General features: G+C 57.3%; 47 protein-coding genes and 1 pseudogene (1 of these 48 running past the window's edge). 21 read left to right on the top strand and 27 right to left on the bottom strand.

The genetic code is table 11. The features are described 5' to 3' along the window. From nadB to IGS16_RS09865, 4 genes are all read right to left on the bottom strand, one after another. On the bottom strand, positions 1–638 hold the beginning of the coding sequence (gene nadB / locus IGS16_RS09880) for an L-aspartate oxidase (protein ID WP_297085205.1). The gene continues 1,117 nt to the left of window position 1, outside the view; the window shows 638 of its 1,755 coding nt (coding positions 1–638); its start codon is at positions 636–638; the stop codon falls past the left edge of the window. A gap of 11 nt (positions 639–649) precedes the next feature. Beyond that, the gene (gene psbU, locus IGS16_RS09875; protein ID WP_297085204.1) at positions 650–1,081 is read right to left on the bottom strand and encodes a photosystem II complex extrinsic protein PsbU; all 432 of its coding nucleotides are present in this window, start codon (positions 1,079–1,081) and stop codon (positions 650–652) included. Positions 1,082–1,216: 135 nt separating this feature from the next. Then, positions 1,217–2,203, bottom strand: coding sequence for an adenylate/guanylate cyclase domain-containing protein (locus IGS16_RS09870; protein WP_367185767.1), 987 nt, complete (start codon positions 2,201–2,203; stop codon positions 1,217–1,219). A gap of 431 nt (positions 2,204–2,634) precedes the next feature. After that, on the bottom strand, positions 2,635–3,456 hold the full coding sequence (locus tag IGS16_RS09865; protein WP_297085203.1) for a DUF3120 domain-containing protein: 822 nt from the start codon (positions 3,454–3,456) through the stop codon (positions 2,635–2,637). A 382-nt stretch (positions 3,457–3,838) separates the two neighbouring features. Between IGS16_RS09865 and IGS16_RS09860 the strand changes: the two genes are divergently transcribed. Beyond that, the gene (locus IGS16_RS09860) at positions 3,839–4,741 is read left to right on the top strand and encodes an undecaprenyl-diphosphate phosphatase (RefSeq protein ID WP_297085202.1); all 903 of its coding nucleotides are present in this window, start codon (positions 3,839–3,841) and stop codon (positions 4,739–4,741) included. A gap of 136 nt (positions 4,742–4,877) precedes the next feature. After that, complete coding sequence (locus IGS16_RS09855; protein WP_297085201.1) at positions 4,878–6,227, top strand: TIGR03279 family radical SAM protein; 1,350 nt, start codon at positions 4,878–4,880, stop codon at positions 6,225–6,227. Between the two features lie 409 nt (positions 6,228–6,636). Here IGS16_RS09855 and IGS16_RS09850 read toward each other — a convergent pair whose 3' ends face one another. Continuing rightward, on the bottom strand, positions 6,637–7,761 hold the full coding sequence (locus tag IGS16_RS09850; protein ID WP_297085200.1) for an ABC transporter substrate-binding protein: 1,125 nt from the start codon (positions 7,759–7,761) through the stop codon (positions 6,637–6,639). A 530-nt stretch (positions 7,762–8,291) separates the two neighbouring features. Here IGS16_RS09850 and IGS16_RS09845 point away from each other — a divergent pair. Next, entirely contained in the window at positions 8,292–9,119 is an 828-nt protein-coding gene (locus tag IGS16_RS09845; RefSeq protein WP_297085199.1) for an ABC transporter ATP-binding protein, read from the top strand. A gap of 79 nt (positions 9,120–9,198) precedes the next feature. Next, positions 9,199–9,978, top strand: a complete 780-nt coding sequence (locus IGS16_RS09840; RefSeq protein ID WP_297085198.1) for an ABC transporter permease — start codon at positions 9,199–9,201, stop codon at positions 9,976–9,978. Here the strand turns inward: IGS16_RS09840 and IGS16_RS09835 are convergent. The 13 genes from IGS16_RS09835 to IGS16_RS09775 form a co-directional block, all read right to left on the bottom strand. Further along, the gene (locus tag IGS16_RS09835) at positions 9,958–10,860 is read right to left on the bottom strand and encodes an amino acid ABC transporter substrate-binding protein (protein WP_297085197.1); all 903 of its coding nucleotides are present in this window, start codon (positions 10,858–10,860) and stop codon (positions 9,958–9,960) included. The two genes, IGS16_RS09840 and IGS16_RS09835, sit on opposite strands and share 21 nt — an antisense overlap. 22 nt (positions 10,861–10,882) lie before the next feature. Then, the gene (locus IGS16_RS09830) at positions 10,883–11,338 is read right to left on the bottom strand and encodes an EVE domain-containing protein (protein ID WP_297085196.1); all 456 of its coding nucleotides are present in this window, start codon (positions 11,336–11,338) and stop codon (positions 10,883–10,885) included. A gap of 121 nt (positions 11,339–11,459) precedes the next feature. Next, positions 11,460–14,672, bottom strand: a complete 3,213-nt coding sequence (locus IGS16_RS09825; protein ID WP_297085195.1) for a UPF0182 family protein — start codon at positions 14,670–14,672, stop codon at positions 11,460–11,462. An 84-nt stretch (positions 14,673–14,756) separates the two neighbouring features. After that, positions 14,757–15,293: a DUF3122 domain-containing protein gene (locus IGS16_RS09820; RefSeq protein WP_297085194.1), complete on the bottom strand. Its 537-nt coding sequence runs from the start codon at positions 15,291–15,293 to the stop codon at positions 14,757–14,759. A 268-nt stretch (positions 15,294–15,561) separates the two neighbouring features. Further along, positions 15,562–17,817, bottom strand: a complete 2,256-nt coding sequence (locus IGS16_RS09815; protein ID WP_297085193.1) for an O-linked N-acetylglucosamine transferase, SPINDLY family protein — start codon at positions 17,815–17,817, stop codon at positions 15,562–15,564. Between the two features lie 298 nt (positions 17,818–18,115). Continuing rightward, positions 18,116–18,598, bottom strand: coding sequence for a type IV pilin-like G/H family protein (locus IGS16_RS09810; RefSeq protein ID WP_297085192.1), 483 nt, complete (start codon positions 18,596–18,598; stop codon positions 18,116–18,118). A gap of 136 nt (positions 18,599–18,734) precedes the next feature. Next, positions 18,735–20,060 (bottom strand): class I SAM-dependent methyltransferase, encoded by a 1,326-nt coding sequence (locus IGS16_RS09805; protein WP_297085191.1) that lies wholly within the window; start codon positions 20,058–20,060, stop codon positions 18,735–18,737. A 69-nt stretch (positions 20,061–20,129) separates the two neighbouring features. After that, entirely contained in the window at positions 20,130–21,458 is a 1,329-nt protein-coding gene (locus IGS16_RS09800) for a class I SAM-dependent methyltransferase (RefSeq protein WP_297085190.1), read from the bottom strand. 193 nt (positions 21,459–21,651) lie between these two features. Then, on the bottom strand, positions 21,652–22,455 hold the full coding sequence (locus IGS16_RS09795; RefSeq protein ID WP_297085189.1) for a 5-formyltetrahydrofolate cyclo-ligase: 804 nt from the start codon (positions 22,453–22,455) through the stop codon (positions 21,652–21,654). Beyond that, a complete protein-coding gene (gene folK / locus IGS16_RS09790; protein ID WP_297085188.1) occupies positions 22,452–22,976 on the bottom strand; it encodes a 2-amino-4-hydroxy-6-hydroxymethyldihydropteridine diphosphokinase in 525 nt (174 codons plus the stop codon). Before folK ends, IGS16_RS09795 begins: the two co-directional genes overlap by 4 nt. 28 nt (positions 22,977–23,004) lie before the next feature. Further along, on the bottom strand, positions 23,005–23,244 hold the full coding sequence (locus IGS16_RS09785; protein WP_367185769.1) for a 2Fe-2S iron-sulfur cluster-binding protein: 240 nt from the start codon (positions 23,242–23,244) through the stop codon (positions 23,005–23,007). Positions 23,245–23,289: 45 nt separating this feature from the next. Further along, the gene (gene cobQ / locus IGS16_RS09780) at positions 23,290–24,786 is read right to left on the bottom strand and encodes a cobyric acid synthase CobQ (RefSeq protein ID WP_297085186.1); all 1,497 of its coding nucleotides are present in this window, start codon (positions 24,784–24,786) and stop codon (positions 23,290–23,292) included. Positions 24,787–24,962: 176 nt separating this feature from the next. Continuing rightward, positions 24,963–25,397, bottom strand: a complete 435-nt coding sequence (locus IGS16_RS09775; RefSeq protein WP_297078194.1) for an Npun_F0494 family protein — start codon at positions 25,395–25,397, stop codon at positions 24,963–24,965. A 719-nt stretch (positions 25,398–26,116) separates the two neighbouring features. On the opposite strand from IGS16_RS09775, the gene IGS16_RS09770 reads away from it, so the two are divergent. The 4 genes from IGS16_RS09770 to IGS16_RS09755 all read left to right on the top strand — a co-directional run bounded on the left by IGS16_RS09770 (position 26,117) and on the right by IGS16_RS09755 (position 29,801). Continuing rightward, positions 26,117–27,445, top strand: a complete 1,329-nt coding sequence (locus IGS16_RS09770) for a hypothetical protein (protein WP_297085185.1) — start codon at positions 26,117–26,119, stop codon at positions 27,443–27,445. 75 nt (positions 27,446–27,520) lie between these two features. Continuing rightward, positions 27,521–27,928: a hypothetical protein gene (locus IGS16_RS09765; protein ID WP_297085184.1), complete on the top strand. Its 408-nt coding sequence runs from the start codon at positions 27,521–27,523 to the stop codon at positions 27,926–27,928. Beyond that, positions 27,900–28,388, top strand: coding sequence for a hypothetical protein (locus IGS16_RS09760; RefSeq protein WP_297085183.1), 489 nt, complete (start codon positions 27,900–27,902; stop codon positions 28,386–28,388). Before IGS16_RS09765 ends, IGS16_RS09760 begins: the two co-directional genes overlap by 29 nt. 66 nt (positions 28,389–28,454) lie before the next feature. Continuing rightward, positions 28,455–29,801: a hypothetical protein gene (locus tag IGS16_RS09755; protein ID WP_297085182.1), complete on the top strand. Its 1,347-nt coding sequence runs from the start codon at positions 28,455–28,457 to the stop codon at positions 29,799–29,801. A gap of 106 nt (positions 29,802–29,907) precedes the next feature. On the opposite strand, the gene IGS16_RS09750 is transcribed toward IGS16_RS09755, so the two are convergent. Then, entirely contained in the window at positions 29,908–31,095 is a 1,188-nt protein-coding gene (locus IGS16_RS09750; RefSeq protein ID WP_297085181.1) for a site-specific integrase, read from the bottom strand. A gap of 438 nt (positions 31,096–31,533) precedes the next feature. Between IGS16_RS09750 and hemH the strand changes: the two genes are divergently transcribed. From hemH to IGS16_RS09730, 4 genes are all read left to right on the top strand, one after another. After that, the gene (gene hemH / locus IGS16_RS09745) at positions 31,534–32,697 is read left to right on the top strand and encodes a ferrochelatase (protein WP_172358148.1); all 1,164 of its coding nucleotides are present in this window, start codon (positions 31,534–31,536) and stop codon (positions 32,695–32,697) included. A gap of 69 nt (positions 32,698–32,766) precedes the next feature. Beyond that, positions 32,767–33,564 (top strand): tetratricopeptide repeat protein, encoded by a 798-nt coding sequence (locus IGS16_RS09740; RefSeq protein ID WP_297085180.1) that lies wholly within the window; start codon positions 32,767–32,769, stop codon positions 33,562–33,564. Between the two features lie 3 nt (positions 33,565–33,567). Beyond that, positions 33,568–33,891 carry a YnfA family protein gene (locus IGS16_RS09735; RefSeq protein ID WP_068509534.1) on the top strand — a complete coding sequence of 108 codons (324 nt, stop codon included), beginning with the start codon at positions 33,568–33,570 and terminating at the stop codon, positions 33,889–33,891. A gap of 59 nt (positions 33,892–33,950) precedes the next feature. Then, positions 33,951–34,598 carry an HD family hydrolase gene (locus tag IGS16_RS09730; RefSeq protein WP_297085179.1) on the top strand — a complete coding sequence of 216 codons (648 nt, stop codon included), beginning with the start codon at positions 33,951–33,953 and terminating at the stop codon, positions 34,596–34,598. On the opposite strand, the gene tsaD is transcribed toward IGS16_RS09730, so the two are convergent. Next, a complete protein-coding gene (gene tsaD / locus IGS16_RS09725; protein WP_297085178.1) occupies positions 34,583–35,644 on the bottom strand; it encodes a tRNA (adenosine(37)-N6)-threonylcarbamoyltransferase complex transferase subunit TsaD in 1,062 nt (353 codons plus the stop codon). The genes IGS16_RS09730 and tsaD overlap by 16 nt on opposite strands. A 303-nt stretch (positions 35,645–35,947) precedes the next feature. Between tsaD and IGS16_RS09720 the strand changes: the two genes are divergently transcribed. Both IGS16_RS09720 and psaJ read left to right on the top strand, forming a co-directional pair. Continuing rightward, positions 35,948–36,433, top strand: coding sequence for a Photosystem I reaction center subunit III (locus IGS16_RS09720; RefSeq protein ID WP_068509541.1), 486 nt, complete (start codon positions 35,948–35,950; stop codon positions 36,431–36,433). 107 nt (positions 36,434–36,540) lie between these two features. Continuing rightward, a complete protein-coding gene (psaJ, locus tag IGS16_RS09715) occupies positions 36,541–36,663 on the top strand; it encodes a photosystem I reaction center subunit IX (RefSeq protein WP_068509544.1) in 123 nt (40 codons plus the stop codon). A gap of 554 nt (positions 36,664–37,217) precedes the next feature. On the opposite strand, the gene IGS16_RS09710 is transcribed toward psaJ, so the two are convergent. After that, complete coding sequence (locus tag IGS16_RS09710; protein ID WP_297085177.1) at positions 37,218–37,355, bottom strand: hypothetical protein; 138 nt, start codon at positions 37,353–37,355, stop codon at positions 37,218–37,220. Positions 37,356–37,413: 58 nt separating this feature from the next. On the opposite strand from IGS16_RS09710, the gene IGS16_RS09705 reads away from it, so the two are divergent. Continuing rightward, complete coding sequence (locus tag IGS16_RS09705; protein WP_297085176.1) at positions 37,414–38,286, top strand: MBL fold metallo-hydrolase; 873 nt, start codon at positions 37,414–37,416, stop codon at positions 38,284–38,286. Between the two features lie 85 nt (positions 38,287–38,371). Here the strand turns inward: IGS16_RS09705 and ptsG are convergent, their stop codons facing one another. From ptsG to IGS16_RS09690, 3 genes are all read right to left on the bottom strand, one after another. After that, entirely contained in the window at positions 38,372–40,294 is a 1,923-nt protein-coding gene (ptsG, locus tag IGS16_RS09700; RefSeq protein ID WP_297085175.1) for a glucose-specific PTS transporter subunit IIBC, read from the bottom strand. A gap of 140 nt (positions 40,295–40,434) precedes the next feature. Next, a complete protein-coding gene (gene ptsP / locus IGS16_RS09695) occupies positions 40,435–42,993 on the bottom strand; it encodes a phosphoenolpyruvate--protein phosphotransferase (protein ID WP_297085174.1) in 2,559 nt (852 codons plus the stop codon). A 508-nt stretch (positions 42,994–43,501) separates the two neighbouring features. Beyond that, on the bottom strand, positions 43,502–44,185 hold the full coding sequence (locus tag IGS16_RS09690; RefSeq protein WP_068509551.1) for a hypothetical protein: 684 nt from the start codon (positions 44,183–44,185) through the stop codon (positions 43,502–43,504). Between the two features lie 485 nt (positions 44,186–44,670). Here IGS16_RS09690 and IGS16_RS09685 point away from each other — a divergent pair. From IGS16_RS09685 to IGS16_RS09670, 4 genes and pseudogenes are all read left to right on the top strand, one after another. Then, positions 44,671–45,423, top strand: a pseudogene (locus IGS16_RS09685) (S-layer homology domain-containing protein); the annotation flags it as partial. Between the two features lie 6 nt (positions 45,424–45,429). Further along, complete coding sequence (locus tag IGS16_RS09680; protein ID WP_297085172.1) at positions 45,430–46,338, top strand: ABC transporter permease; 909 nt, start codon at positions 45,430–45,432, stop codon at positions 46,336–46,338. 96 nt (positions 46,339–46,434) lie between these two features. Then, a complete protein-coding gene (locus IGS16_RS09675) occupies positions 46,435–46,800 on the top strand; it encodes a hypothetical protein (RefSeq protein ID WP_172358157.1) in 366 nt (121 codons plus the stop codon). Positions 46,801–46,979: 179 nt separating this feature from the next. Beyond that, positions 46,980–48,359: an LCP family protein gene (locus IGS16_RS09670; protein WP_367185766.1), complete on the top strand. Its 1,380-nt coding sequence runs from the start codon at positions 46,980–46,982 to the stop codon at positions 48,357–48,359. Positions 48,360–48,509: 150 nt separating this feature from the next. Here the strand turns inward: IGS16_RS09670 and IGS16_RS09665 are convergent, their stop codons facing one another. The 3 genes from IGS16_RS09665 to IGS16_RS09655 form a co-directional block, all read right to left on the bottom strand. Beyond that, a complete protein-coding gene (locus IGS16_RS09665) occupies positions 48,510–50,576 on the bottom strand; it encodes a potassium channel protein (protein WP_297085171.1) in 2,067 nt (688 codons plus the stop codon). Further along, positions 50,576–50,830, bottom strand: a complete 255-nt coding sequence (locus tag IGS16_RS09660; protein ID WP_068509563.1) for a UPF0175 family protein — start codon at positions 50,828–50,830, stop codon at positions 50,576–50,578. Before IGS16_RS09660 ends, IGS16_RS09665 begins: the two co-directional genes overlap by 1 nt. Before the next feature lie 258 nt (positions 50,831–51,088). Then, positions 51,089–51,619 carry a peptidoglycan-binding protein gene (locus tag IGS16_RS09655; RefSeq protein WP_297085170.1) on the bottom strand — a complete coding sequence of 177 codons (531 nt, stop codon included), beginning with the start codon at positions 51,617–51,619 and terminating at the stop codon, positions 51,089–51,091. Between the two features lie 740 nt (positions 51,620–52,359). On the opposite strand from IGS16_RS09655, the gene IGS16_RS09650 reads away from it, so the two are divergent. Then, the gene (locus IGS16_RS09650) at positions 52,360–54,795 is read left to right on the top strand and encodes a phosphoketolase (RefSeq protein WP_297085169.1); all 2,436 of its coding nucleotides are present in this window, start codon (positions 52,360–52,362) and stop codon (positions 54,793–54,795) included. Positions 54,796–55,047: 252 nt separating this feature from the next. Then, positions 55,048–57,558 (top strand): glycogen/starch/alpha-glucan phosphorylase, encoded by a 2,511-nt coding sequence (locus IGS16_RS09645; protein WP_297085168.1) that lies wholly within the window; start codon positions 55,048–55,050, stop codon positions 57,556–57,558. Positions 57,559–57,671 lie beyond the last annotated feature (113 nt).

The following is a 57,671-nucleotide window of genomic DNA, read 5'->3' as shown; positions in this document are numbered from 1 at the left end:
TCGCCCGTGCTGAGAGCAGGGTTGGTGGTTTGGGCAAAGACCTGGCCACCCCCTCCTGTCGCCAAGACAACGGCTCCAGCCGCTAGCCGACAGAGTTGCCCCTCGACCATCGCTACTACGCCCAAGCAGCGATCGCCCGTCTCTGTTAGCCACAGGTCGAGCGCAAAGCCCTGGCTCATGACGTGGATGTTTGGGCGCTGAAGCACCTGTTCTGCCAGGATAGACACCACGGCCCGTCCGGTGGTGTCTGCCGCGTGTAGCACCCGCCGTCGCGAGTGGGCCGCCTCCAGCGTCATGGCCAGGTCAGCCCCATGCCGATCGAACAAAACCCCCATCGCCAACAGATCCCGGATACAGTCGGGAGCCTGTTGCACCATGAGGGTCACAGCTTGGCGATCGCACAGCCCTGCGCCTGCCCGCAGCGTGTCTTCGATGTGTAGTTCTGGCGAGTCATCTGCTGCCATTGGCGCAGCAATGCCGCCTTGGGCCCATTCACTAGCCGAGGTGAGCAACTCGTCTTTGGTGATTAGTCCAACGCGAAAGTGGGTCGGTAAACACAGCGACGTGTAAAGTCCGGCTGCTCCCGCGCCAACGACTAAGACATCAAACTGGCGAGAAAAAGAAGACGACGAGGACAACTGCGGTCTGCCTAGCGGTAAATGCCGTTGTTAAAGCGATCGCCCCCTTCTACGAGCGCATCGAGCGGCGGGCTAACCGCAAAGTTGCTGAAGTTGTTTTTCAAAATTTCCTTTTGTGCTTCGGTCAGCCCGGGCATTTTCAGCACGTCTTCCACGCTTTCAAACGGGGCATTCTTGAGGATCATGCGGGCCAGAGTCGGGTACATGCCAGGATACTGCATGAACGCCCGGACGTTGGTGTTATTCAAGTCAATTTTTTTGCCAAAGTCGGTCGCTAGCTTGTCATCCATCGCATTGCGGAATTGCTGTTCTGCCAGCACGGGCGATGGATTGAAGGACAGGGGGCTGAGCGAGGCCGCGATCGCCGTCTGAGGCGAACCCAGCCACCCCCAAGAGGTGAGCATTAGACCCAGAATCATCAACACGCCAACCAGTCGCTTCATCAGTCGAATCCCTTCCAACTACAGTTCTCCAAAGTTCTCCAAATCAGCAGCCGATGAGAGCTACTTCATAACTCTCAACAACACAGCTTTAACAGCCTCATAATTAGAGACTACCACTTTGGGGGGAGTATCGCCCTAGATCTTGCTGCTCAGCTTCAAAAACGTATCCAGGTCGGTGAAAGAGCCAGCATAGGTGACGGTCGGCGTGTCGTAGCCCTTGAGACTAACGGTGTATTGCTTAAACAAATTGGGGTTAGCGATCGCCCCGGCCAGGTATTGATACGTTGTTTCACCCAGGGCCACGTCCATACCGATTTGCTTGGTAGACGATTCCAGTCGGAAGGCGGCATTCACTGTATCGCCTAGGGCGGTGTAGTCGGGGCGATCGCCCGTACCCGTGTTGCCCACCATCGCATAGCCCGTGTTTAACCCTGCGCCCACCCGCAGTGGAAACGGCAGCGGATAACGCTCATGCAGGCGGCTGGTCATTTTGTGCAGAGCGCTGAGGGCGCGAGCAATACGCACCATCTCGTCGGGCGTAATGCCCTGCGCCCCGTGAATCCAGACTGCCATAATCGCGTCGCCGATATATTTATCGACCCAGCTTCCGTATTCGCGAATGATGTCGCCCGCGCAGCGAAACCAGGTGCCGATCGCCTCTGAGAGAATTTTTTCGTCTAGCTGGCGCGTCATCACCGTAAAGTCGCGAATATCGACGACCAGCACCGAGATGAGCCGCCGGACGTGGAGGGTGGCAGTAGCGGTGAATTCTTGTGAATCGATGCCGACCGAGGAATCGTGGAGATGCGACAGTTCGGGAGAGTAGAACTCTAGCTCGGTCTGCCCAAAGGTGAGGCGATCGCCATTGTGGAGCGTCACTGGCACGCTCACCCGCCGACCGTTCACAAACGAGCCGTTGCGGCTGCCCAAATCGATCAGGTAAAACTCACCCGTCTCCATGCGTTGCAGCATGGCATGGTTGCGCGAAATCCAGCGATCGGGCAGCACAAAATTGTTATCGTCTCCTCGTCCAATCGTCCAACAGTTGTTGTTCGTAAGTGAGAGGTAACGATTGCCAGAGTCGGTTCGTAATATCAGATGGGGAATGGGTTGGGCAGTCACTGACAAAGATGAGAAACCGCTAAATCTTTCCCGAAGAGATGCATCCTGGTAAGTCTGGCACGCTGTGTCAGCGAAGGGCCAGCCGAGCCAGAGGCGCTCCAGAAACAACCTTGCAGATGCTCTGTAGAGGCTCCATCGAAGCTCTAAATCACCCTGAGTGAGAACCGCCAGTGGTCTTAGCCCGTTTGCACCATGTCAACAAACCCTCAGATCTCTAAAAGAGGTTTAGAGAGGCTTGCAGCACTCTGCCAACGATGCGTTGCAATTTAGAACATCCACTTACCTGGAAACTTCGCAATATCCAGCATTTGCGCCCATAGACTGCAACGACAATCAGCTAACTCACTCCTGCAACTCAACCATGCGACCCTAGCAATGCTACCAAAGCCACACTACTAAGTTAGCCCAGGATACTCAAATCATATCCTCAGTCAGGCAGCAGTCGCCGCTAACCAGAATAAGCCATCTACCAAGAGAGTGCTCAAAATGGCTCCTCCAAAGCTCCACCCGTGGAGTGATCGCAACCGTAAAGGCGCGAACCCCAGCATCACCAGCAGCCCCACCAGCAGCAGCGCGAAGCCACCACCCCAGGGCGTATACATCTGATGAAGGGCTGCCTGGAGGACTGTTCCGGCGGCACTTGTGTCTGACTGCATTAATTGTCGCCAATAGGGAACCAGATCGACCAGGTAGAAATACAGATCCGTAATTGCGGTTCCCAGCAGCGACCCCAGGTAGAACCAGCGCCCTATTTTATGTTTTGCCCTATGGAGGCCAGGCAAGATGAATGGCAGACCCAGCGCCTCGACGGGGAGATGATAAAACGGCTCCCAGCGCAGCCAGCCCCAATAAATTGAACCGGCAAGCCAGGTCCAGGCAAAGCCAATCAGCAAGTCACCCCAAAGTTTCGTGGTCGGCTGGCGCAAGAGCGATCGCCCCAGTCCAACCCAGAGCAGTGTCATCCCCAGGCTCAGCCAGGGAAATAACTGCACCAGCGGTGCCTGAAAAAACACCGGAACCGAGACTAAGAAGACAGATGCCGAAAAAACTGCGAGATGAGTCGTGTAGTCGGCTTGACGCTCCGCTGCTTGAGGTTCTGCGGCAAGATCGCTGGGGAGGGCAGCAGGCAGACCCGAAGGCACGAACGGCAAACGAACCGGCAGAATCGCTGATTCAGCGGCTGAGTCGGCAGTAGATTCAACGATGGACTCGGTGAGGTAAAGAGAGCGATCGCGCGGTGTAATGGAAACCAACTTTAATACCAACGATTCTTAATGCTTTTCATTTAGTTTACGTTATTTAACACATTGAGGAAAGCCTTGGAGCGATGTAGACAGAGGGTTAGTTGAGGCAGATTATTGGGTTTAGCCAGGATTTAGCCCTCGCGATCACGGCCCTAGTGCTGGCACTTCGTGCAGGATTCTATCCAGGACTTTATAAAGGATTTACTGAGATTTACAGCCTGTTTACCAAGCAAGGGGACTGGAAGCCGAGGAATCGCGCTTGACTCGGCTAAGATGTGGTGGAGTTTTAGAGATTAAGCGCATGGAGTTGATCAACCTGCCTCTGCTTTCAGCTTGGCGTGTGTTCCCACAGGGTGGACCCTTTGCAACAGTCTCAGGTGTTTCTCAAGGGATGCAAGAAGGAGTCGCAGGCATTGTACAGGGCTGGCCCCCGCTGGCGATCGCCCAATCTGCTGCTCCAGATGCCGCTGCGGAGCCGGGTCTGTTGACCAGTACCTTCCAGGCCATTGTGCTGGGGCTGGTGCAGGGGATCACAGAATTTTTGCCCATCAGCAGCACCGCGCATCTGCTGATTTTTACAAAAATCTTGGGCTGGTCGGCCGTAGGCGAAAAGTATTTCGTAGACGCAATCCAGTTTGGCAGCGTGATTGCTGTGTTGATGTACTTCTGGCAAGACATTCGCCAGATTCTCGGCGGCGCGTGGACTGCCCTCCAGCAAAAGGACTGGCAGCGCGAGGAGTGGAAGATTCTGGTGGGGATCGCTGTGGGCACGATTCCGGCACTGGTGTTTGGCTACCTGTTTCGCGATGCCATTCCCGAAAGTGCGCTTGTGATTGCGGTGGTGTCGATTGTGATGTCTTTGCTGTTGGGCTTGGCCGAGAAAATTGGCAGCCGCAAGCGCGGGTTCGATAATTTATCGATTTTGGACGGGCTGCTGGTGGGATTGGGGCAAACGCTGGCGCTGGTGCCCGGTGTGTCTCGCTCTGGCTCCACCCTGACGACGGGCATGTTTTTGGGGCTACAGCGACCGACTGCGGCTCGCTTCTCGTTTCTGCTGGGAATTCCTACCCTGGCGATCGCCACGCTCTATCAGTCCACCAAAGCCTTTGACAACGTCGATCGGCTGCTGCCGCTGCTGGTAGGGATTATTTCCACCTTTATTTTTTCCTACTTGGCGATCGCCTGGCTGCTGCGCTATCTCCAGCGCAAAAGCACCTGGGTCTTCGTCTGGTATCGCCTCGCCTTTGGGGCCACGATTTTGCTCTCGCTGGTAGCAGGGCTGATTCGAGAATAGGGGCGTGAATCAAAGGGAGCGGCAGAGAATGGTGCGATCAGGGGATGATGGGATAAAAGGGATCATGGAATGATCAAAGACGGGGTTGATCTGCCACCCCCCCCCTGCACGCCACCCTTCCTTCTCTCAACCTGCCATGAGCGACGCTGCCATCAAGCCTGCCCTGATTACCCGCGTGCTGCCCGACTCGATCGCCGCAGAAATTGGATTTGAGGAGGGCGATCGCCTCGTGTCGATCAACGGACAGGCTCCCCGCGACCTGATCGACTACCAGTTCCTCTGCGCCGATGAGGTGCTGGAGCTAGAAGTGCTGGACGCTACGGGCAAGACGCACCAGATTGAGATTGAAAAAGACTACGACGAAGACCTGGGGCTGGAGTTTGAGTCGGCACTGTTTGACGGATTGATCCAGTGCAACAACCGCTGCCCCTTTTGTTTTATCGACCAGCAGCCGCCCGGAATGCGGCAAACCCTCTACCTCAAAGACGATGACTATCGCCTCAGCTTTCTCTATGGCAGCTACCTGACGCTGACCAACCTGCCCCAGCGCGAGTGGGATCGCATCGCCCAACTGCGCCTGTCGCCGCTTTATGTCTCGGTTCACGCGACGGAACCGGAAGTTCGCATTCGCCTGCTAAAAAATCACCGAGCGGGTCAAATTCTCGACCAACTGCGCTGGTTCCAGAAAAATCGGCTGCAAATTCATGCTCAGGTCGTTGTGTGTCCGGGCATCAACGACGGCGTGCATCTGGAGCAGACGCTGCGAGATCTGGCTTCGTTCCACACAGGGGATATTCCCGCTGTTGCCTCCGCTGCGGTCGTCCCCGTCGGGCTGACCCGCTTTCGCCCGGCCGAAGATGAATTAATTCCAGTCACACCGGAACACGCTCGTCGGGCGATCGCTCAAGTGCAGGCGCTCCAGACAGAGTTTCGCGCTAAATTTGGCTCTAACGTCGTGTGGCTAGCAGATGAGTGGTTTCTGATTGCAGGACAAGACCTGCCGCCCGAATCCCACTACGAAGACTATCCGCAGATTGGCAACGGCGTGGGGTCGATTCGTCAATTCCTGAAGCAATTCAAAACAGCCGCCCGTCGATTACCCAAATCTGTGAGTCCGCCGCGCCGCTGGGTGTGGGTGGTGGGCAATGCCGTCGAGCGAGCCTTTCAGCCGATTTTGAAGCGGTTAAACGAGGTAGATGGACTGACCGTGGAGATGGTGGCGCTGCGAAGCGACTATTGGGGGCAGGCAATCACGGTGACAGGGCTACTAACGGGACACGACCTGGCGTTGGCGCTGGCCGGGCGGGATCTGGGAGATGGCGTGCTGCTGCCGTCGCTGATGCTGAAGCATGGCGACACGCGGTTTTTGGACGATACGACAGTGGCAGACCTGGAGAAACGGCTGAAAACACCGATTTACGTCGTGTCTGGAATTGAGGGGCTTTTGGAAACGGCTGTGCAGTCTCCTGTGCTGGCCGCCCGATAGTCGCGATTCTTCGATTTTGGATTTGGGATTTGGGATTTTAGATTTTGGATTTGGGATGCTTCGTCAAGCGTCTGCGGAGTTTCCGGCAGTTTTATTCGTAACTCTACTTCGGAGAATGGAGACAAGTCACAAAAAAGGGATGAAAGCATTGCTCTCATCCCCCGCAATCTCTAGGAGACATTAAATCTAGAAACGAAACATCAAGCAAAGCACGGGCGCTGAGCCAACTGGCCTAGTGCTGTGTCACAGCTAGAACTGAGGTTGGTAGCAAGCGCTTTAGCGCTGAAGCGCTTACTACGAGCCAAGGCATCACACGCTGATTGACTTTCGCCCCGGTGAAGATGTGCTTAGCGCTGAAGCGCTTACTACGAGCCAAGGCATCACCCTAAAACTAAACCACGACACTGCCCTAGTTCAGCGGTTGGCGATCGCCCGCAGGAGGCAAGCCCCGCTCCGACGCAGGCGGCAGGAAGCTATCGTCAAACACGTCGCTAATCGGCGGCGGCGTGACCTCAAAGACCTCGGCAACTTGGGCGATTGTTTTCTCAAAGCGGGATGGCTCAATGCCGCCCAGACCATTCGCCTCAGTCTCCGGAGTAACCCACAGCCGCTCCAGGGCAATCTTCAACCGCTGCTTTTCCGAGGCCTCTTCCATTAGGGAATCGCCCGCCTTCATCACCGATGCCAGTCCCGCAGCCGGATCTTTGATCACGTCCTGCATTCCCCGGAAATAGGCCCGCAAGAAGCCCCGCACCACGTCGGGGTTCTGCTCCAGAAAAGACTTTTTGACCACGATGGCATTGCCGTAGAGATCCAGCCCAAAGTCGTTATAGTAGAACATCGTCAAGTCAGACTCCTGCTTGCCTGCTTTGGAGAGCGCAGGCAGGATGCTGGTTGAAAATCCGCTGACAGCATCGACATCGCCCTTAACCAGAAACGTTTCCCGCAACTTCGGCTCCATGGTGATCCATTCCACCGAATCGGCAGGAATACCCACCTGCTCTGCAAAGACCGGCCACAGCTTACGCGGCGCATCTCCGGCGGGTGCGCCCAGTTTCTTGCCCTGGAGGGCTTTGGGATCAGCGATGCCGTTGGCAGACAATGTGGCGATCGCAAACGGAGAACGGTTATAGGGCACCGCCACCGCCACCACCGGATCATTCGGATTCTTCGCGTTGAACTCGATCATCGAGTACATATCGCCAAAACCAATCTCCACCGTCCCTGCTGCAACATCGGTGATGGTCTTCGCAGAGCCATAGCCCCGCTCAATCACCACGTTCAGCCCTTCCTCTGCAAAGTAGCCCCTCTCGCTGGCCAGCGTAATCGGCGCATTGTCTCCTTGTAGCAGCCAGGAGGGGTTGACCTTGATCGTCCGCAGTTCGGACGGAGCCGTTGGGGAAGAAGCCGTCGTTGCCGCTGGCGATGCCTCTGGAGCAGTCGCCTCTGGAGTAGGCGTTTGGCAACTGCTCAGCAGCATGGGGGAAGCAACCAAAGCAATGGAGAGAAATCGAGACAGCCAATTAAGTTTCATAGTGCGCTTTGAGAATTGATCTGCACCAGGCAATGTTTCAAGCTATTTCCTTCAGGGTGTCCCCAGAACCGCTGAACCTGCCTCAATCAAATGCTCCTGTGCTGCTAAACCCCGGCACGAAGCACAGAAGTTAAGCATGAAAGTCAAGCACACATGCCTACACCGGCCAACTATCTCAGTCAGCCATTCCAGCAAGGCATTTGAGCAACAGCAGGCGAAACAGCACAAAACCAACCACGCAAACTTCAACAACAAACGAGACCACTCGAAAGACAGGAAAAGAGTCGTGCAATTGGCTTAGCTTGGTTCAGCGTAGAGTGTACTGTATACACATCTGAAGCAGCGAAACGTGACTCAGACTACAATTTGCGATCGCCAACTTTTGAAAATTCATTAAGAACCTTGTCAAAATCGCTGCCTTAAAAACTCTTTGCCTTTATGACCAGGTTTTGTGTCAAAAACTACAGAATCCCCTCCTGCTTAGCTGTCCAAATGGAGGGCATCTTGAATGGGTCAAGGGTTTTCTCATCATGGTTCAATCCGAAGCAATCGACAGTGCTGCAAAAACTGATAAGCCTGTCATCCTGGAGTTCGACCGCATTGGTCTGGAATACCAGGTCGATGGCAGTCCGCGACGCATCATCGACGAGATTTCGCTGAACATTGCCGAGGGCGAATTCGTGTCGTTTGTTGGGCCGAGCGGTTGCGGCAAAACGTCGATTCTGCGGATGGTGTCGGGTCTGTCGCCTGCGCCCCTGGGAGAAATCCGATTTCGCGGAAAAAAGATTACCCAACCGCTGAAAAACGTTGGCATTGCCTTTCAAAACCCAGTGCTAATGCCCTGGCGCAATACGCTGGCAAACGTGATGCTGCCGCTGGAAGTCGTGGAGCCGTATAAGCAAGAAATTCGCAATCCTAGCCGTAAGGCGATTCATGCCCGTGCTGCCGAAGAACTACTGGCTACGGTGGGGCTGAAGGACTTTGCAAAGCAGTATCCCTGGCAGTTGTCGGGCGGAATGCGCCAGCGGGCTTCGCTATGTCGGGCGCTGATTCATAAGCCCGAAATATTGCTGCTGGATGAGCCGTTTGGGGCGCTGGATGCCTTTACTCGTGAAGAGATGTGGGTAATGCTGCAAGAGCTATGGATGCACAATCGCTGCACCTGCATTTTGATTACCCACGACCTGCGAGAAGCAGTGTTTTTGTCTGATACGGTGTATGTCATGGGGCCACGACCTAGCTCGATTATCTATAAGGTAGACGTGTCTCTGCCGCGCCCCACCACGCCAGACATGATGCTATCGGACGACTTCAACCACATTGTGGCTGACCTGCGCCGCCATATCCATCGCAACTAGCACAGCGTTGATTTTTATTATTCCGCTTATATTCCGCTTTGCATCCGCGCCTTTTGCTTTTACCATTCTTCTGGCTATCATGAATACGCTCGATCGCCTTGAAAAATTCTCTCGTACCAAGTCTGCCAGCATTATATTTCCTGTGGTAGCAACCGTGCTTCTGTTTGTGCTTTGGGAGCTGATTGTGCGGTTGCTCAATATTCCTAACTATAATCTGCCTGCACCGTCTGCGATTTTGCAATCGGCGATCGCCCGTAGTTCAGCTTTATGGGAAAATTCGATGCAAACGCTGTTCACAACTCTGGCAGGATTCTTGCTAGCGATTGTGGCAGGTATTATCCTCGGTTTTGTAATTGGCTATTCGCGGCTGGCGTACATTGTGCTGTACCCACTGCTAGTTGGGTTCAATACCATTCCCAAGGTGGCGCTTGTTCCGCTATTTGCGCTGTGGTTTGGCATTGGCACAATTCCGGCTATCCTCACGGCGTTCCTCCTGGCGTTCTTCCCGATTGCGGTCAACGTGGCGCTAGGACTGGACACGGTGGAACCGGAGATGAAAGACGTGATGCGATCGCTCGGCGCATCCCAGTTCGAGATCTTTCAAAAAATCGGCTTTCCCCATGTCATGCCCTACATTTTTGCCTCGCTGAAGGTGGCGATTTCGCTAGCGTTTGTGGGTGCCGTGATTTCGGAAACCGTTGCCTCTAACAAGGGCATCGGCTATCTCATCGTCACCGCCAGTTCCAACTTCGACGTGCCGCTAGGATTCGCCGGCCTGATGGTGTTGGCAATTATGGGGACTGCGCTCTACGGATTCTTTGCGGCGGCTGAAAAATACTTAATCTATTGGGCCCGGTAGTCCGGCTTGCTCAACCACCTGCCGAAAGTGGGCGACGGTGTCCGAAGTGTCCCACGGAACGATTCCCTGCGGCCCAAACCAGCGCTCAAACAACTGCGTTGCTGCTGTTTCTCCAGATAGCACGCCTTCCATAAAGCGGGTTAGGCTTTGATTGACCTGGGCGCGAAACGGCAGATCTTGTTTGGGCAGCAGACAGCCATAGACCTCTCGGCTAAAGGGTTGCGGCGGAATGACTTCGTAAGCATCGGCATCGGGTAGCGATCGCCGCAATCCCTCCAGCAAGATGCCGTCGCTAGCCAGCGCATCAATCCGTCCCTGTTGCAGCAAAGACAGCCCCTCAGCGCGATCGCCCACGGGCACAATTCGCGCCAGCGGCAGCCGCCTGCGAATTAACTCTGCGTTAGTTGTGCCCGATACGCCGCCAACTCGCAGCCGATTGCCCGAAAGCCCCTGCCCCCGCGCCAGCAAAAACTGCGTCCCCGTGACAAAATAGCCCGCCGAAAAATCCACCATCGACCCGCGGCTGAGGGTAATGCTGCTTGTGCCACAGGCTATGTCCAATGCGCCCCGGCTAACCTGGGCAAACTGCTCTGCTGCCGTCGTAGGCACCAGTTCTAGCTGAATCGTCCGCCCCAAGCTGCGAGACAAATCTGCCTGCATTCGCCGCAGCAGGTCAACCGGATATCCCATCGGTTCGCCCGACTCATCCAGCGTGCCAAACGGTGCAGCATCCGTGCGAACCCCCGCCCTCAGCACGCCCGTCCGCTGAATTTTCTCCAGACGCGCCTCTGCCCAGGCGGGAGCCAGCAGCCCCAGCCACAGCAGCAGCCCCAAGCTCACCAATCTACCCCGCCTCGCAGCCCTGCGTTTGTTTCGAGACATCCGCCTCTCCTAACTCCAATCCTCAGCCTTTCGCCAGCTTCAAAATTTTCTGGGCAACCGCCTCGTCTACCGGCATCACCGATAGGCGATTGCCCTGGCGCACCACCAGCAGTTCCTCTGACGAAAAGGTTTGCCGCAGTTGTTCCAGCGTCACTATCTGAGGAAACTGCTCCACAAACTCGACCTGCACCGTGCGCCAGCGGGGATTGTCCTGCGGCGATTTGGCATCGTAATACTTGCTTTTGGGGTCAAACTGCGTCGGGTCTACGATGTCTGGCTGCGACACCTGCATCAGCCCCACAATTCCCGGCGGCGTGGCGTTGGAGTGATAGAAAAACGCGCGATCGCCCACCGCCATTGATCGCAAGAAATTTCGCGCCTGATAATTTCGTACGCCATCCCAAATCGTCTGGCGATCGCGCTCCAGGTCTTCGATACCATACACATCCGGTTCCGATTTCATCAGCCAATAGCGCATTGCAGGAGAGGTTGAAGGAGGTTAGAGATTGGGGATACGTTACCTCATCCCATCATCTCATCATCGCCCTCTCTACTCATCGCTCTATCACGCTGCCCCATTCCCTCAGCCCAATCCCCCATTACTCCAGCACAGGCTCCCCGGCCGTCTCCGGCAGTGGGCGCACGATCGGCCCGTCCGGGGGCGCTTCGGGATTCGCTTCAACCGGGCTGTTGGTAGGGGTGCTATCGACCGAGACATCCGCAAAGATGGCATCAAGGGCCTGCCGGAGCGTTTCCGCCATAACGATGCGGTTTCCATAGGCGACGATGACCCTTGTGAGGGTGGGCAGACGGTTTTGATCTGCCTGGAGGTACAGCGGCTCGACGTAGAGCAGCGAGTCCTCGACGGGAATCACCAGGAGATTCCCCTGAATCGCCTGCGAACCCTGCCGATTCCACAGCGAAATCTGCTGAGAAATCAGCGGATCTTGGTTAATGCGGGCTTCGATTTGCTCTGGGCCAAAGATCAGCCGCTGCTTGGGGAAGCGATAGAGTAGCACCTTGCCATAGTTTTCGCCATCGGAGCGAGCCGCCAGCCAGCCAATCAGGTTTGTGCGCTGGGAGGGCGTGAACAGGCGCAGCAGGACAAATTCTTCAGTATCGGCGATGGGCAGCTTGGTAATCAGGTAGTAAGGCGCGACGATTTGCGACTCGTTGGCATAGATTTCGTTGGGTTCACGCCACTCGTCTTCGCGGTTATAGAAAATTTGCGGATCAGTCATGTGGTAGGTCATGAGCTGATTCGACTGCACCTGATAATAGTCCTGCGGATAGCGAATGTGACTGCGGAGAGCAGGGGGCATCGAGTCGAACGGACGGAACATCTGGGGCAGCAGACGACTCCAGGATTGAATCATCGGGTCGCTGGGATCGGCAATGTAAAAAGTGACGCTGCCGTTGTAGGCATCGACCACAATTTTGACCGAGTTGCGAATGTAGTTGAAATCGTTGTTGCGCGGGTCGGAATAGGGGTAGCGATCGCTCGTCGTGTAAGCATCGATAATCCAGTAGAGCGAACTGGGCGGCGAGTCAGAATTGCTAGTTTTCCCATCTAGCTCCACCGCCACAGGATAGGGGTCGTGGTCAAACCGCAGGAAAGGGGCGATCGCCTGCACCCGCTTGACGATATTGCGGCGATAGAGCAACTGCGATTCGCTGGTCAACTGGTCGCTAAACAGCATCCGCCAGTCGTTTAAGTGCCGCGCAAACAGCAGCCGCCGCCAGTAAGACCCGATGGGAATTCCCCCGCTGCCGCTGTAGGTGTTATACACGTTTTCGCCGCCGCTGGGATAGTCCAACTCCAGGGCGCGGGTGCGCGTCAGCACAAAGTTATTGGTCAATTCACCGAAGTAAATGCGGGGATTGTCGGTGGGCAGCAAGTCTAAAATCCGCGGGTCATTGACAATCTGCTCCACGCCCTCAATGAAGTAAACGGGGAGTCCACCCTCATCAGCGGTGTTCACCGGGCTGACTGTAAAGCCATAGCCGTGGGTGTAAATGAGGTGCTGGTTCACCCAGGTTTGGGCATCGGCAGGCACGCCGCTATAGTCCAGTTCGCGAGCCGCGATTAGAACTTGCCGTAGGCCAATCGTGCCCTGGGTGGTCGGAAGCTGGTAGCGGTCAAGATCGGCATCGGGAAATTCGTAGTAGGGGCGGATGCGCTGAAGCTGGCGATTCGTCTCTAGCAGGGGGCGCGAATCCCACAGGCGGATGTTGTCAATGGTGAGGTCGTTTGCTTGCAAATCTGCCCGCGTCAGGTCGGTCTGGGGATCAAAGATGTCGTCTTGAATGACTTCCAAGTTGAACGCATCGCGCGTCAGAGCGATGGTGCGTTGAATATAAGGCGTTTCCAGCGCCAGTTCATTGGGCTGCACAACAAAGCTTTGCACCACGAAGGGAATCAGCGTGGTGGCGATCGCCGCAACAGCCAAATGCAGCATCGGTCCCCAAAACAGCGGCGGCACTCGACGCGGCAGCAGCGCCACAGTTTCCGCTGCCCCCGGCCCAGAGCGCAGCGGCAAATCAACGGCAGATCCTGACCACTGAGCATATTCCGCAATTCGCTCTTCGCGCGATCGCCAGCCCCGGAGCGATAGAGCAGAATTTGCCGGAGCCGATGGGACGCGACCGCGAGACTGCGAAGCGGACGGGGGCAACCCTGGTGTCGCTGCGGTTCGAGAAACAAAGCCCCGATTCGGCAGACTGGCCGCCGCCCCCCGGAGCGGCGCAGCCGACACCGCCGGAACCGCCCGCCAGCGATGAGAGGCGATCGCCTGCCACAGCAAAATCACCCCCAACACCAGCGCCGCCACCGCCAAAATGCTGTGAATCGGCAGTCGCACATGGACATTCGTAAAGCCGGCCCCGTAGGCCACGCCACTGGTGGAATACAGCAGCCCGTAGCGATTGAGCCAGTGGGCCAGGGCGATCGCCAGCATCAGCACCCCACCCAGCCCGCAGAGATGGCGCAACTGCGGCAGCGACCAGCCCAGAAACCTTCCCTCACTGAGGCTGTCGCCTGCCAGCAAGTAGACCAGCACCACCGACAGCAACCCCAGCAGCGTCAGCCCCATTGCCCAATAGGACAGCAACTCCAGCGCAGGCAGCCGGAACACATAAAAGCTAATGTCTTGCCCAAACAGCGGATCGGCTCGGTCAAAGGGCGTGGGCGAAGCGGCGAGCAGCAGTTTGGCCCAATATTCCGACAGCACCAGCCCAAAACCCAGACTGGTGAGCAGCGCCCAGCCCCACAGCAGCACTCGCGGATACACCAGCAGCCCCCCCGCCAGCCCCAGAATAATCAGCGCGAGCCACGGCTGCTGGAGGCTCTGGCTGAGCAGTTGCCCCAGCGTTTCGGCTCGAAATCGCACGGGGACTTGAACGGCAGGTGTATAGACGCTGAGGGCCGGCCGCCAGTGGCTAATTGCCACGCCCGCGTGATAGGCCAGTGCCGCACTCATCCACAGGCTAATGCCCGACACCAGCACCGCCAGCGGCCGCAGCCGCAGCCCCCCAAACCGGGGAATTGGGGTCAGGTTCAGGTGCGGATCAGAATGTCGATGGGCGATCGCCAAATTTCCCCACAGAAATACCAGGCTCAGCCCAAACCCCAGCAGCCCCAGCCCTCCCTGCACACCCAGCCGCAGCCAAAACACCCGCAGATGCGCCACCCGCTGAAACCACAGCCCCTCTGCAACTAGCAGCCGCAGCAAATCGAGCAGCAGCAAACCTCCCACCACGGCCAGCGGGATGGCGTAGCGGCGCGGGAGTCGAAGCCAGCGGGGGAGGGGCATGGGAAAGAATCGGAAGAAACGGCACTAAGGAATCAGGTGTTAGGGGTCGCGACCCGCATTCTAGGCTGGAGTTTCAGTCTTGAACTAACTCTCATCCTGCCAGTCGAGGAGTTGTCGCCATTCGCGGACGGCAAAGGGAGGAATCGTCAATTCGAGCGATCGCCCCTCTTCTAACGGTAGCGCCAACCGCAGGGGCATGTCGGTTTGCAAGCGTAACATTGTGTCTCGAAAATCGTACTCGCCGATATTTCCCGCCAAATCATCATTCAGCCGAGATGTGCCAAAGACATCGGGCGCAGTCCAGGATTCGCTATACCCGGCGAAAATGGTCAGAGGCTCGGCATGGGCCAAGTAGGTCGCCCCTGGATAACCCACCAGCCGCAGCCGAAAATCTACGACCTGTCCATCTCGCACTCGCTTAAACAGCACCGCCTGCCACGCATGATCCGACTCGTCTCGCAGCGTTTGGAGCGATCGCACCATCACCTGCCCCCCACCCTCCGGATAGGGATGAATCAGGGCGATCGCAGGCAACGCCCACCCCAACCACAGCACAACGCTACACAACAGAACCAAACTCCAGCGCCCCAGCCGTCGAATTCCCATAAGCCAACCTTGCATGATGCTCTGGTTCTTATATAGCAGGGAGCCGGGGATTCCGGGGGTATTGGTGCTGCTGTTCGTGAATTCTCCCAACAACGGAATCTCGATTTTAGATTTTAGATTTTCGCTCTTCGCTCTTCGTTCTTCGTTCTTCGCTCTTCGTTCTTCGTTCTTCGTTCTTCGTTCTTCGTTCTTCGTTCTTCGTTCTTCGTTCTTGCTCTTCGCTCTTCGCTCTTCCGTCTTCGCTTCCTTCTTCCCTCTTCCCTCTTCCTTCTTTCCTCTTCCCTCAGCTTTGCAGATATCGCTCCCACATCTGCTCGTAGGCGCGTTCCATTTCGCGGGTAAACTGGCGGGCATTCCACAACGGCGAGGTTTGGCGCGATCGCCGCAATTTGGCTTGAATCTCTTCGCGCAATTTCGCATCCTTGCCCAGTCGCACGCCCCATTCCACATACTCTTCCGGCGTATGGGCGATGCCTTCGGTAATGCCTGCGTTCATCATCATGCCGTAGCTGTTGCGGCTGGCAAACTGCTTGCCCACCTGCGTCACCATTGGAATGCCCATCCACAGCGTTTCCATCGTGGTTGTTGCGCCGTTGTAGGGAAACGTGTCGAGTACCACATCGGCGATCGCCAGATTGGCCCGGTGGTCTAGCTCCGTCTTGTCGCGGCTGAGGAAACGGAGGCGATCGCCCGCTACGCCCTCTTCTTCGGCGATCTGCAAAAACAGCGCCCGCACCGACTCCGAATCCCCTGCACCTTTGATCAAAAAGTAGCTATTGGGCACCTCGCGGATGATTTGCATCTGCCGCCGCACCGTTTCGGGATGGCGCTTGTAGGCAATCTGAGCGCTCAGGTAAATAACGGCATCGCTGGGAATGCCCAAGTCGTCGCGCCGCAGTGTGGGCACGCCCACCTCAAAGCCGTCCACCGCCAAATATGTCTGCGGCAAACGCCAGATGGTCTCGGCATAGTATTCGTCGGCCTCGTCGGGCACCACGTAGGAATCGGCAATGAAGTAATCCACCGCCGGTAGACCCGACGCATCCAGCCCCAGCCACGTCACCTGCACGGGCGCAGGCTTCAGCGCCAGCACGCCCATGTTCAAATCAGACGTAATGCTATCCAAATCGACCAGAATATCGATTTCGTCCTCGCGGATGGTCTTGGCAATGCCCAGAATGTCGCCTTCGATGGCGTAAGCGCTATCGGCTTTGCTGGCAAACCACTCGCGCCCAAAGGCCCCTGGTTCGATTTGCTGATTAAACAGGACGTGAATCTCGAAGCGGTCATGGTCGTGATGATGCAGCAGCCAGCGGCTCAGCCAGCCGACCGAGTGCGCCCGCATACAGCGCGAGATATAGCCCACCCGCAGCTTTTTGCGCTCTACACTCCGCACTAAGGGCGCTTGGGGATAGGGAATGTAAAGGTCACTTTTCTGTTTAATAGATGCCGTGAGGTCGTCCTGATAAAGCTTGGCGACTCGATTTTGGAGCGATCGTGTCTCTCTAGGTGAATCGCTGACATACGGGTAAAAGTACATTGACGCAGTCAAGATCGAGGCATCTAAAAGCTGGTCGTCCTTTATCTCATACTCCGCAAGAAATTGCTCTGCGAGCGCTGTAATTTCTTGCAGCGTCGCCGTCACTCGTTCCCACTGTCCACCGCGAATCATCAGCCCCCGCAGCAGCATGGCAGTCCCCATCCAGCGCTGTATCGTTGTTTGGGTGCCCGCCAAAAACCGCTCCGCAAAGTCAATTCCTTTGTCGTATTGCTCACTGTCCTGGTAATAGGCGCTCAGTCGCAGCAGCGTGGCGGAATGGTATGGATCAATTTGATGGCACAGTTCTGCATAGGGAATGGCGCGACTGTAGTTAATGATCTTGGAAGAAATGTTGTAGGCTGCGTCCAGCAGCGGATCGATCCAGTCGGCTGGCTGCTCCACTTGTGGAATAAATGCCTGCACCAAGGCAATCACAGCATTTTCGTAGGGGATGGTTTCCAGCAGTTGCTTGACGAGGGTAGACAGATGCTCCATCTCTGCGGCGGCGGGCTGCTCTGTCCGGAGCCACTCAATTAAGCCCAACTCCTCCAGACTGTTTGCCTGGAACTGCTTTAGCTCTAGCTCAAGTTCCACCAGGTGCAGCGCATTTTGCCAGTCTGCTGGATTGACTTCCCGCAGGTGACGGCGAATCAGCCAAGCCGACTGGGCCCGCCCTTTTCGCTGCTGGCGCAGGGCCTCGGTGTGCAGGAGGTTCGATAGCTCTGTCGTCCAAGGTTCAAGCCGGTCTGGCGCTGCCTCAGACATCATCATTGTCCAAAGCAGTTGCGCTTCTTCTTCCTGTTTTTGCAACAGCCGCACCAAACCCAAATGCCAGACAGCCGAGGGAATTGCAGCGTTTTCCTCGATCAGTTGCTCCAGCGCCACGGCGGCTGCATCATAGCGCTCAGCCTGAAACAGGGCGATCGCCTCTTGCAGCCTGGGATCAACGGGGGCGGCGCTATCAGACACAGGCTCGGAACTCAAAGTCAGCTCTGTCATAGGAATCGGGGGTGTCTTGCAAGGAAAAAAACTGGGGCAGATGCGAACTTGCAGGGATTTAGAGAGCGATCGCAATGTTGAATCTCTGTTCGATCAGGTTACCCAATCCCCAAGCGAAAATCGAAACGCTGGCGCACTCTGACGCACTCTAAAACAAACGCACTCTAAAACAAAAGGCTGTCAGGAGCTTCTCCCAACAGCCTTCTATAAAAAGAGAACGTAGCACCAGTTGCAAGTTGAGAGAAAAACAGCGCTAAGGCTGACTCCTCTCCATCGCAGTCCGGCTTACATCCAAGTCCTACGGGCAGACGGTACCTGAGATCGTGGGGACGCTACCAATGCCACCTTCGCACAGCAGCGCCAGAGTGGTGGCGCTACCGTCAGAGGCATTCGCAATCCACACCTTGCCAGCGTAGCCCTTCAGCGTTGCGGTCGGGGTGGCGGTGGTGGTCGCTACAGCAGAAGTCCCTGCACCCGAGCCAACAGAGGCGTAGGTGTAGTTCTTGGTGTTGCTGATGCCCAGTTCCAGGTTGCTGAGCGCACCAAAGGTGTTCTTCTCCAGGAAGTAGGCTTGCTGACCGCGGTTGATAGAACCAACGTAGGTTTGAGCCTCAGACTGGCGAGCCTTGTTGGCTTGGTTCAGGAAGGAGGGCAGCGCGATTGCAGACAGGATACCGATGATGATGATCACCACCAGCAATTCAATCAGCGTGAAGCCTTCTTCGCCCTTTTTCTTATCGATCAGGTGCTGCAAAAACTTCGCTTTCAGTTCAGTCTTCATAGGGTAGAGTCTCCTTGAGGTTGCGGGATACTGGGTTTCTAACTCCTGGTGTTAATTTGCCCAGCTTGTGTCAATTTCATATCAGCGGTCTCAAAAATTTTCTGGGATTTTCTGAGAAGCTGAAAGCCTTGTAGTGTCAAGAATCTAACTCAGTGAGTACGTATAAAAACGCATCAAGTCGGTTCAACAAGTTTTGTACCCTGGCAAATGCCGTGTTCTCACTGAGTGGCTCCAGCGTTGCCCAGTCTGTGGGCTGGATCTGTTGCCAGCGCTGGGCTAGAGCCGCCACGGTCTGAGGGCCGTCCCAGAGGGGCAGCAGGCAGGCGGTTTCTAGGGCCGTCAGCAAAACGGGTCCCATTGCGGGCAGGTCGATGTAGCGGGTTAGCTCGAAGGGCTGGGTGGTTTCAATCTGGGCGATCGCCGCTTCTCGGATCGGCGCAGCCCGCAAAACTGGATGCAGGTGAACCTGGGCCCACCGCCATGCTTCATCGTCCCAGGCATCGACAGGAATCCCCGGTGGGTCAGCATCCGCCCGCACACACCAAAAATCCATCAGGCGATTGACCGGATGTAGCAGTTCATACATGCGTAATTGCGCTGGCGGATCGGCGGCCATCAGGCTCATGCCCCATAGCGCGGGCAGGTCGTCGCCGTCCTTAAACAGGTCGGGCACTTGCCAGTGTCGCCAGTTCACCATGCTGAGAAATTCCAGATTAGCCGCGCCCAGCAGGTCAAACACGTCGGGAATCGTGAAGCCTTTGTCACCCACCAGCAGATGATTCGCCAAAATGCTGCCGTCGCTTTCGGGCCGTTCGTATTCAGGCTTCCAGGCGTGCTGCTTTAGCACTACGTCTGGCTTTAGGGCTTTCATCGTGTTGATCACCACCTGCACGGCTTCGCTCTGGGAGGTTTCCGGCTTCATCAGCCCGATCGCCCGAAAGAGTTCCTGCGCTCGATAAAACGCATGGCGCTGGAGCGCACTGTGCAGGTTGACCCGCAGGATGCCGTCGGGCTTGAGAACGCTGGTCATGGCCTGTAATGCTGCCAGCGGGTCGGGCACCAGATAGAGTGTCTCGTCGCAGTTGATGTAGTCAAAGTGCATCCCCAGGCTGGGCAAGTCTTCAATCAGCAGCGTATAGAACTCGGTGTTGGGAATCTGGTGATAATCGAGCCGCTGCCGCGCCAGCTTGACCGACGCTTCCGACAGGTCAACGCCGATGATCGTGGCACCGGGATTGGCGATCGCCAGCAGATGCGCCTTGTAGCCCGTCCCGCAGCCCGCGTCCAGAATCACCTTGCCTACGGTATCCACTGCCCGCCGATAGCGCAGATAGTAGGGCGTGACCATGCTGTGTACAAACTGCATGTCATAGTCCGCCACGGGTGATTGGTCGAGCGGAATCCGGGGATAGGGCGCATTGTCAAACTGGGCGCGAAGTTGGTCGAGGGTAGAAGAGGACATTGGGGTCATGGGGGACGGGATAATCGCTCAGATGAGTAGACGTTGATGTTGTTGCATCACGCCATTGCTTTAAAGCTCAACCAGGACAAACAAACACCGCTCTAGCCGCTTGATCAGCTCAACCGCTTGCCCCAGGGCAGCATCCGGGGTCATCGGTTCCAGGCTAGGCAGTTGGACGGGGTGGAAGCGCTGATACTGATGGGCGATCGCCGCGATGGAGTGCGGCCCGTCCCACAGCGGCAGCAGCGAGAGTGCCTGACTGCTGCTCAGCACCACGGGCGTTGGCGAAACTTGGCTGAGGTGGCGACTTATTTCAAACGGCTGAGAAGCCTGACACGCCGCCAATAGTGCCTGACGCACTCGCTCGGTGCGGAGTTGGGGATGCAGGTGCAGGGTCGCCCGCTGCCAGTCGCTCAGCGCCCAGTTTTGCAATGTCCGGTCTGGGGGCGAGTCGGGCGGTTCCGCTTCGGTGGCAACGCCGCACCAGGCATCCAGCAGGCGATGCACCGGATTCAGCAGTTCGTAGAAATAAAGCTGGTCTTCGATCGAGCAATTGGGCACCAGTTGGTTCCACGGCTCCGGCAGCGCATGGGGATTTTGGAACAGGTCGCGCAAATCCCAATGCAGCCAGTTCACCATGCTGATCAGTTCTAGGTCTGCCGACTTTAGCAACCCGAACAGATCAGGAATGGTATAGCCCTTGTCGCCCAGCAGCAGATGATCGACCAGCACACCCTCTGGCTGCTGATCGTAAATCGGATGCCAGGTGGTCGTTTTCAGGACGACATGATCCTGGAGGGCGTTCATGGTTTCATGCACCAGCCCGACTTCTAGCTCTTCTGGGTTGCCCTCCATTAGCCCCAGCATTCGGAACAAATCCTGCGCTTGGTAATAGCGGCGACGCTGATAAGCGCTGTGCAGATTCACCCGCAAGAGGCCGTCCGGCTTGAGGACCGAGCGCATCGCCTGCAACCCCGCCAGCGGGTCGGGCAGCAGGTACAGCACCTCATCGCAGTTGATGTAGTCGAACTGCATTCCCAGTTGCGGCAATTCCTCGATCAGACCGGCGTAGCATTCCACTTGGTCAAACCCGTGGTAAGCCAGCCGCTGGCGGGTTAGCTCCACCGATTTTTCCGACAAGTCCATGCCGACAATCTTTGCGCCCGGATTGGCCTCCGCCAGCATCAGACACTTGTAGCCGCTGCCGCAGCCCGCATCTAAAATCAGCCGATCTTGTGGGTCGATGACGCGGCCATCGCGACGGTAGTAGGCCGTTATCAGGCTGTGCTTGAATAGAGAATTTGGATCGTCCTTGGGCGACTGATCCAGCGGCACGCGGGGATAGGGCGCGTGGTCAAATTGCTGGCGGATTTTGTCCAGGGCTTCGGGGGGGAGCATGGGTGGGAAGAGGGAAGAGGGAAAAACGAAGAAGGAAGAACGAAGAACGAAGAACGAAGAGGGAAATAGGAAGGATTGTGGAATTTGCGATTGCGTCTTCTGTATGAGTATGCCCATCTACGGGACAGAGTTACCTGGGCAGCGTGACCCACGCGGGCGATCGCCCTTTTATCCCAAAATCACCCAACGTCTATCACTCTGACTCCTGATCGGCCAACCGCTCTTCTCGCAGCGCCCGCAAAATCGGAATCTTGCGGTATTGATCGGGCTGGACGGCGGCCCAGTTGATGCCAGTGGGCTTAGGGAATATGTGATGAGTGGCGATCGCCCCTTCTGGCGTGATCACCCAGTCCAGCGGCCAGTCGTGCGGTTCCACGGGCAGTTGGGCTGCGTCCACCAGTTGCAGCGGGTGGATCGTGGTAACGATTTGCGTGTCGGGCTTCAGCAGGTTGAACTGTTGCAGCATCGCCAGTTCCAGGTCGGCGAAGCCCGCGCCCTTGCCCGTGCGCCCGCCCGCGGTCGTAGCGGCGACGCTGCCCACGACGACCAGATCAATCGGCTGCATCTCGTCAAAGCTGACCAGGCGGCCGTGGATGAGCGCCTGACGCATGGCGGCAACCTGCTTGAGGGGAATGCCCCGATGCTGCAAGTCGGCCGGGTCAAGTTCGACGAAACACTGGTGGCGGGTGAGGCGCGGCACGGCCATATAGAGTCGCTTGCCGTCTTGCAGCGCCCGCAGCCGCACGGGGGTCTGGGGACGGTCGGGGTTGCACTTGACGACCCGGGCCTGCTGCCAGCCGGGAAGCGCGGCCAGTTGGGCAGCGGCGGCATCGGCTCCAACGAAGTGGGGAATATGACCCACCGGGTTGCGGAGGGCTGCGCCGCTGTCTCTTAGGGTCTGCCAGACTTGCGTCCGCAGGTGGGCTTTGGCGGGATGGCGATCGCCCCATTCCACCACAGGCGGGTGGGTATTTGGATCGGCGGTCGGGCCCGTCATCCGTTCAGCCCTAAGGTGATGATGATCTGGATGCCGGAGCCATCAATCTGGTCACGCAGGGCCTTCATGGTTTTGAGGGTGACGGGTTCCACCCAGTCGGGCGCAATTTCTGCCAACGGCCATAGCACGAAGGCGCGATCGCGCATCCGGGGATGGGGCAGTTGCAGGGTGGGTGTGTTGACCATGCGGTTGCCGTAGAGCAGCAGATCGAGATCCAGCAGCCGGGGCCCCCAGCGCTCTCGCCGCACTCGCCCAAACTGGCGCTCAATTTCGAGCAGCACGCCCAGCAGCGTGTCTGGCGGCAGCAGCGTATAGACCAGCACGCAGGCGTTGATATAGTCTGGCTGGGGCGGGCCGACGGGAGCGGTTTTATACAAATGCGATCGCTCGATGAGCTGCACCCCAGGAACGCGGGCGATCGCCTCAATGGCCGACTCGACAATGACCAGCGAATCACCCAGGTTGCTGCCGAGGGCGATCGCCGCCCGCACCGCATTCGGCAACTCAAATTCATCAATCATGGAAGACTATGGAAATGAATCAGGAGAATTACCAGGTGGGGTCAACATAGAGGTTGATGGTGAGCTGGGTCTCCCCTGCGGGAACTGCACTAATGCAGGCACACACCGACTCGTCACCATTCACCTCCACTTCGCAAGCATGACAGGACCCCATCAAACAGCCTGTGGGAATCATCACACCCGCCCGTTCCGCCACCTCCAGCAGCGGCTCGCCGGGATTTGCCTGCACCGTCACATTGTCGGGCAAAAAGTGAATTTCTACACTCATTTCTATGTCTAAACTCATGGGCGACGCGGATCAGCTATCCAAAGATCAGCCATCCAAATAAGACGACAGCGCCGATAAATCCAGGTAAGACTCAAAGGCATCAGCCAGAGAGTCTAGCATAGACTCCCGCTGCTCTCGATAGTTGGAGACCCCCGTTGGCAGCGACTTGAGGCCGCGCTGCTGCCGCAGTCGGTTCAGCCAGGCCCGCCGCCATGCGCCGTTGTCAAAAATACCGTGCAAATAAGTCCCCCAGAGCGACTGGGTAGAATCCACCACACCCAAGTTGCGATCGTCAAACAGCGGCTTGAACACGGGCCCCTCCGGCTCCTGGTCGGCATCGGACAAATGGGTGCGTCCCTGGTGAATTTCGTAACCCAGCACCGGCAGCCCCACCTGCGGAAAATTAGACGTGACCTGCCTCTGTCGCGCCACTTTTTGCCCCGTGATCACCGTCTTAATCGGCAACAGACCCAGCCCCTTATAGCGACCTTCCTGACCTTCCACACCTTCTGGATCAGCCAGCATCGTGCCCATCATTTGATAGCCGCCGCAAATGCCCAACACCGTTCCGCCCGCCGCAGCGTATTTCTGAATCGCCTCGGCCAGCCCCGTGCGCTGGAGGGCGATTAGGTCAGGAATGGTCGTTTTGGAACCGGGCAGAATAACGGCATCGGGATAGCCCAGGGAATCCTTTAGCCCGATATATTTCACTGAAACGGTAGGTTCCGCCTCTAGCGGGTCAAAATCGGTAAAGTTTGAAATGCGAGGCAGGCGAATCACAGCAATTGTTACCTCGTTGCCGCCGCTCTGTTGCCCCCGGTCAAACAACGAGAGCGAGTCTTCTGCCGGAAAGGAATGCTCCATCCAGGGAATCACCCCCAGAACCGGGATGCCCGTCCGCTCCTCTAGCCAGGTGAGTCCGGGGTCGAGCAGCGCCTTTTGCCCACGAAACTTGTTGATAATGATGCCTTTCACCAGGGCACGTTCCTCTGGCTCCATCAATTCCAGCGTGCCGACAATCTGGGCAAACACGCCGCCCCGCTCAATATCGGCAATCAGCAGGGTCGGCGCGTTGAGGTGGTTGGCAACGCGCATATTGGTCAGGTCACGCTCTTTCAGGTTCACCTCCACCGGGCTGCCCGCCCCCTCACACACGACCAAGTCGAATTCTTCGCTCAGCCGCGCTAGAGATTCTTCGATCGCCTGCCAGCCTAGCTCGAAATATTCGGCGTAATAGTCAGCCGCACTGACCCGCCCGACAGGCCGTCCCTTCAGCACCACCTGCGAAGTCATATCGCCCTGGGGCTTGAGCAAGATGGGGTTCATCTCCACGCGGGGCGCAACACCCGCCGCCCAGGCTTGCACTGCTTGAGCATGACCAATTTCTCCACCTGTCGCTGTGACGTAGGCATTGAGCGCCATGTTTTGCCCCTTGAATGGCGCAACCCGCCAGCCCCGGCGACTCAGGATGCGGCACAGGGCCGCCGTCAGCATAGACTTTCCGACATGAGACGCGGTTCCTACCACCATGATGGCTTTCATCCAAGACCTCCGAAAGAGCGTAGGCGAGCAGGGGCGATGTGCATGAACAAGGTGCGAAGCAGGGTACGGGCGCAGGAATAGATAGTTTCGAGATGTTTTGACTCGCTGTTTTGATTTACAGCCTATGAAGCAAGAAAACCTGAAAGACTGGCGGAAATCTTCGGAGCGGAGATGAGCTATTGGAGCCAAGCAGGTGGACGAAACCAGCGAGATAGCAGATTAGCGAGGCGATCGCCCAGGGTTGGGGCAGGAATCCGGTTGCGCTCGACCCACTGGTCTACCAGAATGCGGCCCAGCGGCGTGAGCCGAAAGCTATCGGTGAGTCCCTGTCCATCGACCTCGCGCCGCAAGACACCGACATCAATGAGCCAGAGCAGCGCATCTTCGGCGGCGAGTTCAGCCAGCGGGCGGCGAGTGTAGCGCTGCTGCACACCCGATGATCCGGCGATCGCCCTCAGCGACACTCCCTCCTGGCGCATCGTGGCAAACAGCGGCAGCAAAAAGGGGGAACAGGCGACTGCCCGCCGGGCCCGCTTAAGCGTAGACAGCGGATACCTTGGAGCAGATTGATCGGGGGTCGCAGCGCGGTCGGGGGGCTGAATCGCAGTCATAGGCGCAAAAAGGCTAGACGCAAAAAAGGCAGGGGCGAAACGCAGAGCAAGAGAACACGAGGCAGACTGACAGAGGCTGGAAGACAGAGACTGGAAGACGGAGATTGGAAGACGGTGCAGCACTCTGCGTGAAATGACGGGCTGGCAATAACGGGCGTGAAATCCATGAGTCTACGACTCAGGCAGGATGATGGGCTAGCAAAACCCAGAGCGTCCTACCAGAACCAAGCTCGAACGTGGCTTTCGCAAACAACGCTTTGTTTATTCTAGGGCCGATAGAAAGGACGGGGCGATCGCACGGCGGTCTGACTTCCAGAATGCCCCAATTTGCCCTGAAAGCAACAGAAAAACAGGACTGGCCAGTTTGGAGGGTTTCGCCACTGTAGCCCAAAAGAAGCCGACTCACCCGATTCATCAGTCCTGTCAATCCTGAACTGACTGCAAGCGTTCAAGCCCAGAATCAAGAGACATAGACAAAAGGGTTGACGGATTTAGTACATAAATACTATTTTGAGCTACCATGAGGGGTATGCAGCAGGAAGTACTTACGTACTAACTTGTATCATCTTTGATTTTAGTGCATTTGATTTAGCGCATGATTTAGCGCATCTGAGCAAGCGCTCCAAGTCAACGGAGCAAGACCTGAGCAAATCGATCCACTCACTGCTCTGCGCTATCCCAGGTTCTCAGACTGTCAGCACGCTTCAGGAGTTGAACGCATGAAGGAATCCCCCGCCGCCCAACCCACATCTATGCCCACCAGCCAGGTCGAGATTCGCGCAATTCAGGAGCGGCTCCAGGCCATTCGGGCTGGACAAGTCGCTGTCTCGTCGTCCCCTGCCTCCCGCATGGTGGAAATGTTTCCTGCCCAGAGCGCAGCGATAGGACGGATGAGCGCGATTCGCGAAGCGATCCCTACGGGAATAGCCCCGTCAGAGCGCCCTTCAGAAAAACCTCCAGAGCGCAATTATGCTAGCGTTGCGGCGCAAAATCGTCCTACAGATGCCGACGTGACCGCTGCTGTGCGCGAGGCCGCCGCCGAAGCCCAGCAAGCCGCCCAATTTCGGCAGGCAGCCGAGTCACTGCGGGCCATGTCGGCGGCGTTGACCTCAACTTTTGTGGCCCCTGCACCCGCCAGTGCGCCCTCTTCGCCCTTTACTGCGGTGGCTGCACCTGCTGAGTCTACATCGCCCAGACCCCCAGTCGCCGCTGCATCGGGGCGCAAGTCTCATCCCGAAGCGCCGACCCGTCCTGAGTTCCCGGCGGCGGAAGTGATGCGCCTGCTAGAAGTGAAGGCAGACGAAATCAACCAGCTCTCTGCTGCCCAGGAAGCCGCCATGCTGGAGCTAAAGGCGATCGCCCAAAAGCTAGAACGCGACTGGAAAGACCTGGACACCCAGCGGCACATCTTTGCAGGCGAGGTGACTGATCTGCCTGCCCTCTGCGAATACCTAGACACGGAGGTGCCCCTCGTGCAACGAGACGAACGAGGCGCATTTGTGGTCACCAAGCGTCCGGTTGACCTGTTCCAGGCGGAGCGCGATGCCGAATGGATGGCCCAAAGTCTGCGGCATCGGAGCGATGGGCGCAGCACAGGTTCGGCTGGCCAGGGGCAGCGATATCGCTCTACGGGGCTTACGCCAGCGCCCTCTTCGGCAATCGCAATCGCACTGACAACGACTCAGCGGGCGCTGCGGGGCTTGCTGGCGCTGGTCAACCAGGTGCTATTGCCGAGCGATCGCCAGCGGACGGCCCGCTCGATGCAGCGGCAAAGCACCGCCGCCACGGCAGGTCGGTCGCCCATGACAGCAGCCCCCTCGATGCAGACCTCTGCGGTGCTGCTGATTGGCGCGGCGATCGCCCGTATCGGCGCAGACTGGCTGCTGGCAATGAATGCAGGCTTCTGGCTACCCGTTGCCCTCCTGATTGTCGCCCCGGCAGCCCTAGCCATCTATCGCACCACCGTCGCCCCCCACACCAGCGTTACCTGGGGCTACCGCATTTTTCTCATCTTCCTTGGGCTATTGATTGGAGGGCGCGTGCTATGACCTCAGTTTTACTTGGCGTAATGTGGCTCCTGATTGTCTTCAGCGGCCTGGTGATGGTCGGGGAGGGTGGCAACGATGAAGCGCCGTAATCTAGAGCATCACAGTCTAGATCGACCCACGCTCAACCCGGTGCTACTTGGCGGTATGGTGATTGCAATGGCAGGGCTGCTGGTCGATTTGCGTGGCATGGTGTCGCCGGTTGCCTCCGGCAGCCATCACGAAGCCTGCCAGGGCACGGTGAATCAGCAGGTCGCCCTCTCCCGCGAACAGCTTGCCCAGTTGCTCACGGTGCCCGAACGCGACAGCCGCGATCGCATTACGCAAATCGCAGGCGCTCCCTATTGCCAATTGCAAAACATTCAGGTGAGGGCGGGCGTGGCCGCCGAGCGCCAGGTCTATCCGCTCGCTTTTGACCCGCAGACTCGCCTCGTTATTCTCTACGAGGGCAACGAGTATGCCGGGTATCGCTTTAGCTTCCAATAAACCTCCTTTCAAGGGATGCTGGTGCAAAACCTGGGTGAGCCTGATGGCGATCGCCCTGCTGGGGACTGCCTGTTCCCAAGCCCCTCGCCCAGTGCGAACCGTGCCGATTCAGCAAAGCTGGGAATTGCAGCTTGGCAGCACCGTCGGCAAACACCGCATCGTGGGCGGGCTGGGCGACATCTCCATCGAGATGAAGGGCGATCGCGTCTATCTCCCCTTTGATGGCGAGGTACAGTCCAACGACGTACCAGGCTGCTACATCTACTCCACACCCGACGTGCCCGCTTACTTGTTTCGCCTGTGCGGACTCAAGTCTGGCAAAACTGGGCGAGTCCGCAGCGGTGACACCCTTGGCTCTGCTGACTACCTCCACTTCGCCGCCCTCCGCCGCCAGCCCGACGGCACTTGGGCCCTGGTGGAACCTTCCAAGGAAATGCTGGAGCGAATGCTTAGTAAGTAGCGGCAAGACTCACCGGCAGAATCCCCAGTCCCCCCAACGCCCTACAAAAAGCCCATTTTCTCTCTCATGAACCGTACCCTCTTGCTGCTGGGCGCGGTGGCGATCGCCCTAGGTGAATCGACCGCTGCCCATGCCGATGACCTGGCGCTGAGTTTTGAGATGGCGGTGGTGCAGCCGTCATCGGTAGAGCCGTCTGCGAGCGCAACTCCAACGGCCGTGCTGGAGCCGCCGCTGGATGTGCCCCTGCAAGTGCCCGCGAATGCGACCGAGCCACCGATGCAGGAGGCTTCGCGGGCCAATCCGGAGTTGCCGCCCCCGCCGCCGACGGGCGGCTTCGAGGCAATTGCTCAGCCCTTTCCTCAGCCCTTTCCCCAGCCCTTTCCCCAACCTGCGAACCCCCGTCCGTCTGCGGCTCCGGCTCTGGTGGCGACGAGTCAGCCCGCCTCTCCTGAAGAATCCCTGACCCTACCCATTGCGCCATCAGGGTCAAAATCAGTTGAACTGCGGTTTGATGTGCCCGCTGGTCATCTGGCCCAGCAAAAAGCCGAAGAACCGCAGCCTTTCCCAGTAAATCAGGCATTAGATCAAGCGATAAACGGTGCAGCGCGGCTACTCGGCCTTGCTCCGCCAGTTCCAAAGCCCGCCAACGGCGAACTGGAAGCCCTGTTTCACGGCGGCGCAGACTCCCTGGTGGCGCGGGTTGTGGGCAGCGCCGAAGGGACTCGCGCCGCCGACGGCCAGCGCACCAAAGCCTATTACGGCCACACCGACCCCGGCAACGGCGTGTGGAATCTGGGCAGCTTTTCCTATCAGCACGGCGCAAGCTCCCCAGAGGAGGCCGACGAACGCCAGCTTCGACGGCTGCAAAAACAGGCCGACCTGCTCCAGCGCAAGGCAGCCAGCCACGGCATTTCTCTTAGCCTGGAGGAATTGCTAAACGGCATCGACCTGGCAAACCAGGCCCCCATGGCCGCGCTCGATCGGGGCGGCTATATCGACTGGCTAGCCGAAGCGCGGCGGCAGGGAATGCAGGGCGAATCGGCAATTCTGTGGGCCCGCACCCGCGCCTTCATCGACCCTGATACGCAGCAGTGGAATGCGCCCGGCCTGGGCAACACCGCCGACAGCATTTCCCGCGACCAGGATCGCCGCATGAGGGCGATCGCGCTAGCGTTGCGGAGCAACATCGCCCGCGCCCACGAACACTACCGCACCCAAACGAACCAGCCCGTTGCCCTCAATTCACCGACTCCGCCGCCTACCGCCTCAGCCACCAACCTAGCCGTAGGTGGCGATTTGCCCAGCCCTTCTAGCCCCTCCCTCGGCCAGCCCCCACCGACTGAGAAATCCACTGAAAAATCAGGCGTTCTCGACTCGCTGTTCAGCATTAACCTGCCAGAATTCGCCTTTTAGCAAGTCTTAGAGGGGCTAACTTGTGGGGCGATCGCCCGTTAAATTGGGGACTTGCCTGAGTTCACCGGATTAGTTAATTCTAGAAAGGGCAGATCCAGGCTGAACTCTAACCTAAGCTAGGCTGATCCGCCTTTTCATCGCCCCAAACCTCGCTGCGTCGCAAGGCCGCCTCCACCGCCATCTGCTGGTCGCGCCGGGTGATCCAGCGGTGATAGGTGCGCGTGTGAACGGCGACGGAGTGACCCATCATGCGAGCGGCGACGGTGTCGGGTAGCCCCACATGGATGGTTCGCACGGCCCAGGCATGGCGCAAATCGTAGGGCGAAAAGGGCAGGTCATAGCGGCGAAACTGGGTGGCGACCTGCTGCCCAATGCGCTGTAGCGTCGTCTGACGGAGATCAGTGGTGATCGGTGGCAGCATCACTTCGCGCAAGCTAAACCGATCCACCCATTCCACCGGAAATGGCCAAACCTGATGCACTCCGGTTTTCGTAGTGTCCTGTACCTCGATCACGCCACTGGGGTCGCCCTGCCGCAGCGCATCATAGTCGCAAAAAAACACCTCGTGGTTTCGCAAGCCGTAGGTCGCCATAATGCCAAACACAAAGCGCCAGGTGGGGTTGGGGATTTGCTCGTAGGCGGCGAGGATGTCGGCTTCGGTCGGCAACTGGCGCAGTTGGGTTTTGCTGTTGCCGTAGTTGCCCCAGTAGGTTTTCAGGTCGATGGGTAGCTCGATGTGCAGAAAGTCTGCCAGTGCGCCGAGGGCGGTACAGCAGATTTGGCGGCTACGGGTGTTGGGACGGGTAGCTTGCACCGTGGCGTAGATGGCTTCGGCGAGGCTGAGGTTGGGGCGAGCTTGGGCGATCGCCTCCAGCTTCTTCAAATACGGCGCGTAGGCCTTCTCCCACGTCGTCCGCACCGAAGCGGGATTTGCTGCACCCTCTTGCCGCGTCCAAAACTCCTGCTGAAACGCCGCCAGCTTTTCCGACAAGTCCATCTGGCTCAACCGTCCGCCGCCCTTCACAGGCAGATAATTGTGCCAATCGAAGCAGTTTTGCAAAAGCTGGGCGGCGATAATTTTGGCTTCGGTTTCCGCTTGCTTCAGTCCATCATGGGTGGCGGGAAGGTTCAGGCTGATGCGCTGCTGGTGCGGATTCAGCCGATGGCTGCCCGGTCGTGGCGGCAGCGTCCCCCGCAGGCTCAGCTTGTCGCCCCGCCGCTCAACTTGCAGCCCCATTTTCGCGGCTTTGAGGCGCTGGTTGGTTTGCTGGATGCGATCGTCGAGGCTGGGCATGGGGAAGTCAGGGAGTGGAGGATTTTGAGTTTTGGATTTTGGGTTTTGGATTTTGGGTTGAGTAGCTGGGGTGTAGTGATGGTACGGTGGTTCCAAAATCGCCAATCCGAAATTGCCAATCCAACATTGGTTGGACGATTGGGGCATTAGCCGCTAAGTTTCTTATAGGTCTACACTGCTATGTTCATACCGCTACATTCATATCGCCGTGTCCATACCGTGTAGACTCGTACTCGAATTTGTGGTGAATCGTTCTGTCGCAAGAGAATTTTACCGAAGATAGTTCTATTGCACTATAGACAGTTTGATAGACGGCAATGCCGAAAATGTTACGAACGTTTAAGCTTTTGGAGTTCGGCGTAGTTGAGAAAGTCTCTCAGGTTGAATCGTTGTTAAAATCAGTAACAAATATTAAAGCCAAGGGAAGCCGTAGTCACTATGGGTCGTGTTGGGGTTTTGCTATTAAACCTGGGAGGGCCGGATCAGCTAGAGGATGTGCGCCCGTTCCTCTATAACCTGTTTTCCGACCCGGAAATTATTCGGCTGCCGTTTCCTTGGCTGCAAAAGCCATTGGCCTGGCTAATCGCCAACAGCCGCACCCGAAAATCTCAGGAAAACTATCGCCAGATCGGCGGCGGTTCTCCGCTGCGGCGGATTACTGAGGAGCAAGGGCAAGCGCTGCAAGCTGAGCTTCAGCAAAAAGGACAGGAGGCGCAGGTCTACATTGGGATGCGCTACTGGTATCCCTTTACGGAAGAGGCGATCGCCCGCATCAAGCGCGATGGGGTCGATCGGCTGGTGATTTTGCCGCTTTACCCGCAGTTTTCCATCAGCACCAGTGGTTCCTCCTTCCGCCTGCTCGAAAAAATTTGGTCAGAAGATCCCGCGCTGCAACGGATCGACCACACGGTAATCACCTCCTGGTACAAGCGCCCCGGCTACCTGCGAGCAATGGCGGATCTAATTGCCCAGCAGTTAGATCAGTTTGAGAATCCTGACGCGGTTCACATCTTCTTTAGCGCCCACGGCGTGCCGCTGAGCTATGTCGAAGAGGCGGGCGACCCCTACCAGCGCGAGATTGAGGAATGCACGGAGCTAATCCTGCGGACGCTGAATCGTCCCAATTCCCATACGCTGGCCTACCAAAGCCGCGTGGGCCCGGTGGAGTGGCTCCGGCCCTACACCGAAGATGCGATCGCCGAACTGGCTGCTCAGGGCGTTCAGCATCTCCTGGTCGTGCCCATCAGCTTTGTGTCAGAGCATATCGAAACGCTGCAAGAAATCGACATCGAATACCGCGAGATTGCTGAAGAAGCGGGGATTCACAATTTTCAGCGAGTGCCTGCCCTCAACACCCATCCGGTCTTCATCAACGACCTGGCGGAGATGGTGGTGGACGCGCTGAATTCGCCCAACCTGACCTTGGATCAGATCGCCCGCCCCGCCGAAACCACCAAGATCTACCCGCCAGAGCGCTGGGAGTGGGGGATGACCACGGCTGCGGAGGTCTGGAATGGACGGCTGGCAATGCTGGGCTTCCTGGCGCTGCTGGTGGAATTGATTAGCGGTCACGGCCCGCTCCACTCGCTGGGGCTGCTGTAGCTTTATAGCGTCTGCGGCTTTTCAAACATACAAAAAACTGCACACCCTCGGAGAAGCGGAGGTTCGTTTATGGTCAAGACCCTGAGCCTGATTGTGTCTCTGGGTTTGAGCCTTTGGGTAATCGCTGCGCCGAGTGCTGCCGTTGCTCGGAGGACACTCAGCATTGCAGAAGCTGATGTGGCCGAAGCCCGTGCCGAAGATTTGCTGCGTCAGGGACGGCAAGCGGCAGATCGCGGCAACTTCCGAGAGGCGATCGCCGCTTTTACCCTGGCGCTCCAGCAAGATCCAACCCTCACCACTGCCTATCTGCATCGCGGACAGGCACACCACGATGTCGGCAATTTTGACCAGGCGATCGCCGATTTTGAGCAAGCCCTTCGGCTAGAGCCAGAAAACGTCAGAGCGATTTACAGTCGCGGTGAAGCCCAGATCGATGTCGGTCGTCCGCAGGGCGCAATTGCGGATCTGAGTCGGGCGATCGCGCTCGACCCGACCCATGCTCAGGCCTATGGCGATCGCGCTGTGGCTCACCTGATGTTAGGTAATCTTCAAAATGCCCTGCAAGACTTTGACCAGGCTATTGCGCTCAATGCCCAAAACGCAGACTTGCATTACAACCGGGGCAAGGTGCGGACGGCGCTGGGAGATTGGCGTGGGGCACTGAGTGATTATAATCAGGCGATCGCCCTAAATCCCAATTTTGCTGAAGCCTACGGCAATCGTGGGCTGCTGCGATTTGAGCAGGGCGATCGCCAGGCCGGACTAGACGACTTGCAGCGAGCGCTAGACCTCTTCCAGCAGCAGGGCAACCGGGAAGGCTATCACTTTACCCAAACCCTAATTCGCCAACTGGAAGCAGTGGAGTAGTCCATGCTGCAATCTCTAGGTTTTTTCATTCTGTCGGGGCTGTGCGAAATTGGCGGCGGCTATCTGGTTTGGCTGGCAGTGCGCGAAGGCAGGCCATCGGTGCTGATTTTGGTGGGCACGGTGCTGCTGACGGTGTATGGCTTTGTAGCGACGCAGCAGCCTGCGAATTTTGGACGGGCCTATGCGGCCTATGGCGGCGTGTTCATCGTGCTGTCGCTGCTGTGGGGCTGGCAGGTTGATGGTCTTGCGCCCGATCGACTGGACTGGCTGGGCAGCGCCATTGTGCTGTTGGGCGTTTGCGTGATGATGTATGCGCCGCGTTCTTAGGTTTAGCAGGCGGGCGCAAGTGCTAGGGTGAGAGCTGGACTCGCTTTTGCCGCCTCACGATGGAATTTTCGGGTTTTGATTTTGACCTTGCGCCGACTCGTCTCGCCCAGCAAATCCAGTTTGTTCTGGAAATCGACAAGTTGAAAGGCGTGCTGCGCCAGACCTTGCTGACCGATGCCTCGCGCCGAGAAAACAGCGCCGAACACTCGTGGCATCTGGCCCTGATGGCGATCGCCCTGGCAGAATACGCGCCCGCCCCAATCGACCTGTCGCGGGTGGTGCAGATGGTGCTGCTGCACGACCTGGTAGAAATCGATGCGGGCGACACCTTCGCGTTTGACAGACAGGCTAACCAGGACAAAGCTGAGCGTGAACAGGCTGCCGCCAACCGCCTGTTTGGTCTGCTGCCGCCCGACCTGGGACAAACTCTCCGCACCTGCTGGGAAGAATTTGAAGCGGGCGAAACCGTCGATGCTCAGTTTGCCCACGCACTCGATCGCCTCCAGCCGTTTTTGCATAACCTGCAAACCGAGGGCGGCACCTGGAAGCAACATGGCATCACGCGCGATCGTGTTTTGTGGCGAATGCAGCCCGTGAAGCGGGGCACTCCTGCACTCTGGCCAGTTGTAGAGGCTTTAATTCACCAGGCAGTTGCGGCGGGCTACTTGCTGCCAGACCCAGACATCAGCCCTCAGCCCGACGAATAGCCCCCCGACTGATAGAGCGACATCACCTGCGACAGCGGCAATCGAGACTGTACGCCCAGCGTCAGCGGCGAGGTGTGCCCGTGCTTCAGGTGGTCGGCAGCGGCGCAGGCAATCATGGCGGCGTTGTCGGTGCAAAACTTGAGCGGTGGGAAGAGGACGCGCAGATTTTCTGCCTCAGCCGCTTCCTGGAGCCTCAGCCGCAGACCGCTGTTGGCCGCGACCCCGCCTCCAACGGCGATCGCCCCCAGTCCATAATCTTTAGCACAGGCGATCGCCCGTTTGGTGAGCGATCGCGCCACCGTGTCTTGAAAGCTGGCGGCCAGGTCAGCTACGGGCAGCAGTTTAGACGAGTTTTGCAAACTCTGGGTCAATCGCAGCATCGCCGTTTTTAGCCCGCTAAAGCTGGAATCGTAGGGATGATAGCCGCCCTCTGGCAGGGAAATTTTGCCCTCCGGCAGCGCAAACGCCTGCGGATTGCCGTCTTTTGCCAGGCGATCGATCACCGGCCCGCCCGGATAGCCCAGCCCCATCAGCCGCGCCACTTTATCAAAGGCTTCTCCAGCAGCATCGTCGCGGGTTTCGCCCAGCGTTTCATACTGGCCGCAGCCCTTAACGTAAATCAGACTGGTATGACCGCCCGATACCAACAAACAGAGAAACGGCGGCTCTAGCTGCGGTTCGCTGAGATAGGAGGCATAGATATGCCCTTCCAGATGATGCACGCCAATAAACGGCTTGTTGTGCAGTATGGCCAGCGTTTTAGCAGCCGTCAGCCCCACCAGCAGCGCCCCCACCAGCCCCGGCGCACAGGTCGCTGCCACGCCGTCAATGCCTGCCCAGCCCAGCCCGCTATCGGCCAATGCTTGGGCGATCGCCCAGTTCATTGCCTCTAAATGCTGCCGCGAGGCCACCTCCGGCACCACACCGCCATACTGCTGGTGAACCTGGATTTGTGACGACACCACGTTGCTCAACAGATGGCGATCGCGCACCACCGCCACTGCGGTTTCATCACAACTTGTCTCTAACGCTAAAACCGTTGGCATCTCAAGCTTGGTTCCTAACTCGAATACTCCACTTCCCGCCCAACCCCAAATGTAGAGTTCTTTGAACTTTTGTAGCGCCTGTACCCGCTTCAAGCTAATATCAAAAGTCGTCAAGAGCTAATCCTATCAAGGCTTCTGGCAATTGCCAGCGATTTTCCTTGAGCGCTTGTCAATTTTCTAAAAGCTTAACGTGGTCACGCTTCGCTTGCGGAGTATGATCGCTCCAAAGCGTGAATGCTGTTCTAAAAGCATCTTAATTGTTTGTAATAAGTCGTTGCATTTTGTAACAAGGGAAGCAATTCCATGCGCAAGTTGTTTGCTCAGCTATTTGCCCTCGTATTGGCGGTTTCCTTGTGGGGAGGGTTCGCTGCCCCTGCCTCCGCCTATAACCTGACCCCCTGCGCCGATTCGCCAGCGTTTCAGGCGCGTGCTGCTAAGGCTGTCACGGCCCAAGCCAAAGCCCGATTCCAGTCTTATTCCTCTGTGCTGTGCGGCGAAGACGGCCTGCCCCATCTAATCGTAGACGGCAGCCTCTCCCATGCGGGCGAGTTTCTCATTCCTAGCATTTTGTTCCTCTATATTGCCGGGTGGATTGGCTGGGTCGGTCGCGCCTACGTGATTTCGGTGCGTGGCGACAAAGAGCCTGAAATGGCTGAAATCATCATCGACGTGCCCCGCGCTGTGAAATTCATGACGACCGGGCTGCTGTGGCCGCTGGCTGCGGTGCAGGAGTTTACCACGGGTAAGCTGACTGCCCCCGACAACGAAATCACGGTGTCCCCTCGCTAGGCGCTCTCGCCTTGGTGCGGCCTGCACATCTCGCGTTTTTACAGGATTTCAACCAGGTTTTCAACGGTCTCTCAAGCTAACGTCTTTCACGTTTCGGAGCATTGTTCATGCAGTATTTCTTGAAGTACCTCTCGACGGCCCCCGTGCTGGCAACGATCTGGATGTTCATCACGGCTGGCATTCTGATTGAGTTCAACCGCTTCTTCCCGGATCTGCTGTTCCACCCCTAGTGCGGATCTGGATTAGAGGCCTGTGGCGCTCGATCGTTCCAGGCCTTGCTTTCGACCCGTTTGCTACTGCGGCTCGTGCGATCGCACAAAGGCTACACTGCCTAGGATCACCCGCAGGGAACCTAACGTTCAGGCCGCTTTCTGCTGAGGAAGCGGTCTTCGTTTTTATCTCTTACGGTAAAATCTGCATTACATCCCTGCCAATCGGCTGCGTTGCTTTGATGAGTCGTATCTAGAGTCCGCTTGCATGGCTGCACCGCTGTCTTGGCTGCACTGCTGTAACGCCTTGTGGGGTGACGGGAAGCAGTCAATTTGGATGGGGGGCATTTATACTGAGGTGCATGGCACTTGTTCTGACACATCTCGCAAACTGGAGCGTCTTGCCCAGAGCTTGCTCAGGAATAGCATTCGGAGCAATGGTATTCGGAGCAATGGTATTCGGAGCAATAGTATCCGGAGTGCTGTGAATTTATCCGGAGCTTTATGCAGTCATGTCATAAAGTCAACTGGATGGACGGGTAAATCTGTGCATCCCATGAGCCAAACTGGTTAAATCAGGGAATGCTAAATCTATCGCTGAGGCTCGACTTGGGTGAATCGGTCTGGGGCGATCGCCCACTGAGGCTCGACTCACAACCCAGTTGCTCTCGTGCGACATATCCTCGGCAAGGCCCGTACGTTTGACCTCCCATGTCCGGTTTTAATATTTCCTCGGTTGGTTTCTATGCGGTCGCGGACACTCCTCAAGTTATGCAGATAGACCCCCAAACCTTTACGGTTAAATTTTGGGGCGTTCGCGGCAGTGTGCCCACGCCAGGTGTCGAGATGGTGCGCTATGGAGGCAATACGCCCTGCGTAGAGATGCAAGTCGCCGGGCAGCGAATTATTTTCGACGGAGGGACGGGACTGCGCCTGCTGGGCAAGCATCTGCGTGATGAAATGCCTGTCGAAGCGCACCTGTTTTTTACCCACACGCACTGGGATCGTATCCAGGGATTTCCGTTTTTTGCGCCCGCGTTTGTATCAGGAAATTGCTTTTATATCTATGGGGCAGCCGGCCCAAATGGCGCGTCAATCAAGCAGCGCCTCTCAGACCAAATGCTGCGGCCCAATTTTCCCGTGCCGTTGCAGGTGATGCAAGCCGACTTGAAGTTTGTCGATATCGTGCCGGGGTCGGTGATTCCGGTTGAGGATGTGACGGTGGAAGCTGTGTCGCTCAATCGACCCAATGGGGCGCTGGGCTATCGCGTCACTTGGGGCGGCTATTCGGTGGTCTATGCCACCGATACCGAGCGATCGCCCGATTCGGTCGAGCAAAACCTGAAATATCTGGCGCAGGATGCTGACCTGCTGATTTACGACGCAGCCTACATCAGCGATCACGCCCTGGTTGACCCCGAAGCAGCCACCGGAGAACAGAACCACGGCTGGCAGTCAGGAATCGATCTGGCGATCGCCGCCAGGGTCAAACAGGTCATCATGTTCCATCACGACCCGGCCCACGAGGACGATTTTCTAGACAGCATCGAGCAGGATGTGCAGTCTCGCTATCCCAATGTGAAGCTAGCCCGTGAGGGCATGGTGCTAGACGTGACGCGATTCGGGAACAATCTTTCGGCATAGGTCGGCACAAGGCGTGGCACAAGGCATAAGGATGGACGACGCGATGCGCTGCCCACCCTTACGTCTTCAGGATTGACCCCAGTCCCTAAACATGAGTCAACTGTCGCTTCATTTCGTCGGCATACTGATCCGCATTTAGCCCCACCAGGACATGTAGCTTGTGGTCGGTCAGATGCATCACACCGTTAGCACCGGCCGCACTAAGCGCAGAGTCATCCACTGCGCTGTCGTCTGCCACCTCGACCCGCAGGCGCGTCAGGGCAGTAGGTTCCACGCTGCGGATATTGCGGCGACCCCCAAGGGCAATGATCAGGTTTTCAGCCTTCTCGGCCGCCATCGGGTCGCGGGCCGGAGCACCACTGCCCACAGCCGCCTCTTCAGCGACTTCGGCTTCACCCGCTGCCGGAGTGTAACCCAAATCTGCTTCCGGGCCAGCGGTTTTCAAATACTCAATCATGTCGGTCTTGAGGTTTTCTGAGCGTGGGCCGAAAATCGCCTGCACGCTGTTGCCCACCTCCAGCACACCAGATGCACCCAGCGCCTTCAGTCGCGCCTTGTTCACCTTGCTCTTGTCTTTGACGGTAATCCGCAGGCGGGTGATGCAAGCGTCCATCACCTCGATGTTGCTGCGCCCGCCAAAGGCCTGCACCAGACCCAGCGCCATGCCGCCTGCCGCTGCGGGTGCCACGGTCATCCCTTCGGGCAATTCTTCTTCAACTTCGCGACCCGGCGTTTTGAAGTCAAACAGGCGAATCGCCGCGCGGAACACGAAGTAGTAAACCGCCGCCGTCACAATACCGCCGCCGATGATTAGCTTCCACACGTCGCCCTTATTACCGTTCCAGTTGCCGAGCTGGTTGAATAGGGCAAAGTCGATGAAGCCCTGAGAGAAAGTGAAGCCCATGCGCCCGCCCAGCGCCACAAACAAAAAGTCGCAAATGCCCGCCATGACTGCGTGAATCGCGTAGAGCGCCGGAGCCACAAACAGGAAAGAGAATTCCAGCGGCTCGGTGATGCCTGTCAAAAACGAGGTCAGCGCCGCAGACACCATCAAACTACCGGTTACGGCGCGGTTCTTAGGCTTTGCCGACTGCCAGATGGCCATGGCCGCCGCAGGCAGCCCGAACATCTTGAACCAGTAGCCGCCGCCCAGGATGCCCGCTGTGGGGTCGCCTGCAAAGAAGCGGTTGATATCGCCGCGCACCAGTTGGTTGGTCACCGGGTCGGTGTAGGAGCCGATTTGGAAAAAGAAGGGCACGTTCCAGACGTGGTGTAGGCCAAAGGGTAAGAGCGATCGCTCAACGATGGCATACAGTCCAGCAGAGAGTGGAATATTGCTCCCGCTGGCGGCAGCGTTGGCAAATCTGTTGATCGTGCTGCCGATGGGGGGCCAGATCCAGCTCATGAGGGCCGCAACGGCGATCGCCGTCAAGGACGTGATAATCGGCACAAACCGCTTGCCCGCAAAGAACCCCAGATATTGCGGCAGCTTAATCCGAAAGAAGCGGTTGAACAGGTACGCCGCAATGCAGCCCATGATCAAGCCACCAAACACGCCTGTATCCAGCGTCAAAATGCCCAGCACATCCTTCATCCAGATAGTTGGCGTATCCTGCCCCTGCTGGATCAGGTCTTTAATCTGCGCCTCGGTGACAAAGCCCCGCGCCGTGCCAAACGCGCCCAGCGCCGCAATGAACACCATAAAGCCGACGGTTGCCGCCAGCGCCGAAACACCGTCGTTGCCCGTATAGGCGATCGCCACCGCAATCGCAAAAATCAGCGGCAGCACGCCAAAAATCGCGTCCCCCGACGCTTTCATAATCGTCGCCATCCACTCTGGGATAAACCTGAAGGTCTCTTTCGTAATCGTGCCGCTGGCTAGGTTCTGAATCTCAATCAGTCGGGCGCTGCCCAAACCCAGCAGCAGCCCTGCAATCGGCAAAATCGACACAGGCAGCATCAGGGCCTTGCCCATCTGCTGCGCGAGCGCGAAGAATTTTTTCCACATAGTTTTTTGAAGAGGAGAGTATTGGAGAGTTAGAGGAATAGCGTTGCGCTATTGCAATATTGGCGTGATGGCGATGGAGCAATAGAGCCATCGGGCGTGCTTCAACCCCCTCCGCGCTGCCGCCCCATCACCCTGTTGCCTTAGTCCTCTGCCAGGGGCACCAGTCCACGCACGGCTTCGGCCGTATCTGCTGCGAGGGCCTGCTCTGCGAGGCGCTGACAATCGGTTAGGCTCAGCGTGCGAATTTGGGCTTTGACAGTTGGAATCGTCGGCGCACTGACGCTGAGTTCCTTCACGCCCAGACCAATCAGAATCGGCACCGCCTGCGGGTCGCCTGCCACGCCGCCGCAAACGCCGCACCATTTGCCATGCTTATTCGCAGCGCGGGCCGCCATGCCGATCAGCCCCAACACACCGGGATTCAGCGCGTCGGCGTAGGGAGCCAGCTTGGGATGGCCGCGATCCATCGCCAGGGTGTACTGCGTCAGGTCGTTGGTGCCAACGGAGAAGAAGTCTACCTCGCGGGCAAACTGTTCTGCCATAACCGCGGTCGAGGGCACCTCCACCATGATTCCAGCTTCAATCGGGGCAACCCCAAGGGACTGGCGCTCCTCCTCCAACATTTGCTTGGCCATGTGCCATTCTTCCAGGCGAGCAATCATGGGGAACATGATGCGAACCTTGCCTGCCTCGGAGGCGCGGAGGATAGCGCGGAACTGGGTGCGGAGAATCTCCGGGCGATCGAACCCGAGCCGGATGCCGCGTTCGCCCAGGAAGGGGTTTTCTTCGTGGGGAATGGGCAGGTAGGGCAGGGGTTTGTCGCCGCCTACGTCCAGTGTGCGGATGATTAGCGGGCGACCTTCCAGCGCTCTGGCAGCAGCGCTGTAAATGGCAGTCTGCTCGTCTTCGTCAGGGGCGCTGTTGCGCTCCATGAACACTAGTTCCGACCGCAGTAGGCCAACGCCCTCGCCGCCAAACTTGACCGATTTTGCGCCCTCTTCAGCATTGCTGATGTTGGCCACGACCTCGATGCGGTGTCCGTCTGTCGTGATTGCAGGTTCAAACGCGGTTGCCAGTTCTCGCTGGCGGCGTTCTTTGACGCGGGCGATTCGCTGCTGGGTGCGCTCCATTTCCTCCGTCGAGGGATTCAGCCGCAGCCGTCCCTTGCTGCCGTCCAGAATCACCGGGGTTCCTTCGGGCAGTTCCAACACTCGCGGCTCCGTGCCTGCCATCGAGGGAATGTCCATTGCCCGCGCCAGGATGGAGACGTGGGACGTTGCACCACCCGCCACCGTGCAGAAGCCTGCGATCTTCGTCGGGTCTAGCGTGGCCATGTCTGACGGGGTGAGGTCTTCGGCCACCAACACAGTGTGTTCGGGATAGGTGACGACTTCGGCCGTGACCCCGGTGAGAATTCGCAAGACGCGATCGCCCACATCCCGCAGGTCATTAGCCCGTTCTGCCAAAAGCGGATTGTCCAGCTTGGACAGCATTTCGGCCTGGCTGGTATAGGTCTGCTTCCAGGCGTAGGCGGCGCTCTTGCCCTTGTCAATGGCGCTGACCGCCGTGTCCATTAGCTCCGGATCGCCCAGAATTTCCTGATGCGCGGCGAAGATGGCGGACTTTTTCGGATCGCCCTGGCCGTGAACCTTGGCCCGCAGCGCTTCTACGTCTTGAGACGCTTTGGCGATCGCCTGCTCTAGTTTGCGCCGTTCCTCGTTGGGCGTGCCCCCATGCTCCGAAACAGCGATTTCTTGCTGCTGCACCCGCCGCAGATAGCCGACCGCCACCCCCGGCGACGCGGCTACCCCCAGAACGACGTTCGGATCTTCCGAGCGGGGCCGGGGTGCGGGCTTCGAGATTTCTGGTTGTTCGATGCTGGCCGCCACGGCTACGGGTTTTGCGCCTTCTTCGCCCAGGCCGGTACGGAGGGCTTCGCTGAGTTCGGCGATCGCCGCTTCGGCATCGGGGCCGCTGGCTTCCAGTTGCACGGTCGCGCCATTGCCTACCGACATACCCATTAGCCCAATCACGCTGCGGGCGTTGGCCGATTTATCGCCATACTTGAGGCGGATATCGGACTTATACTTTTTCGCCAGCGTAGACAGCACCGCAGAGGGGCGGGCGTGTAGCCCCGTCGGGTTGGGAATGACGATCGGTTCCGAGGCAACCGTCACCCCGCCAATGACCGTCCCATCTTCCGAAACGTCGCCCAGCGCCAGATCCAGCGCGATGTCCTGGCCGCCCACGACCGTTCCCAGGCGTGGCTCAAACTTAGCGACGCGATCGCTGTTGGTGATCACAATCTGGGTCAGCAGGCTGCGGGCGTGAGTAGCCACAAAATCTGCGTCAAAGTTGATCAGCGGGTCGCCCACCCGGACGCGATCGCCCACCCGCACTCGCGGCACAAACCCCTCACCGCGCAGCGTCACCGTGTCCAGCCCAATGTGCATCAGCACTTCCAGCCCGTCCGGTGTTTTCACCGTCACCGCGTGGTTGGACGGGTGAAGCTGGATCACTTCGCCATCGCAGGGGGCTAGCAGCGTCTGGCTAGTCGGGTCAATCGACACGCCATCGCCCACCATTTTTTGAGCAAACACCGGATCGGGCACCTGCTCAATCGGAACCAACTGACCCGACAATGGGGCAACCAGCGCCACCATGCTGCGAGTCTCTGCTGGCGCTACAGCATAGCTCATTCGTCAATCTCCTGATTTGATATCCAAGATGAAATGTTTTGAACCGTAAAGAACTTTTCAGTATTCAATCCAATCTGCATTCAATCCAATCTGCACAGCCTAGAGCGGGCGATCGCAACCCGATGACTCTTTGAAAAGCAAAAAACTGAAAACCAAAAAACTGCGCTCACACCAAAAACAGCCCGTGAAAAATCACACGCAAAGAATCGCCTGCGAGAAATCACCCGCGATTGCAGACCTATGCAGACTCTCCACTCCTGGCTTGCCAGGAACCAAACGATAGACCTTATCCTCACAGGGATCAGCAAGGTGCTGGAATTTACGAATTAAAAATTTAAGCTTTGACCCGCCAAATATTACCAAACGCTTTACAAATAAGGGCGATCGCCCATTTTTGGCGGTTACGCAAAATACATCGGCAGTCAGGTCGGGATCACAAGATTTGGGATTAGAAACTTTGGGACTAGAAATTAGAGTTCGACCCCGAACCCTACTCTAAGTGCCCACTCTAAGTACCTAACTCTACGTGATTAAACACCGTCATCATGAGCAAGAGGGCAACCCCCACCAGCACTGCGCCCTGGAGATTAACGCGGGTGGGCGATCGCCGATAGGGCGGCTCTAGCCAAAACGTCAGCAGCCGCGACACCAGCGGCATCACGCCCCAGGTCAGAATTGAGCTGGTAATCAGGTTGTTCACCAGCATGGCGCTGCCCGGCGGCCAGTCTTGCATAATGCCCAGCGCCCCAAACACCAGCGATTGAATCATCACCGTGGGGTATAGCCCCATCACCACCGACAGCACTTGCTTCCAGGGCGCAGGCCCCAGGGCGGGGCGCTCTGTGCCCGATGCCTGCGAGAACCAGCCCTCTAGCCCCGTCGTAAAGGATTTAAAGCGATATTCCTGCAAAAAGCCCTGCCCCGCGATGACCAGTTCTTTGCGATCGCTCGACTGCACCCACTCATTCAAATGCTCTGGCGTATCAAAGTGCATCACCGAATACCACTTCACCACGCCATCCCGACACACCAGCGGCGGGCATAGATCCGTCCGGATATAGCCCGGAAACTGCCGAGCGCGATGCAGCAGTTCCGCGTGCCACCGCCGAAACGGCAGTTCCTTACTGCGGGGCACAATGTGTTCAATCATGACGCTGGAATAAAAGACCGGATCGGCTTGCAGGTCTGACATGATTTACGGTTGGGGTAGAGGGACAGGGCAACCGACAATCATTTACGCACATTCATAGCGGGTGTAGCGTCTATCGCGATGCCAAACTCTGCGCGATGCCAAACTCCAAAAGCTCAGCGCCTATCCTGGCACATCCTATCCCCTCACTTGCGCTAGCGTAGAGTTGACGAGTTTTCAGCCGGTGAATCAAGCCTGTGACTGTTGTGCTGAGGGGAAAACAAATCGCCATCGGGCTGCTGATTAGCACGGTGCTGCCGCTGGCGGCTTGCAGCGCCGAGTTTCAGCGCCGCCTTGCGCCTGATCCAGCGCTGATCAATGGCGCAGGAGAGGAGCCGGGGCTGGCCAATCCGCCTGCGTCGCCGGAGGACACGCCCTCGCCCACCGCGCCAGACTCTCCGGGGGCGATCGCCCCGCCTGCCTCCCCATCCGAATCGCCCGCCGCCTCGCCGTCGCCCCGCTCCACCGCAAACTGGCGACCCGGCCAGCCCAGCGCAACGACCAGTAGTCCAGGCGCAACCCCCACAACGCCCCAGCGCTTCACCGACCTGGCCCAGGCCCCAGCCGATTTGCAGCCCTACATCACCGACCTGGCAGAGTTGGGCGTTCTCCAGCTCACCTCTGCTGCGTCTGAGTTCAAGCCCGGTCAAAGCATCACCCGCCGCGAGTTTGCCCGCTGGCTGATGGCTGCCAACAACAAAATTTTTGCGAACCAGCCCGCCAACAAAATTCGCCCCGCGTCTCCCTCAGAAGCGCCCGCCTTTCAGGACGTGCCCAGCAGCGATCCAGATTTCGCAGTAATTCAGGGGCTAGCCAGCGCCGGCCTTGTCCCCAGCCCGCTATCGGGCAACAGCACCATCGTCACCTTTCGCCCCGACGCACCCCTCACCCGCGAAGACCTGATCCTCTGGAAAACGCCGCTGGATTTGCGCCGTTCGCTGCCCAACGCCACCCTAGAAGCCGTGCAGCAAACTTGGGGCTTTCAGGATGCTGCCAGCATCGATCCTCGGGCCCAGCGGGCAGTGCTGGCCGATTTCCAAAACGCCGATCTGTCAAACATCCGTCGTGCCTTTGGCTATACCACCCTGTTTCAGCCCAAAAAACCCGTGACGCGGGCAGAAGCGGCGGCTGTCCTCTGGTTCTTTGGCACCCAAGGGAATGGGCTGTCGGCCCGGGAAGCCGGACAGCAGGCAACCGAACCCACCAGCAGCCAGGTAACCGAACAAGTTGGGGGGCAGTAACAAGCAATGGTCGCCCTATCGGAACAGCTTGTGTTGCAGCCGTCTGCCCTGTGGCAATCCGCATGGCGGCGATTTCGGCGAAGCTGGACAGCGATGCTGGGGCTGGGGCTGCTGAGCCTGCTGGGGTTGGCGGTGCTGGTGGGGCCGTGGGTCTATCCCGTCTCGGCAACGGCGATTGACTTTGGACGAGCGGCGGCTCCACCCAGCCTGGTCCACCCCTTCGGCACCAATGATCTGGGCCAGGATCAACTGGCGCGGGTGCTGGTGGGCGGCCGCATTTCTCTGGCGGTGGGCGTGGCGGCGATGGCGCTGAGCATTGGGCTGGGCGTGGGCATTGGGGCGATCGCCGGATTTTATGGCGGACTGATCGACACGCTGCTGATGCGCCTCACGGACCTGTTTCTGGCGCTGCCCCAACTGCCCTTGCTGCTGCTGGTCGTCTACCTGTTTCGCAACACTGCGCGGGCGATCGCCGGTCCAGAGTGGGGCATCTTCCTCCTCGTTGTCTGCGTCATTGGCGGGCTGAACTGGATGAGTACGGCGCGGCTGGTGCGGGCCGGGTTCCTCTCCTTGCGAAACCGCGACTTTATCGCCGCAGCGCGGGCAATGGGGGCACGTCCGGGCCATCTCATCTGGCATCACCTGTTGCCCAACGTGCTGAGTCCGGTGATTGTGTCGGCCACCCTGGCGATCGCCACCGCCATCCTCACCGAATCGACCCTCAGCTTTTTAGGACTTGGCTTTCCGCCCGACGTGCCCACCTGGGGCCGAATGCTGTTCGATGCCTACAACCGCATCGAAACCGCCCCCCACATGGCCGTCTTTCCCGGTCTGATGATTTTCCTCACTGTCCTTAGCATCAACTACATCGGCGACGGCTTGCAGGATGCGCTCGATCCGCGCCGGGAAGCATGAGGCAGCGTGTTTGAGGATCAGAAAAAGCTCGTGAAGCCATTCCAACCCTTGCCGCCTCGTTCCCCACCTTTCGTCAACCGCAACCATCCTCCCAAAATGCCCAACCCCTACGACGACCCCTACGATCCCCAGCAGCTCAAGCGAATTCGCATGTTTGTCTATCTGGTGCCCGTGCTGGGCGTAATTCCAGCGATGTGGGCGCTGGCAGTGCGAAAGGGCGATTCGCGCGAACGGCAGGCGGCGCGACTATCCACGACGCTGGGGCTGGGCTGGCTGGTGGGCTATGCGGCGCTAGCGGCGGGGGCCCACACGGCTGACCCTTCTGCAATTCCGCTTCTCGTTGCCAACAGCGCCCTCACCTCCGGCTATTTCGTCGTCATGCTCTGGCTGATGCTGCGGCTGTGGCAGCGCAGGCCCCTGCGGCTACCGGGCATTAGCGACGTGAGCGATCGCCTGCCCTAGACTAGTTCCAGAGATCTAGATCTACTCACACCCCGCATCGTCCATTCTGCAAAATCGTTGCTAAGATGCTGCATGAAGCGTTGGAACTCACCCCACCGCCACAGTCGTCAACGCCTTCAGCGACACGTTCATTCTTAGACCCGTTTTCCCTCGTGACATCCCCAAAGGCTCGATCTTCCTTGTCTCCTCAAACCCAACCCCTGCCACCCAGAAAAATCAAACTCCACTGGCTATTGCTGGGGTTGCTGGGTGTGGCAACGGTTTCCGCTGGGGCAGGGGCACTACTCGCCATGACGCTGGCCAGCACGCCGCTATTGCAGAGCCAGCTTTCACCAGAAGAGTCCAAAGTCTTCGGACAGGGAGAGATCGCGACCGGGCTAAACTTTCGTCTGCCCCGGCTGACGCGCCCCGTCAATATCCTAGTGCTGGGAATTAAGGTGCTAAGTTCTGACGTAGACAACCCGCCGCCCGAAGTTCGCGATCTGGGCTATCACGCACTGGTCAACTCCTTCGATGGGCTATCCGACACCATGCTGATGCTGCGATTCAGCCCCGAAACGGGCAAACTCGTGGTGCTATCGGTGCCGCGAGACACACGCACCCGCGTCGCTGGGCTGGGCGTAACCAAGCTGAACGAAGCCAATGCCTACGGCGGCCCGGCGTTGGCGGCTCAATCGGTTAGCAATCTGCTAGGGGGTGTACCTGTTGATCGGTATGTGCGGATCAATGTGCAGGGGGTCGAAAAGCTGATCGATGCGCTGGGCGGCGTGACGGTCTATGTGCCCAAGGACATGAAATATACCGACCATTCCCAGCATCTTTATATCGACCTGAAGCAGGGCGAACAGCACCTCAATGGCGAACAGGCGCTGCAATTTCTGCGGTTCCGCTACGATGCCTACGGCGATATTGGGCGGGTGCAGCGGCAGCAAACGCTGATGCGGGCGTTGGTCGAGCAGACCCTCAGTCCGGCCACACTTACGCGCATTCCACAAATCCTGTCGGTGATTCAGGAAAATGTGGATACTAACCTGACGGTCGAAGAACTGGTAGCGCTGGTGGGCTTTGCAGCACAGCTCAAGCGGGCCGACTTGCAGATGCTGATGTTGCCAGGAGAGTTTAGCGGGACGGGCGACTATGAAGCCAGCTATTGGCTGCCGAGCTATTCTCGCATTCAGGAGATGAGCAGCCAATACTTTGGACTCAATCCAGCCTCAAGCGAAACGGTTGCTGATCCATACGCCGAGCCAGGGGTCGATTCGGTTCCTGCAGAAACAGACTATAGCATTGAGATCGCGATTCAAGACTCCACAGGTAACCTTGCGGCGGCCGAGCAACTGATGTTCGCGCTGCGAGAGGCTGGGTTTTATAACGTTTACATTGACGAAGCCTGGAGCGAACCCCTGCGCGAAACCCGCATTATTGCTCAGGGCGGTGACCTTGCGAAGGCTGAGGCGGTGCGGCGATCGCTCGGCCTTGGCGAAGTGCGCGTCGAAGGAACTGGCAACCTGCAATCGGACGTGACGGTTCAGGTGGGCACAGATTGGCGGGTGGAGTAGAAGAGGGTAGAGCAGAAAAGAGTCAGCGTATCGAGATACAGCGTTTTTGAAGCTAGTGAGGCACACGGATGGTCAATAAGCCCTTGCCTCGTGAGGGCAGCATGTGCCTCACCCCGCAAGAAAATGCTGTATGCTCATGCCATTACGCCGCTACTTCTTCTCTCCCTCTTCAAGCGCCACTAGCGTTACGTCCGGTGCAAGCTTCCGCAGTTCTGTCAGCAGGTGATGGGCTGGATAGTCGTAAAGCTGCAAATAGATCGTGCCGGGCAAGTTTTGGGCAAAGGCATTGGCGGTGTTGAGATTTAGCCCTGAGATGCGGTGCAGCGTGGTGCCAATCTCGCTGAGGTTGCCTCGGTTGAGGGGCTTACCCATGCTGAGTCGCCAGGTACGGGGGGGGCGCATCTGTCCACGCTCAATGCGCCGCAGTCCGTCGATGGTAGACAGAATAATGAGGCGATCGCCCGCTTTCAGCATCCAGGTTTCCGACGGCATCAGGCTATCGCTATTGTCGAGCGTCCGCCGCTCACTGTTGCGCTCATAGAAAATCGGCACCACGCCGTAGCCATAGGACACCTGCGAAAGCAGCTTGCCTACCAGCGTATCGCCCGCTTCTACCAAAAATTCCGTCACCAAAATCGTCTGGTCATTCAGCCGAAACAGGCTCAGGATATTTTCGCCAAAGGCAGAACCCACAAATGCCTCTGCGGCCAGTGCCGAAACGGCCATCACCCGAGCATTGGGGATCAGCGTCGCCAAGCTAGTGCTAAACCGCTGATTATACGAACGAATCACCAACTGTAGTGGCTGCTTTTGCTGGCGGGTCAGTTCTCGCGCCGTGAGCGCCACTTCCAGATTCAAGATTTGGTCGTCTGTGACGACGACCAGGCTTTTGGCAGTTTCAATATTGGCGTGGTGGATCTGTTGAATCGGGTTCCCCACAATGATTGGGATTTTTGGAAAGAGCGCCAGGTTGTCCGCCACATCGGTCAACACGACGAAGGGCTGGCGAAACGTCTGAAGCCAGGTTGCCACCTGCTGGCCAACGCGCCCAAGCCCAACCATCACTACATGACCCTGCTTGGGCATCGGCGGTCGTCGTTGAAGAAAGCTGAATCGGGCGCTGAGCAGGTTATCCGCAATAATGCCCACCACGCCCAAGACAAACAGCAAGCTGATGATGGTAATCAGCAGGCTGACAAAGTAAACCCAGCCGGGAACGGGGTCGTTTTCTAGACCGCCAAATACATCGCCATAGCCCCCTAACAGCAGCACTGCACCGGAGGCGATCGCCTTTGTCCAGGTTAGCTCTGGCACCGTCATCTTGAGCATGGTCGCCCCTAGCACCCACAGCACCAGTGCCGTAATCAGACCCATCGCAATCAGTGGACGAGTTCGATTGGCCTGCATCCACGCCCGCACTCGCTGAAACCACTGTAATGGCTGCTCTTTCAGCACGGCTTGCAGTCCAGCCTGCCAGCGCGATCGCCAGTCGCCGCCTGCCTGCTGCTGGGTATAATCTGGCGCGTCTGCGATTTCTATGTAGGCAATGGTATCGCCCGCCCGAATGCGGGTGTCTATCTGCCAGTGATAAAACGCCCGGTTTGGCGAGGCGGGGATTTCTGCCTGGGGACGGTGGCTGAGCAGTCGGTAGGATTTTTTGTGCTGAGCCACCGCACGCGCATCGTCAAACCGGGGATCGCGAGGCTGCACGGTTTGTTCCACCACCTGCAAGCGTGTGTCCCCAATGTTGAAGCTGCCCAGTAGACCCACCTGTAGCCCCGCCATCGCAAAAGCAAAGGCAGGCATCTCCATCGGGTCGTAGGCGTTGAAGTTGCCGAGCCGCAGCTTGAGCAGTTCGTTGAGGCTTTGGCGAGACGAGCGAACCACCAGCCGCACGTCTGGATTGAGCTGACGAATGGCGATCGCCGCTTCGATGTTCACCGTTTCGTTACTTGTGACAATCAGCGCCGCACGACAGTGCTGCACACCCGCCTTCAGCAGCACGGGTTCATCCCGACAATCGCCAATCAGCAGATCCTCCGCCAGCAACTCGGTCAGATTTTCAACTTCCCATTCCTCTGGGCGCTGTCGGTCGATCGCCGTAACGTAGATCGTCGTCCCCTCTGCTGCAAACCGCTGCAAGTGATAGACGCAATACTGCCCCAGGCTACCCAGCCCGCAGACCAAAAAGCGGTCTACTCGCGGCGAGGAACCCATTAGTCGCTACACACAAAGACGCTCTCGCCATCCATGATGACGCGGCTGCATCGGGGGCTAACGCCGCGCTCACCCACCACCTGGCTAAATTCGCTGCTCTCCATTCCGGCGAGCTCTGCCGCCTTAGCAAAAGACAGCATCTCTTGGGCGTAGAGGGCGATCGCCAGTTCTTTTAGCAACACCTGTTCAAGATGCTGCTCCGGCAACCGCATCGACTTGAGAACAGAATCTGGAATCGTCAGTTCAACACTCATTGGATTGTCCCACTCGTTCACTCAACAAAATCAAAAAACGCTTAATCAACCACGCTTAGCAAACACCGCCTTGAACAGGTAACTTGGCTCTCGCTGAAATCCTGGCGCTATTGGAGTCCGGCATCTTTAGCTACCACCCCAGACGGCTCACCCCCTGCCCTCACCCTGCGTGCCCCCTCAAGATCTAACGTTCCCCAGACAGGACAACGATTGCTCAGTGCCGCATCAGCCAGATGCAATCTGCGATCACCCCGCACCCTATCGCCACCGCCCCCGCTCTAAAAGCCACTTGCTCCGAGCAGGCGGCGGCTGCCCAGTCTTGCCATCGCACATTACTGCCCAGGTAATCGGTGTCACCTCCCCCGTTGCCTCCAGATGGTGCGATCGCTGAAACGCCAACACCGCATCCTGGGTGTCACGGTCAAAGCAGTCTGTGCGACGAACCCGATAGCCATAGACCTGCAACAGCCCTTGCAGTTCTCTTACGTCTGACCCAGAGTAGCCCAGCCGCATCGTTCGTGCCCCTGGCTTTACCTTCGAGAGCAAAAGCGCCCAAGTGCGATCGCCCACAATGCCATCTACCCGTAAGCCATTGCGCCGCTGAAAATCACGCACCGCCGCCTCTGTAATCCAACCAAAATCCCCATCCGGCCTCAGCCGATAGCCACATGCACCCAAAAGTTCCTGCAAGTGGGCAACCAGCGGACCCTGACTCCAGGGATAAAGACGATCCAACTCGATGCGATCGCCACCATCGGGGAGGTGTGAAAACTCCGATGTCGCGCTCATATACCTTTCGCTCAACCTTAACCTTAATCATAAAACTTTGCCCCCAGGATGCCGAAGAGATTTAGATTTCGATCAAATTTCCCAACAACCTACCCCTTACTCTCAAAACGAAGTCATACGCCACAGAGGCATCCGCCAAGTCCAAATAATTTCAGCCTGAGTAATCGATTCCCAGTGTTACTTCGACAATTTAATCGACTGTTGTGCTCGATACTTCCCATCTCTAAAGCGATCTGCGACTATCTTCTTGCCTATCGTTTTTAGAAATTAAAGAACACCTTTCTAACTGCAATCTGTCTCCAGGTATCCCCTAGAAGCCATCCGTTCTGCAAGAAGTTAGATTTCCTGTTTCTTCAAACTTTTCTGACATTCTTAAGGATTGACAGCATTTCACTATCGAGCTACCTCAATAGCTTTTACACTTTCACAGCTATAGAGCCTGCCGAAAGCCCTCTGCTCCCAAAACCCTTTAGCCGCTTGGATGTTCTCAAAGCGGGGCTGTTTCAGAGAGTCAGAAAAGTAGTTGAAACGTAACCGAATCGGAAAGTAGCTGGCTCAAGCATACGTTTGAGTTTCAACCAGACCTCCCAGTGAAAACCTAAAGAGATGCTGTGTAATTTAGCGATCCGTGGATTTTCAGCTAAGAGTTATTTCATCCGAAATTTCGCTTGCTTTTAGATCCCAACTTGACCGTACTTGTCTTACTTCACATTCAATGCGTTTGAGAGATAAACGAGATTATGGTAGCTTCCTCCGAAAGACCGACCGTTGAAACCTCGATTAGCAGCTTTGGCCTGGCCCGCTCTACGGTGCAGGGCACTCCCCTCAGCCCTGATGAGCTGTGGAAGATGCACGCCTTTTGGCGAGCCGCAAATTATTTGGCGGTGGGTATGATTTACCTACGTGATAACCCACTCCTCCGGGAACCCCTCAAGGACGAGCACATCAAGCAGCGCCTACTTGGCCACTGGGGATCTAGCCCTGGCATTGCATTTCTCTACACCCACCTCAACCGCATCATCAAAAAGTTTGACCAAGACATGCTTTTCATGGTCGGTGCAGGACACGGTGCGCCAGGTTTCCTTGGCCCCTGCTACTTGGAGGGCACCTACTCCCACTACTTCAGCCAGTGTACTGAAGATGTTGAAGGAATGAAGCGCTTCTTCAAGCAGTTTTCGTTCCCAGGTGGCGTGGGCAGCCACTGCACCCCCGAAACTCCTGGCTCTATCCATGAAGGCGGCGAACTGGGCTACAGCATCTCTCATGCCTTCGGTGCAGCTTTCGACAACCCCGACCTGATTGTGGTGACGATGCCTGGAGATGGTGAGGCTGAAACTGGTCCCTTGGCAACCTCCTGGCATTCCAATAAGTTCCTCAATCCGATCCGCGATGGCGCAGTGCTGCCTGTGCTGCACCTAAACGGCTACAAGATTAACAACCCGACCATCCTAGCGCGGATTAGCCACGAGGAGCTAGAGTCGTTATTCCGGGGCTATGGCTGGACACCCTACTTTGTCGAAGGCTCTGAGCCAGAATCCATGCACCAGGCGCTAGCGGCTACGCTAGATCATTGCGTGTCTGAAATCAAGCGGATTCAGCACGAGGCCCGCAGTACTGGCGTTGCAACTCGCCCCCGCTGGCCGATGATTGTGCTGCGAACCCCCAAGGGCTGGACTTGCCCTGGCGAGATCGATGGGCACAAGGTCGAAGGATTCTGGCGATCGCACCAAGTGCCGATGGGTTCTATGCACGGCAACGAGGAACACAAGCGCATCCTCGAATCATGGATGCGGAGCTACAAGCCCGAAGAACTGTTCGACGAAAACGGTAAGGTTTTTCCTTATATCCGCGAGGTCGCGCCTGAAGGCAACAAGCGCCTTGGCTCCACTCCCTATGCCAACGGCGGCTTACTGCGGCGCGAGCTAAATATGCCCGACTTTCGCCAGTACGGCATTCCGGTCGATCGCCCTGGCGTGGTCGAAGCCGAAAACACCCGTCCGCTGGGCGTGTTCCTGCGAGACGTGATGAAGAACAACATGAGTAGCTTCCGCATCTTTGGCCCTGACGAGAACACGTCCAACAAGCTAAACGCAGTCTACGAGGTCAGCAAGAAGTTCTGGATTGCAGAATTTCTGCCTGAAGACTTAGACGGCGGTGAGTTGTCTCCTGACGGCCGAGTGATGGAAATGCTGAGTGAACACACTCTGGAGGGCTGGCTTGAAGGCTATCTGCTCACCGGTCGTCACGGCTTTTTCTCAACCTACGAGTCCTTTGCCCATGTTATCGACTCAATGGTGGGGCAACATGCAAAGTGGTTGGAAATCTGCCGCCACATCAATTGGCGCGAGGAAGTGTCGTCCCTCAATCTGCTAATCACCTCGACCGTATGGCGACAAGATCACAACGGCTTCACGCACCAAGATCCAGGCTTCTTGGATGTAATGCTGAATAAGAGTCCTGAGGTGGTGCGCATTTACTTGCCGCCCGATGTCAACTCTCTGCTGTCAGTGGCAAACCACTGTCTGCAAAGCGAGGACTACGTGAACGTAATCGTGTCTGATAAGCAGATGCATTTGCAGTATCACGATATGGATGCCGCGATCCGCAATTGCACTAAAGGCATTGACATCTGGGAATGGGCAAGTACTGACGCAGGCGAAGAGCCGGATGTGGTGCTGGCAACGGCGGGTGATATTCCTACCAAAGAGTCGCTGGCAGCCTCGGTCATGCTGCGAGAAGCGTTCCCTGACTTGAAGATTCGCTTTGTCAACGTGATCGACCTGTTCAAGCTGACCCCTGCCACAGAACACCCCCACGGGCTGAGCGACAGCGACTTTGACAGCTTGTTCACAACGGATAAGCCGATTATCTTCAACTTCCACGGCTACCCCTGGCTGATCCACCGCCTCACCTATCGCCGCACCAACCATGAAAACCTGCATGTGCGCGGCTACAAGGAAAAGGGCAACATCAATACACCACTAGAGCTGGCAATTTGCAACCAGATTGACCGCTTTAGCATTGCGATTGACGTGATCGACCGAGTGCCCAAGCTGAAAAATGCAGGGGCCCACACCAAGGAGCAGCTCAAGGATGAGCAGATTGCTTGCCGCAACTATGCATTCGAGCATGGGATTGACCGTCCCGATATTGTGAACTGGAAGTGGCCTTACTAGGTTCTCCGGGTTGATGCTGAGCGGTCTATTGCCTGCTGATTTAAGGTTCTGGGCAATAGACCGTTTGGCTTTAGTTTTGAGATTCCGTTTATTGGGAGTGCAGTCTTGAAATGTTCTTGGAGTGAGCGATCGCCCTGTTCACAACCTTGCTTGCTAGCAGCATTTTCCGAGCTTCAGGACTTCGCTCCCTATATAGCCCCTTCTTTATCCCTACGAGCCTTAGAAATATCCAACTCACCTAGGATTTTTACCATGCAGACGTTACCCACCCCTCCTTCCGGCTCAGTGCAGATTGAAGACGATCGCACTGGGCTATCGATCGAAACCCTAAAACGGGCGTTTCTGGATAACCTGTTCTATATCCAGGGCAAATTTCCAGCCCTCGCCACCAAAAACGACTACTACATGGCGCTGGCTTACACCGTGCGCGATCGCCTCCTGCGCCGCTGGCTCAACACTGCCGAAACCTACACCAACACCCAAGCCCGCACCGTTTGCTACCTCTCCGCCGAATTCCTCATGGGCCCCCACCTGGGCAACAATCTGATTAACCTCGGCATCTACGACCAGATCAATCAAGCCATGACCGAACTGGGGCTGGATCTCAACGAACTACTCCAGCAGGAAGAAGAACCTGGTCTGGGCAACGGCGGTTTGGGTCGTCTCGCCGCCTGCTATCTCGACTCACTCGCCACGCTAGAAATTCCCGCCCTCGGCTACGGCATCCGCTACGAATTTGGCATTTTCGACCAGGAAATCCGCGACGGCTGGCAGGTCGAGATCACCGACAAATGGCTGCGCTACGGCAACCCCTGGGAAATTGCTCGTCCCGATTGGGCCGTTGAGGTCAAATACGGCGGTCACACCGAGTCCTTCATCGATGAGCGTGGCAACTACCGCGTCCGCTGGGTGCCCTTCAAAGTCGTCAAAGGGCTTCCCTACGACACACCTATCCTGGGCTACAAAGTCAACACTGCCAACACCCTCCGTCTCTGGTCTGCCGAAGCAACCGAATCCTTCGACTTTGGCGCATTCAACTCTGGCGACTATTTCGGCGCAGTTCATCAAAAGAGCAACTCCGAAAACATCTCCAAAGTTCTCTATCCCAACGATGAGCAATATCAAGGCAAGGTGTTGCGGCTAGAGCAGCAGATGTTTTTCGTCTCTTGCTCTCTGCAAGACATGATCCGCATTCTCCAAACGCAAAATATGCCGCTGGAGCAGTTCCCCGAAAAATTCTCGGTGCAGTTAAATGACACCCATCCGGCGATCGCCGTCGCAGAACTCATGCGTCTGCTTATGGACGAACACGGAATGCAGTGGGAAAACGCCTGGAACATCACCACCCGCACCTTCGGCTACACCAACCACACCCTCCTCCCCGAAGCCCTAGAGCGCTGGCCCCTCAAGCTCTTCTCCGAACTGCTCCCCCGCCACATCGAAATCATCTACGAAATTAATCGCCGCTTCCTCGACGACGTACGCATCAAATTTCCCGATGACCCTGACCGCCTCAGCCGCCTATCGCTCATCGACGAAAGCGGCGAAAAGTACGTCCGCATGGCAAACCTCGCCTGCGTCGGCAGCAGCGCTATCAACGGGGTCGCCGCACTTCACAGCGAACTGGTCAAGCAGACCGTGCTAAAAGACTTCTACGACATGTACCCGGAGAAATTCACCAACGTCACCAACGGGGTCACTCCGCGTCGGTTCGTAGTGCTAAGCAATCCCCGCATGACCAACCTCATTACCAGCAAAATCGGAGACAACTGGATTAAGCATCTCGATGAACTACGCCGCATTGAGCAGTTCGCAGACGATCCCGGATTCCGCTACGAATTCCGACAAATCAAGCAAGCCATCAAACAGGACTTGGCAAACCACATTAAGTCGGAAACAGATGTCGAAGTCGATCCCTCATCTTTGTTTGATATTCAGGTAAAACGGATTCACGAATACAAACGGCAGCACCTCAACGCACTTCATATCATCCACCTCTACAACCGCATTAAGGCAAATCCCAGCGCCGAAATCACGCCCCGTACCTTCTTATTCGGTGGCAAGGCAGCTCCGGGCTACTACATGGCGAAGCTCATCATCAAGCTCATCAACTCCATCGGAGAAGTGGTTAATCGCGATCCCGATGTCGGCGGACGGCTTAAGGTCATTTTCCTCAAAGACTACAACGTAAAATTCGCCCAGCGAGTCTATCCAGCCGCCGACCTCTCGGAGCAGATTTCCACCGCAGGCAAAGAAGCCTCAGGCACGGGCAACATGAAGTTCTCAATGAATGGAGCGCTCACAATTGGCACGTTAGACGGCGCTAACGTCGAAATCCGTGAAGAAGTCGGAGCCGAAAACTTCTTCCTATTTGGTTTAACCACGGAAGAGGTCGCCGCCAAAAAAGCAGCAGGCTATAGACCAATGGACTACTACGAGAGCAATAACGACTTGCGCCAAGTCATCGACCGGATTGCCTCAGGCTTCTTCTCACACGGAGACACAGGTCTTTTCCGCCCACTCGTAGACAACTTGCTACACGAAGACGATTACCTACTCCTAGCAGACTATCAGTCCTACATCGATTGCCAAGAGCAAGTCAGTCAAGCCTATCGAAATTGGGATCACTGGACTCGCATGTCCATCCTCAACACAGCCCGCATGGGCAAATTCTCGTCCGATCGCTCAATCCGCGACTACTGCCAAAACATCTGGAAAGTGCAGCCCGTTCCTATCGAGCTAAAAGACTACACTCAAAGCTAACAGAACCCTGACAAAGCTCCCCGACTTCTTGTTGAGGAGCTTTGTTCAGACAAATAACCCCCTCGGATAAGTACCTCCGAGGGGCTTTTGATAATCGCCCTGGCACCGAGCTA

This window comes from Thermoleptolyngbya sp. C42_A2020_037 (assembly GCF_015272455.1).
Taxonomy (GTDB): domain Bacteria; phylum Cyanobacteriota; class Cyanobacteriia; order Elainellales; family Elainellaceae; genus Thermoleptolyngbya.
The sequence above is the reverse complement of the archived record's forward strand: the minus strand, read 5'-3'. Positions and strand labels throughout refer to the sequence as shown.

Bases quoted from the DNA above. Each gene is read 5' to 3' on its own strand.
- psbU (WP_297085204.1), bottom strand. From the start codon at position 1,081: ATGAAGCGACTGGTTGGCGTGTTGATGATTCTGGGTCTAATGCTCACC.
- IGS16_RS09860 (WP_297085202.1), top strand. From the start codon at position 3,839: ATGCAAGAAGGAGTCGCAGGCATTGTACAGGGCTGGCCCCCGCTGGCG.
- IGS16_RS09855 (WP_297085201.1), top strand. From the start codon at position 4,878: ATGAGCGACGCTGCCATCAAGCCTGCCCTGATTACCCGCGTGCTGCCC.
- IGS16_RS09850 (WP_297085200.1), bottom strand. From the start codon at position 7,761: ATGAAACTTAATTGGCTGTCTCGATTTCTCTCCATTGCTTTGGTTGCT.
- IGS16_RS09845 (WP_297085199.1), top strand. From the start codon at position 8,292: ATGGTTCAATCCGAAGCAATCGACAGTGCTGCAAAAACTGATAAGCCT.
- IGS16_RS09840 (WP_297085198.1), top strand. From the start codon at position 9,199: ATGAATACGCTCGATCGCCTTGAAAAATTCTCTCGTACCAAGTCTGCC.
- IGS16_RS09835 (WP_297085197.1), bottom strand. From the start codon at position 10,860: ATGTCTCGAAACAAACGCAGGGCTGCGAGGCGGGGTAGATTGGTGAGC.
- IGS16_RS09830 (WP_297085196.1), bottom strand. From the start codon at position 11,338: ATGCGCTATTGGCTGATGAAATCGGAACCGGATGTGTATGGTATCGAA.
- IGS16_RS09825 (WP_297085195.1), bottom strand. From the start codon at position 14,672: ATGCCCCTCCCCCGCTGGCTTCGACTCCCGCGCCGCTACGCCATCCCG.
- IGS16_RS09820 (WP_297085194.1), bottom strand. From the start codon at position 15,293: ATGCAAGGTTGGCTTATGGGAATTCGACGGCTGGGGCGCTGGAGTTTG.
- IGS16_RS09815 (WP_297085193.1), bottom strand. From the start codon at position 17,817: ATGACAGAGCTGACTTTGAGTTCCGAGCCTGTGTCTGATAGCGCCGCC.
- IGS16_RS09810 (WP_297085192.1), bottom strand. From the start codon at position 18,598: ATGAAGACTGAACTGAAAGCGAAGTTTTTGCAGCACCTGATCGATAAG.
- IGS16_RS09805 (WP_297085191.1), bottom strand. From the start codon at position 20,060: ATGTCCTCTTCTACCCTCGACCAACTTCGCGCCCAGTTTGACAATGCG.
- IGS16_RS09800 (WP_297085190.1), bottom strand. From the start codon at position 21,458: ATGCTCCCCCCCGAAGCCCTGGACAAAATCCGCCAGCAATTTGACCAC.
- IGS16_RS09795 (WP_297085189.1), bottom strand. From the start codon at position 22,455: ATGACGGGCCCGACCGCCGATCCAAATACCCACCCGCCTGTGGTGGAA.
- folK (WP_297085188.1), bottom strand. From the start codon at position 22,976: ATGATTGATGAATTTGAGTTGCCGAATGCGGTGCGGGCGGCGATCGCC.
- IGS16_RS09785 (WP_367185769.1), bottom strand. From the start codon at position 23,244: ATGAGTGTAGAAATTCACTTTTTGCCCGACAATGTGACGGTGCAGGCA.
- cobQ (WP_297085186.1), bottom strand. From the start codon at position 24,786: ATGAAAGCCATCATGGTGGTAGGAACCGCGTCTCATGTCGGAAAGTCT.
- IGS16_RS09775 (WP_297078194.1), bottom strand. From the start codon at position 25,397: ATGACTGCGATTCAGCCCCCCGACCGCGCTGCGACCCCCGATCAATCT.
- IGS16_RS09770 (WP_297085185.1), top strand. From the start codon at position 26,117: ATGAAGGAATCCCCCGCCGCCCAACCCACATCTATGCCCACCAGCCAG.
- IGS16_RS09765 (WP_297085184.1), top strand. From the start codon at position 27,521: ATGAAGCGCCGTAATCTAGAGCATCACAGTCTAGATCGACCCACGCTC.
- IGS16_RS09760 (WP_297085183.1), top strand. From the start codon at position 27,900: ATGCCGGGTATCGCTTTAGCTTCCAATAAACCTCCTTTCAAGGGATGC.
- IGS16_RS09755 (WP_297085182.1), top strand. From the start codon at position 28,455: ATGAACCGTACCCTCTTGCTGCTGGGCGCGGTGGCGATCGCCCTAGGT.
- IGS16_RS09750 (WP_297085181.1), bottom strand. From the start codon at position 31,095: ATGCCCAGCCTCGACGATCGCATCCAGCAAACCAACCAGCGCCTCAAA.
- hemH (WP_172358148.1), top strand. From the start codon at position 31,534: ATGGGTCGTGTTGGGGTTTTGCTATTAAACCTGGGAGGGCCGGATCAG.
- IGS16_RS09740 (WP_297085180.1), top strand. From the start codon at position 32,767: ATGGTCAAGACCCTGAGCCTGATTGTGTCTCTGGGTTTGAGCCTTTGG.
- IGS16_RS09735 (WP_068509534.1), top strand. From the start codon at position 33,568: ATGCTGCAATCTCTAGGTTTTTTCATTCTGTCGGGGCTGTGCGAAATT.
- IGS16_RS09730 (WP_297085179.1), top strand. From the start codon at position 33,951: ATGGAATTTTCGGGTTTTGATTTTGACCTTGCGCCGACTCGTCTCGCC.
- tsaD (WP_297085178.1), bottom strand. From the start codon at position 35,644: ATGCCAACGGTTTTAGCGTTAGAGACAAGTTGTGATGAAACCGCAGTG.
- IGS16_RS09720 (WP_068509541.1), top strand. From the start codon at position 35,948: ATGCGCAAGTTGTTTGCTCAGCTATTTGCCCTCGTATTGGCGGTTTCC.
- psaJ (WP_068509544.1), top strand. From the start codon at position 36,541: ATGCAGTATTTCTTGAAGTACCTCTCGACGGCCCCCGTGCTGGCAACG.
- IGS16_RS09710 (WP_297085177.1), bottom strand. From the start codon at position 37,355: ATGGGAGGTCAAACGTACGGGCCTTGCCGAGGATATGTCGCACGAGAG.
- IGS16_RS09705 (WP_297085176.1), top strand. From the start codon at position 37,414: ATGCAGATAGACCCCCAAACCTTTACGGTTAAATTTTGGGGCGTTCGC.
- ptsG (WP_297085175.1), bottom strand. From the start codon at position 40,294: ATGTGGAAAAAATTCTTCGCGCTCGCGCAGCAGATGGGCAAGGCCCTG.
- ptsP (WP_297085174.1), bottom strand. From the start codon at position 42,993: ATGAGCTATGCTGTAGCGCCAGCAGAGACTCGCAGCATGGTGGCGCTG.
- IGS16_RS09690 (WP_068509551.1), bottom strand. From the start codon at position 44,185: ATGTCAGACCTGCAAGCCGATCCGGTCTTTTATTCCAGCGTCATGATT.
- IGS16_RS09680 (WP_297085172.1), top strand. From the start codon at position 45,430: ATGGTCGCCCTATCGGAACAGCTTGTGTTGCAGCCGTCTGCCCTGTGG.
- IGS16_RS09675 (WP_172358157.1), top strand. From the start codon at position 46,435: ATGCCCAACCCCTACGACGACCCCTACGATCCCCAGCAGCTCAAGCGA.
- IGS16_RS09665 (WP_297085171.1), bottom strand. From the start codon at position 50,576: ATGGGTTCCTCGCCGCGAGTAGACCGCTTTTTGGTCTGCGGGCTGGGT.
- IGS16_RS09660 (WP_068509563.1), bottom strand. From the start codon at position 50,830: ATGAGTGTTGAACTGACGATTCCAGATTCTGTTCTCAAGTCGATGCGG.
- IGS16_RS09655 (WP_297085170.1), bottom strand. From the start codon at position 51,619: ATGAGCGCGACATCGGAGTTTTCACACCTCCCCGATGGTGGCGATCGC.
- IGS16_RS09650 (WP_297085169.1), top strand. From the start codon at position 52,360: ATGGTAGCTTCCTCCGAAAGACCGACCGTTGAAACCTCGATTAGCAGC.
- IGS16_RS09645 (WP_297085168.1), top strand. From the start codon at position 55,048: ATGCAGACGTTACCCACCCCTCCTTCCGGCTCAGTGCAGATTGAAGAC.